Genomic DNA, 57,671 nt, shown 5'->3' with positions numbered 1-57,671 from the left:
TCGCCTTCACCGGATCGGCCGGCATGGGCAAGACCGCCCTCCTCGCGGAAGTCCGCTCCCGCGCCGCGACCCACGGATGCACCGTGCTCTCCGGCAAGGGCGGCGAGAACGAACAGGGCCTGGCGTTCCGCGTGGTCCGGCAACTCCTGCAGCCCGTCCTCGCGACGATGGACGACACGAACCGGCGGGAACTGCTGGGCAGTTGGTACGACATCGTCGCCGCCGCCCTCGGTCTGGAGGCGGAGTGCGCCGCGCCGGTGCCGGACCCGACCGTGGTCCGTGACGGCCTGGACTGGGTCATGACCCGCCTGACGGTGTTGAAGGCGCCCGTCGTGCTGCTCCTGGACGACATGCACTGGGCCGACGACGAGTCCCTGAGCTGGCTCGCCTCCTTCGCGCCACGGGCCCACGACCTGCCGCTGCTCATCGTCGTCGCCTACCGGCCGGACGAACTGCCCCCCGGAGCGACCGCGTTCGGCCCCCTCACCGGACGCCACGAGGGACGCCCCTACACCCTGGCGCCGCTCACCGGTGACGGCGTCGCGCGGATCCTGCGGGACGAACTGGGACAGGAAGCCGAGGACGCGTTCTGCGACGAATGCCGGCAGATCACCGGTGGCAGCCCGTTCGAGACCGTCGAGCTCGCGATCCGGCTCGGCCGGCGCCAGGTGAAGGGCACCCGTGAGGAGCTTCCCGTGATGCGGGAGCTCGCCTCCGCGGTCAAGGGCCCGGGACTGCTCGCACGCCTGCGGCGACTCGGTACGCCCACCGTCCGCTTCGCCTGGGCCGCGGCCGTGCTCGGCAGCTCCATCTCGCGGGACCTCGCGGCCGCGATCGCGGTGGTCGGCATCGAGCAGGCAGCCGAGGCGGTCGATACGCTGCGCTCCGCCCGCATCCTGGCCGAGGCCGAGGCCGAGGGCCCCGAGGGCGAGGACCCCGAGGGCGCCCTGGAGTTCGTTCACCCGCTTATCGCCACCACCGTCTACCGGGCGATCCCGCCGGGCGTGCGGGTCGGGCTGCACAACGCGGCCGCGGAGGCCGTCCGCACGGCCGGACTCGGCGCAGTCGCGGCCGCCCGGCATCTGCTGGAGGTCCCCTGCGAGGGCAACGCCGACGCGGTCGAGTGCCTGCGCGAGGCCGCCCGTGAGCACCTGCGCGCCGGGGCCCCCGAGGCCGCCCGGCGGGTCCTGACCCGGCGCTGCGCGAGCCGCCCGCCGAGGAGGAGCGTGCGGCGCTGCTCCACGAACTCGCCGGTTCGACGTTCCTGATCGACCCGGTGGCGACCGTCGGCCATCTGCGTGCGGCGCTCGCCGAGCCCGTGATCGACGACGAGCTGCGCGCCCGTATCGTCTACCGGCTGACACAGGCGCTCGCGCACACCGACCAGGTCGCTCAGGCCGCGGCCGTGGCCGCCGAAGAGGCGCGCCGGGCCACGCACTCGCGCACCCGCCTGAGGATGCGGGCCGACCACTTCCAGTGGAGTTCCTGCCGCACCGACGAACCCGATCCGCGGGCCCGCTCCCGACGGCTGGCCGGACTGGCGGCCCGGCTGCCCGGCCGGAGCCTGGAGGAACGCTGCATCCTCGGGCTGAGGGCCTGGGACGCCCTCCTGTGCTGCGAGCCGCGCAGCACGGTCCTGGAGTACGCCGAGAAGGCCCTGCGCGGCGGACTGAGCTGGACCGAGGAGGACCGCGGCTTCGAGGTGCCCGTCTCGGTCGCGCTCACGTACATGTACTGCGACCAGCCAGGACGGGCGGAGGAGCTGTTCACCCGGGGCATCGCGGAGTGCGAGGCGAAGGGCTGGCGCGGCTCCCACCTGGCGCTCGGCCAGACCCTCCTCGGCTACATCCGCTATCGCCGCGGCTGCCTCGCCGAGGCGGAGGACCTGGTACGGGAGGGGCTGCACATCGCCGAACGGGTGCGGGAGGCGCTTCCGGCGCAGTGGTTCGCGATCGGCATCCTCATCCAGATCCTGCTGGCCCGGGGACGCACCGCCGAGGCGCGCCAGGTCGCCGACGCCCACCGCTACGGCGAGACCGTCCCGCGCGCCGTCGTCTACCCCGACCCGCGCACGGTGTACGCCGAACTGCTCCTGGCGGAGGGACGCGAGGAGGAGGCGGAGAGACTGCTGTCCGCTGTCGGTGAATGGCTGGAGTCGCGGGCCTGGCGCAATCCGGCCTGGTGCCCCTGGCGGCTCGACCTGGCGTCCGCCCTCGCCGCCAGGTCCCCGCAGCGCGCGGCCCGCCTGGCCGAGGAGGCCGTCAAGCGGGCCCGGGACTTCGGCGCGGCATCCGTGATCGGCCAGGCCCTGCATCTCGAGGCCGAGGTGACTGGCGGCGCCGCCGCGCTCGACATCCACGCGGAGGCCGTGGCCCAGCTGGAGCGCTCACCGGCGTCGTACGAGCTGGCCCGGGCCCTGGTCGGGCACGGCGCCGCACTGCTGCGGGGCGCGAGGGTGCAGGAGGCCGCCGACCGGCTCTACCGAGGGTTGGAGGTCGCCGTCCACTGCGGCGCGGAGGGCGTCGCCACCCGGGCCAGGGCGGAGCTGTCCGCGGCGGGACTGCCGTCGCTGCCCCTGCGCTACGCCCAGTCGGACACCCTCACCGCTCAGGAACGCACCGCCGCCGAACTGACCGCCCAGGGCCACCCGGCGTCGGTCGTGGCCAAGGAGCTGGGTCTGACCGAGCAGGGCGTGAGGCAGTTGCTCTCCTCCGTCTACCGCAAGATCGGCACCGACGCCTCGGGGCTCGCCCGGGCCCTGACGACGTTTCCCCGGCCGTGACCGCGCCCTCACCCCACGAGCACGTCCGCCCAGCGGCTGGTGCCGCCCGGGTGGGTGTGCACGCCGCACCGGGCCGACAGTGTGGTGACGATGTCGATGCCCCGGCCGTGCTCGTCCGGGTCGACCTCGCAGGACATACGCGTGGGTCCCGTGTCGGTCACGTCGACCCGTACGGCACCGTGTCCGTCCACCAGGGTCCGCGACACTCTGAGCGTGGCCGGGGGCAGGGCGTGCACGAGCGCGTTGGTGAGCAGCTCCGAGGTCACGAGGAGCACGTCGTCAGCGGCGTCCGTGGGCACGTTCCAGCGGGTGAGGAGCGCCTGCACGCGCCGGCGCACCGCTGAGACGGCCCTGGGCGCGTACGGCAGCGGAAAAACGTGTTCCACCTCCGCGCACGGCGCGGCGCTGAGCTGCGCTGTGATCATGGGCCTTCCTCCTCCGGGCAGCGCCCTCGGCCGGGAGCCGGGCGTGATGGAACGCTAAGGACGGAAATGGTGCGGGTCAATGAACTGCGGTCGGCATTACCGAACACAAGTCCTTAATCGGGACGAATCAGGACTATGATCGCTTCATGGCAGGCCCGGTCCAGTCCATAGAGAGGGCGGCGGCGATCTTGCGCCTGCTCGCCGCCGGCCCCCGTCGGCTCGGACTCGGCGAGGTGGCGTCCGCGCTGGGCCTGGCCAAGGGCACCGCCCACGGCATCCTGCGCACCCTCCAGCACGTCGACTTCGTGGAGCAGGACGCGGCGACGGGAAAGTACCAGCTCGGTGCGGCCCTGCTGCACCTCGGCACCAGCTACCTCGATGTGAACGAGCTGCGGTCGCGCGCCATCAACTGGGCCGACGCCCTGGCCGCCCGCAGCGGGGAGGCGGTCCGCCTGGGCACCCCCCTGGAGGGCAAGGTGCTCGTGGTCCACCACGTCTTCCGGCCGGACGACACCCTCCAGACCCTGGACGTGGGCGCCCTTCTGCCGCTCCACGCCTCCTCGCTCGGCAAGGTCCTGCTGGCCTTCGGAGCAGCGCCCGTGGAACCCCTGCTGGAGACCGAACTGGAGGCGTACACCCGGCACACCCTGGTCCTCCCGGAGGACCTCACCCGGGTGCTCGGCGAAATCCGGGAGCTCGGCTGGGGCGCCGAGGTGCAGGAGATGAGTGTCGGCGAGGGCGGGATCGCCGCGCCGATCCGGGGGCACGGCGGTCTGGTGGTGGGCGCGATCGGCCTGTCCGGCCCCGTCGAGCGGATCTGCGACACCAGAGGCCGGCCCCTGCCGGCCCTGATCACCTTGCTCCGGGAGGCCGCGCGGGCGATCTCCAGAGACCTGGGCGCGGCCCGGTGGTAGGTCCGGGCGCCCCGGCGACGCATTGGGAAGGCAGGCCCGATCATGGTTGAACGGTATGTGGTGTCCATCGACCAGGGCACCACCTCCACGCGGTGCATCCTGTTCGACCACCGCGGGCGGCTGGTGTCGGTCGCCCAGAGGGAGCACCAGCAGTACTTCCCCCGGCCCGGCTGGGTGGAGCACGACGCCGTGGAGATCTGGCGCAACCTGCAGCGTGTGGTGCCCGAGGCGCTGGCCAACGCCGGTATCGACCCCGGGCAGGTCGCCGCCATCGGGATCGCCAACCAGCGCGAGACCACCGTGCTGTGGGATCCGCGCACCGGGGCCCCGCTGGGACGGGCGATCGTCTGGCAGGACACCCGTACCGGTCCCATGGTCGAGGACCTCATGGACCGGCCGGGGGAGGAGTTCTTCCTCGACCGCTGCGGCCTTCCCCCCTCCACCTACTTCTCCGCGCCCCGGATCCGCTGGCTGTTCGACAACGTCGAGGGCCTCGAGCAGCGGGCCCAGGCCGGCGAGGTGCTGTTCGGCACCATCGAGAGCTGGCTGATCTGGAACCTCACCGGCGGCACCGAGGGCGGTCTGCACATCACCGACGTCACCAACGCCAGCCGCACCATGCTGATCAACATCCGGACGCTGACCTGGGACCAGGAACTGATGGAGTTCTTCGGGGTGCCGCGCCCGATGCTGCCGGAGATCCGCTCCTCCGCCGAGATCTACGCCGAGGCCCGCTCGGTGCTCCCGGGCGTGCGCATCACGGCCGCCCTCGGCGACCAGCAGGCGGCCCTGTTCGGGCAGACCTGCTTCTCGCCCGGCGAGGCGAAGTGCACCTACGGCACCGGCAGCTTCCTGCTGATGAACACCGGTACCGACCTCGTGCGGTCCCGGCACGGGCTGCTCACCACCGTCGCGTACCGGATCGCCCCCCATCCCACGGTCTACGCCCTGGAGGGCCCCATCGCCGTCACCGGCTCCCTGGTCCAGTGGTTCCGCGACCGTCTCGGCCTGATCAACAGCGCACCCGAGATCGAGACCCTGGCCCGCACCGTCGAGGACAACGGCGGCTGCTACATCGTCCCCGCGTTCTCAGGCCTGTTCGCCCCGCACTGGCGCAGCGACGCACGCGGCGTCATCGTCGGCCTCACCTCCTACATCACCAAGGGCCACCTGGCCCGGGCCGTCCTGGAGGCCACCGGCTGGCAGACGCGGGAGGTCGTCGACGCGATCAACGCGGACTCCGGGCTCGCCCTGAAGCAGCTCAAGGTGGACGGCGGCATGACCTCCGACAACCTGCTCATGCAGTTCCTGGCCGATGTGCTCGACGTCCCCGTGGTACGGCCGATGGTCGCCGAGACGGTCTCCCTCGGCGCCGCCTACGCCGCCGGACTGGCCTCCGGCTACTGGCCCGATCTGGAGGTGCTGCGCCGCAACTGGCACCGGGCCGCCCAGTGGCTGCCCGACATGGACCCCGAGCGGCGGGAGTGGGAGTACGAGAACTGGCAGCGGGCCGTCGAGCGGTCCCTGGGCTGGGTCCGGCCGCCGAAACACCCCTCGTGACGGGGCGAAGGAACCGACCGTGGCAGCAGAGCCGCCCGCTCAGGTCCGCCGTCCCCGCAGGAGCGCGCGGATCCGCCGGGGTCCGCCCTCTTCTGCGAGGCGGGCGGGTCGCGGCGGCTCGGTCTCCGCGTCGACCACGAACTCCACGACCACGGGCCGCCGCGCGGCGAGAGCGGCGTCCCAGGTGGCGCCGATGTCCTTCGGGCGGTAGCAGTGGACACCCTCCAGGCCCAGCAGGCGGGCGTAGGCGGCGTATGGCACGTCCGGGACCGAGGAGGTGCCGCTGAGCCGGGGATTGCCGGTCTCGGCCCGCCGGTCCCAGGTCGCCTGGTTGAGGTCCCGGTTGTTGAACACGCAGAAGACCAGCGGGGGGCCGCCGGACAGCCGCTCCAGATGGTCCTTGACCGTGATCATCTCGGCCATCCCGCTCATCTGGAAGGCGCCGTCCCCCACGAAGGCGATGACCGGCCGGTCCGGATGCGCGAAGCGGGCCGCCAGGGCGTACGGGACGGCGGTGCCCATGGCCGCGTGGTGCCCCGAGAGCGCGGCGCGCATGCCGGCGCGCAGGCGGAGATGGCGCGCCCACCACACGGTGCTGGAGCCCGCGTCGGCCGTGAGCAGCGCCCGGTCGGGGAGCCGGTCGGACAGCTCGGTGGCGACGGCGGCCGGGTTGATGAGGTGCCCGAAGTGCTGCCGGGCCTCGGTGCGCCGGTTCCTGTGCCAGGTCCGCACGCTCTTCTCGACGCTTCGGCGCCAGGCGTGGTTCTTCTTGTGGTGCAGCAGGGGCAGCAGCGCCTCCAGGGTCGCCTTAGGATCGCCGACCAGACGCACGTCCCCCGGTCGGCACGGAGCGGTCACGCCCGCCTCCGGGTTGATCTCGACGCTCCGCACCGCCCACCGGCCCGGCGGCAGCCAGGCCTCGCGGGGCCCCGCCCCGACCAGCAGCAGGGTGTCGCAGGCACGCACCAGCCTCTCGCTGGCCGGACTGGCGACCCGGCCCGCCGGACCGGTCACGTACCCCAGGTCGTCGGGGAGAACGTCCAGCGCCAGCAGCGCCTTCGCCACCCCGGCACCGAGCAGCTCGGCCGCCCGCTCGACCTCCGCCCCCGCGCGCGCCGCGCCCCGCCCGATGACCATGGCCATCTTCCGGCCCTCGTCGAGGATGCCGGCCGCACGGCGGAGCTCCCCCTCCTCCGGCATCAGGACCGGCCGGCTCCCTCCGAGCGCGAGGACGTCCGGCGGAACCGCGCCGCCGGCCGATGGCGGGGCCTGCTGATCCAGGACGTCGGCCGGCAGGATCACCACGGCGACACCGCGCCGGGCCGACGCCGTCCGGAAGGCCCGGTCCAGGACGGGCCCCGCCTGGTCCGGGGAGACGACCACCTCGCAGGACTCCGACACGTCCGCGCACAGCCGGTCCAGGTGCACCGCCTGCGGCCGACGCGCCCCCGGGCCGCTCCGCGGCGTGTCGCCGAGCAGGGCCACCACCGGCTGCCGGTCCAGCCGGGCGTCGTACAGGCCGTTGAGGACCTGTACGGCCCCCGGCCCGGACGGGGCGAGGCAGCAGCCGACCGTGTCCGTGAACCGAGCGTGCCCGCAGGCCATGAAGGAGGCGGCCTCGCCGTGCCGGGCCTGGACGAACTCCGGCTCCCGGCCCGCCCGGCGGAAGGCCTCCAGCAGCGGGTCGGCCCCCTGCCCCGGATAGCCGTACACCCGGACGACGCCCCAGGCGCGCAGGCGCTCCCGTACGACTTCCGAAACCACGGCCATGAGTCCTCCCAGCACATGTGCTGTGACCAGACCTGCCCCGGGCCCGGCCGTCCCCGACCGCCGCCGGGGCGAATGGGTCCCGCCGGACCGCTTTTTCCACCCATTGGCGCAGGTCCCCGCCAGGCGTGCCCGCCCGCGGCCAAGGCCGGACGCGGGCACCCGTCCGGCGCAGCAGGCGTTTCGCCCGCGCCACGAGAGGACACGGCTGTGTCGATCGAAAGCGGACGGCTGCCCCGGGAGGACGAGCGCGTGCCGGCGTCAGAGGATGAGCGGTCCGGTGCGGCGCAGCACCGCGGAGAGCGCCTGGTGTCGGTGCTCGACCGGCGCATGCCGCTGCGGACGCCGGCACAGGAGTACCTGCGCAAGGCCTTTCCCGACCACTGGTCGTTCCTGCTCGGCGAGATCGCCCTCTACAGCCTGCTCGTTCTGATCGTGACGGGTGTCTACCTCACGTTCTACTTCCACCCGGACATGACCGAGACCCCGTACACCGGCTCCTACGCCCCGCTGCGGGGCACCCGGGCCTCCCAGGCGTACATCTCGGCGCTGGACATCAGTTTCGACGTCCGGGGCGGGCTGCTCATCCGGCAGATCCACCACTGGGGGGCGGACGTCTTCGTCGCCGCCATCGGCTGCCATCTGCTGCGGATCTTCTTCACCGGAGCCTTCCGCCGCCCCCGCGAGGTCAACTGGATGATCGGGGTGACGTTGTTCCTGCTGGCCCTGCTCGAGGGGTTCTGCGGCTACTCGCTCCCCGACGACCTGCTCTCCGGCACGGGGCTGCGCACCTCGCAGGGGATCGTGCTGTCGATCCCCGTCATCGGCACCTATCTGAGCTTCTTCGTCTTCGACGGCCAGTACCCGGGACACGCCATCATCCCCCGGCTGTACATCGCGCACGTCCTGCTGGTCCCCGGCCTGCTTCTGCTCCTGATCCGGGTGCACCTCGGGCTCGTGGTGCAACTCAAGCACACCCAGTGGGCCGAGCCCGGACGCACCAACCGCAACGCGGTCGGCAAGCCGCTCTTCCCCCAGTACGCCGCCAAGTCGACGGGGCTGTTCTTCGCCGTCGCCGGTGCCCTCACCCTGATGGCGGCGCTGTTCCAGATCAACCCGATCTGGGATTTCGGTCCCTACCGCGCGGACCATGTGTCGCTGGACTCGCAGCCCGACTGGTACGTCGGCTATCTGGAGGGCGCCCTGCGCCTGATGCCCGCCTGGGAGATGAACTTCGCCGGCCACACGATCGCCTGGGACGTGTTCCTGCCCGGGGTGGCGCTGCCCGCCGTGTTGTTCGGGGTCCTCTACTGCTATCCACTGTTCGAACGCTGGCTGACGGGACCGTCCCACGAGCACCACCTGTGCGACCGGCCGCGCAACCAGCCCACGCGCACGGCGCTCGGCGTGGCGGGCGTGACCGTCTACGCGGTGCTGCTGATGGCCGGGGGCCAGGACGTGCTCGCGTACGTCTTCCACGTTCCGGTCGAGTACCTGACCTACGCCTTCCGCACCCTGCTGTTCGTCGGGCCCCTCTTCGCCTACTGGGCGACGCGGCGTCTGTGCCTGGGACTCCAGACGGCGGACCGGCGCAGGCTGCGGGAGGGAGGGGGCACCGGGGACGTACGGCGCACGGCGGCGGGCGGCTACCGCGAGGGCCGGACACCGCTCCCGGCCGAGGAGGCCTACCGGATCCTGGTGCGCGACACCCCCCGCCCCAGGGCGCACGGCACGGAGGCATGGCGGCTCTTCCGCCGGCACCGGGTGCGCAACCGGCTCAGCGCCTGGTACTTCGGCGACCGCGTCGAACTGCCCGCCGCCGACTGGCAGAAGCGGGCGGTACGTGCCGTGACCGCCGACCCGGAGGAGACCGAGAAGGCCCACAGCGGCTAGTTCGCCGGGGTCAGCCGGTGCGTCGTAGTTCCCGGGTCTCCTCGGCGTGGATCCACCGCCAGGTCACCGTCAGCGCCGCGAGACCGACCGGCAGCATGGACACCACCATGGAGAGCCCCGCCGCGTCCTCACCCGCGGCGATCAGCCCCACGGCGGGCAGGTCGAGCAACGGCATGGACAGGTAGAGGTAAAGGCATCTGCCGGGGTCCGTCAGACGGTGCCGGGTGCCCACGACCGGCAGCCAGAACCACACCGCCGCCACCACCACGGCCGCCTCCCACCAGGCCATGGGGCCAGGCGGCCGGGCAGCCCCGGTGTGCGCGAGCGTCACCGCGGCGTGCAGTACGAGGAAGAACGGCAGCGCGGCCCCCGCGGGCAGCGACAGGCGCCACCACACCGGGTGCCGCCGGGTGGCCCGGATCACGCCCGGGACCAGCGCGGACACCGACAGCCCGGTCACCGCCATGGTCCAGGCGGGGCCGGCCATCGCGTGCCCGGTCACGCCTCACCCCTCGCCCGGGGTCGAGGCGCCCCGTACGGCCAGGGCGGCGGCCACCCCCAGCAGCGGGACGGCCACGACCAGCAGCCACAGGCCGTACACGGCGGAGAGCACGCCCAGGGTGATCCCCGCCGCCGCGGGCAGGACCGCCGGCGCGCCGCCCCGGGGCAGCCGGTAGCGGGTGTGCTCCTCCGGCCCGGCCTCCGAGGAGCCGAGCACGAGCAGTGCGGCCAGTTCGAGCAGCGCCACCACCGAGCCCCACAGCCAGTAGACGAGGCTCGCCTCCCCGTAGACGGAGAGGACCGCGAGCAGGACGCCGTTGAGCAGCCCCCACCCGGCCACCATGACCGCTGCCGCGTGCCGTTTCACCCGCGGCTCCCGGACAGCGTTGCCCGGTCGTCCGGCTCCCCCTGCCCCTCCCTCAGCGTCAGCAGCGGGGCGTGGCCGCGCACCGGCGGCACCGGGTACTCCGGCGTGAAGTTCGTGGCGGGCGGGGGCGAGGAGGTGGCCCATTCCAGGGTGCCCGCACCCCAGGGGTCGGGCGGCGCGGGCACATGGCGGCCCAGCGAGCGCTTGCGCAGCGTCCACAGCACATTGACGACGAACACGACCATGCCCGCCGCCAGCACCGCCGCTCCGCAGCTGGCCAACAGGTTGAGCAGGCTGAATCCGTCGAAGGGGGCGTAGCTGACGACGCGGCGTGGCATGCCCTCGTAACCGAGGGCGAACATGGGCAGGAAGGTCAGGTTGGTGCCGATCACCAGCAGCACGAAGTGCAGACGGCCCAGGCGCTCGCCCAGCTCCACACCGGTGGCCTTCGGGAACCAGAAGTAGACGGCCGCGAACAGCCCGAAGGCGCTGCCGGCGAACAGCACGTAGTGCAGATGGGCCACCACGAAGTAGCTGTCCGTCAGGTGGTAGTCGAGGACCGGGGTGCCGACCATGATCCCGGTCAGGCCCCCGATCAGGAACTGCGGCAGGAAGGCCAGGGCGAAGAGCATCGGGGTGCGGAAGACCAGCCGGCCGCCGAGCACCGTGCCGATCATGGCGAAGTACTCCACGCCCGCCGGGACCAGCAGGCTGATCGACGTCAGGGAGTAGTAGTCGTTCGCAACCTGTCCGGTCGCGAACATGTGGTGGGCCCACACACTCATGGACAGAGCGGCGAACACGAGCAGGGACAGGACGGTCCCCTTGTAGCCGAAGAACGCCCGCCCGGAGAAGACGGCCAGCACCTCGGCGACCGCCCCTAGATACGGGAAGAACATCACGTACACGACCGGGTGGCCGTAGAACCAGAACAGGTGCTGGTAGCCGATGTTCCACGCGTTCGCGTGGAAGACGGACGGGTCGGCGCGGCCCGCGGCGAGCAGGGCCATCGCGGCCAGGAGCGAGGGGAAGGAGCCGATGACCATCAGGCAGCTGGCGACCATGGACCAGGTGAAGACGGGCATCCGCAGCATGGTCATCCCCTGGGTCCGCTTGCGCAGCGCCGTCCAGAGCACGGTCCAGCCCATGAGGATCATGCCGGTGGTGGAGAGCACCACGCCGACGATCCACAGGTCGGGTCCCACGCCGGGGGAGAAGTCGCTGTCGGCCAGCGGCGGATACGAGAACCAGCCCGAACTGGCGCTGCCGTTGGCGGCGGCGAGACTGACCAGCACCAGAACGGCCCCGCACACGTAGAGCCAGTAGCCGAGCAGTGTGGTGCGGGGCGCGGCGATGGCCGGGGCCCCGATCTGCAGCGGGACCAGGTAGACACCCATCCCGAGGGCGAACGGCGTGATGACCAGGTAGATCATCCCCGAGCCGTGCAGGGTGAACAGTTGGCTGTAGGTGTGCGGGAGCACCAGGTCCAGCTCCGGCTGGGCGAGCTGACCGCGCATGATCAGGGCGAAGACGCCCATCACCAGCAGCAGCACCAGCGAGGTGGCGACGGTCAGCAGCCCGATCCGCTTGTGGTCGGTGCTGGTCGCCCAGCCGAGCCAGTTCCCCGCCGGCACCTCCTTGGACCCGCTCGGCGCCTGAGCGGTCGTCATGCGGGCGTACCGCCCGCCGGTGCCCCCGCGTGCTGTGCCAGCCACTTGTCGTACGCCGCGGGCGAGACGGCCCTCAGCCAGAAGTCCATCGTGTGGTGGCGGTCCCCGCAGAACTCCCCGCACCGGCCGATCCACCGGCCCTCGCGGTCCACGGTGAGGGTGACGGTGTTCACGTGGTGCGGGAAGATGTCCCGCTTGTAGCGGAGATCGGGCACCCACAGCGAGTGGATGACGTCCGGTGAGGCCATCTTGAACCTGATCGGCCGTCCCGTCGGCACCACGAGAGTCGGCCGCCTTCCCGCCCGGCAGTCGGCACGCACCGCGAGCGGCTTCCTGGCCTGCGGGTAGTCGAACCGCCAGCACCACTGGAACGCCGTGACGGTCACCTCGACCGGATCGCCGTGCGCCGCCGCGCGGTGCTCGTCGTGATTCTGCCGGGCCGTGTAGACGACCAGGAAGGCCGCCACGGCGACCAGCACGGCGACGTAGAAGGCTTCGGGACGGGTGTGTTCGAGCCGGCGCGACGGGCGGCGCCGGGCCCCTGCCCGGCGCCGTACCACGGCGAGGCACACCAGCATCGCGACGACGGCGAACACGAACGCGGCGAGGGCGGACTCGAGGGCGAACACCGTCCCGAAGAACTGCCGCGTGGTCATGGGGCTCCTGTTGTGTCGCGCCGGACGCGTGAACAGGAACGGACATTACGGGCGAACGGCGTTTCCCGGCCAGGTGACACTCCGCACGCCCATGGTTCAGCGGGGGCGCCGGGAGCCGTGCCGCAACGCAACCATCCGCCAGATCCTGACCTCGCGCATGATTCCGGGCATCTCCCTCACCAGCAGGGTCAGCGCCAAGCCGCCCACGATCAGCGCCTCCGCCATCAGCACTCGTCTGGCCGTCATCTTCCGTCCTCCTCGCTCGTCGTAAGTGCGGCCGCGCCCCAGCGGGCGCGGCCGTGGCCGGTACCTCATCCCGGGGAGAGACTCGGCATCATCTTCATGATCGCGTCGTGCTTCTTCCAATGGATCCCGGTCGAGCGCCGCGCGTCGGCGGTGCCGTCCTTGTGGTGTCCGGGCTGCCGGTGGTAGGGGCCCTTGTTCCCCTGGTGCAGCCCGGTGACGTGCCGGGGCGTATAGGTTTTGACCTGCGGTCTGCCTACTCGGATCCTGCCCATCGTCAGCTCCTTGCCGGGTCCTGCGGTTGTTCGGTCAGCTCCGCGAAGAACCGCTCAATGGCGGGCCACACCCGGCTGCCGCCGGACAGGCCCCGCCACTCCCGCCGGACGAGCGCCACCATCCGGAAGCAGTCGTCGACCGGGACGATCCAGTGGTGCTTCGCGGACCGTGCGGTGTTCACCAGCAGTGCCTCCACCTCCGGTACGAGACCGGCGAGCGGGGGACACCGGGCGACCACCTCACGCCAGGCCCCCGCGTCCGCCTCCCAGCGGGTGGCGCCCGCGGGGCTCGGGTAGTGCGCGCTCACGGTGCCGTCCGAGTGCCGTACGAAGAACGCCAGCCCCACCGGAACGCCGAGTTCCCGCGTGCCCACCTCGGGCAGCCGCACCCGGCGCCGTGGCACCAGCCGGTACCGCCCCTCGCTCGCCTCCTCCTCCATGAAGAGCAGGGAGCAGGGCCGGCACGCGCACAGCACCTCCTCCTGCCCAGTGTCGTACAGGTGCCGGTGCTCGGGCTCGACGTCGGCGCCACACAGGTCGCACCGCTCCGCGTCCGGCCGCCGGGCGGCGGCCGAGCGGATGACGCGGGCCAGCGCGCCGGTGGTCACGACCGCTCTCCGGCGGGCACCGTGCGCACGGTGAGCGTGTCGACCGGGACGAAGGCGGGGGGCCTCGCGTCGTCACCAGGCGCCCGTTCCACGCCGGAGAGTTCGGGCGCCAGGGCGAGCACCGCCTCACGGACCGCCTCCTCCAGCGAGGCCGAGGAGGATCCGCACCCCTTGCCGGCGAGCCGCACCCGGGCGACCCCCTCCTCGACGCCCGCCAGCTCCACGTCCCCGCCCCGCTCCCGCACCGCCGGACGCAGCCCGTCGACGGCGCGGGCGGCGCGGACCTCGGGCGGCTCGGGGTGGATGTCGTGCAGCACCAGGAGATGACCGACGAGGTCGTCGGCGGCCATACGGTCGACCAGGGCGGGGTCGGCGGCGTCCAGCACTCGGGCGAGGGCCTCGCCGTAGATCTCGGTCAGGGTCCGCACCGCCTCGATCGCCGCCCCGGTCATCGGACCCGGAGCGCCTTCGAGCTGCTCGAGCAGCCCGTCGAGGCGGGAGAGCCGCTGCGCGACCGCCGCTTCGCCGAGCCGGGCGTAGTCATCCATGAGCCGCTCCGAACATGGGCGAGTGCAGCTTGGTCAGCGTGTTGCCCTTGCCGAGGTACATGTGCACGCCGCAGGGCAGACAGGGGTCGAAACTGCGGACGGTGCGCATGATGTCGACGCCCTTGAAGTCCTCCGGGCCGTTCTCCTCGAAGATCGGCTGGCCCTGGACGGCGTCCTCGTACGGTCCGGGGGTGCCGTAGTGGTCCCGCGGGCTCGCGTTCCACGGCGTCGGCGGGTACGGGTGGTAGTTCGCGATCTTCTTGTCCTTGATCACCAGGTGGTGGGAGAGGACACCCCGCACCGCCTCGTGGAAGCCGCAGCCGATCGCCTCGTCCGGCACCTCGTAGTTCTCGAAGATCTTGGTGTCACCGCTGCGGACCTGGTCCATCGCCCGCTCCAGGAAGAAGAAGGCCATGGCGGCGGAGTAGGCGACGAAGTACGGCCGGGCCCGGTCGCGCTCGATCGTGTTGCTCCACTGGGGGATCTTCCACTCGAACGTCATCTCCGGCATCTTGTCGCTCTTGGGCAGCGAGATGCGCACGCTGTGTCCGGTGGCCTTGACGTACGGCGTGTCGACCAGCCCGTTGAGCGCCGTCGACCACAGCCGGGCGAGCGGACCGCCGCCGGTGTCCAGCGCCAGGTGCTGGGCGCTGTTCTTGTCGTACCAGCGCGGGCTCATCACCCAGCTGTAGTTGCCCTCGAAGTTCCGCTTCTGCGGTACCGGCACCGTCGTCTGGTTCCACGGGTGGCGCATGTCGACGGCGTTGCCGAGCGGGTCGTGGGTGACGAACGGCTCCTCGTTCACCCAGTCCTCGTAGTACGAACTTCCCAGCATGATCCGCATGCCCAGGTTGATGTCGACCAGGTCGTTGGTGACGAGACTGCCGTCCACGATGATGCCCGGGGTGACGAACATCGCCTTGCCCCAGTCGCTCATCGTCTCGTAGCGGTAGTCCACGACGTCCGGGTTCTGCCAGGCGCCCCAGCAGCCGAGCAGGATCCGGCGGCGGCCCACCTCCTCGTAGCCGGGCAGCGCCTCGTAGAAGAAGTCGAAGACGTCGTCGTTCATCGACACGGCCTGCTTGATGAAGTCCAGGACCCGCAGCAGCCGGGAGAGGTAGTCGGTGAACGTGGTCGGCTCGGGCATGGTGCCGACCCCGCCCGGATACAGCGTGGACGGGTGCACATGGCGCCCCTCCATCAGGCAGAACATCTCCCGCGTGATGCGGCTGACCTTGAGCGCCTCCTTGTACAGCTCGCCCTCGAACGGGTTGAAGGCGCGCATGATGTCGGCGATGGTCCGGTAGCCGTGGATGTAGCCGTTGCGGGCCTCGGTGCGCTCGGCCCGGGCCATGACGCTCGGATTGGTGGCCTTGACCATGGCCTCACAGAAGTCGACGAACACCAGGTTGTCCTGAAAGATGGTGTGGTCGAACATGTATTCGGCCGCTTCGCCCAGGTTGACGATGGTCTCCGCCAGTCGCGGCGGCTTGACGCCGTAGGCCATCTGCTGGGCGTAGTTGGAACACGTCGTGTGGTTGTCACCGCAGATCCCGCAGATTCGCGAGGTGATGAAACCCGCGTCCCGGGGGTCCTTGCCCTTCATGAAGACGGAGTAGCCCCTGAAGAGCGAGGACGTGCTGTGGCACTCCACCACCTCGCGGTTCGCGAAGTCGATCTTCGTGTAGATGCCGAGATTGCCGATGATCCGCGTGATCGGATCCCAGGACATGTCCACGATCTGCGCGGGCTTTCGCGCCGCGGCCCGCGCCTCGGTTGCCGTCATGTCCGTGCCTACCTCGCTCTCTCTCGCTGTCGTCTGCGCCCGTCGGGGCGCCAGTACGGGTCGTAGCCGCTCGTCAACTTGTCCTTGTTGTGGCGCCACTTGGGCTCACGGTTGACGGCCATGTTGGTGATGCCGCGCAGGCGCCGGATCACGGCCCCATAGGGCCTGATCACAGCGGACGAGAGGGTGCCGCCCGTCGGTTCGTCCATGAACGGCATGAAGGCGTCCGGGAACCCGGGCATCGTGCAGCCGATGCAGATGCCACCGACGTTCGGGCAGCCGCCGATGCCGGCCATCCAGCCGCGCTTGGGCACGTTGCAGTTGACGACCGGACCCCAGCAGCCCACCTTGACCTGGCACTTGGGAGAGTTGTAGTCCTTCGCGAAGTCGGCCTGCTCGTAGTAGGCGGCCCGGTCGCACCCCTCGTGCACCGTCTTCCCGAACAGCCACTGCGGGCGCAGCATGTGGTCCAGCGGGGGCGGCGGCGCCGACCCGGCCGCGTGGTAGAGCACCCAGGTGAGGGTCTCCATGAAGTTCTCCGGCTGGATCGGGCAGCCCGGCACGTTGACGATCGGAAGCGCGCCCTGCGACTTGAAGTCCCAGCCCAGGTAGTCCGCGAGACCCATACAGCCCGTGGGGTTGCCCGCCATCGCGTGGATCCCGCCGTACGTGGCGCAGGTGCCGGCGGCGACGACCGCCCAGGCCTTGGGCGCGAGCTGGTCGATCCACCAGTTGAGGGTGAGCGGTTCGCCGGTGTCCTGGTCGTTGCCGAACGACGTCCAGTAGCCGTCGCCCTCGATGATGTTCTGGTTGGGGATCGAGCCCTCGATGACGAGGATGAACGGCGCCAGTTCACCGCGGGCCGCGGCGCGGAACGGGGCGAGGAAGTCCTCGCCGCCCAGGCTCGGGGAGAGCACCTTGTTGTACAGGTTCACCTTCGGCAGGCCGGGCACCAGCCCGGCGACGATGTCCTCGATCGCCGGCTGGCCGGACGCCGTCATGGAGACGGTGTCCCCGTCACAGCTCATGCCCTCGGAGATCCACAGGATATGGATCTCGTCGAAGCCGTTCCTCTGTTCAGCCCTCGTGGGCTGCTGGCTGACCTCCGTGGTCCCGCTTTCGACGGTCATGTCCTCGGCCTCCCTTGCAGTCGGTCCCTAAGGCGGTCGTAGGCCGCGGCCACCGGTCCGGCGAAGGCCAGGGCGGGAGGCTCGTCGGGCGCGTTGGGGTGCGGCCGGGTCGGGGCGGTCTGCTTGGACCGGGCCAGCATTTTGCCGAGCCGCAACAGCTCCTCCTCGGAGACCGCGTCGCGGAGCAGGGGCATCAGCTCGCCCTCCTCCTCGCGGATGTGCTCCTCGACCTCGCGGCGCAGCTCGTCCATGAGTTCGCTCGTGCGCTCGTCGTCCCCGGACTGCTTGTCCAGGGCCAGGAGGGTCTCCTTGACCGCCCTGTGCTCGCTCAGGTGCTCGCGGATCCGCTGGTCCCCGTCCGACAGGACCTTCTTGGCCAGCGGGTAGACCATCAGCTCCTCGAGCGCCGCGTGCTTGGACAGCTCGCGGACCAGGGTTTCCACCACGGCCCGGCGCTGCGCTGCGGAGGCGGCGGCGTGGTAGTCGCGGAACAGCTGCTCGACCATCCGGTGGTCGTGCATCAGCAACTCGATGGCGTCCATTACGGCCTTCCTGGTCGGGGACGGTGGCGGCACAGAGGTGGGGCGGATCCGCCGGCTAGGAGGCGGAGGAGGCGGAGGAGGGGGACGGGGCGGGGGAGGGGGTGAGGGAGCGGATGGCGCCGTGCAGCCGGGCGAGCACCTCCGGCGGCATGGTCTCCACCCGGTCGAGGATCCGCGCGGCCCGCGGGTCGGTGGCGCGTGCCTCGCGTTTCTCGTCGTCCGTGAGCAGCAGCGTCCGCAGGGTCAGGATCTCGTCGATCTCCGCGGCGTCGTGCAGGTCGCCGGGGCTCTCCGGGGCCACCTGCGGATGGTCGGGCAGGATGATCGGCGACGACAGGACGAGCGAGTCGGACCCCTCCGGGCCCGCGAGCACCGGGAAGGTGTGCAGGTTGCGGCACTCCCTCACGTACGGCGCGACGTCCTCGGGCGGGTCGATCGAGGAGTAGAAGCCGAGTCCCTCACCGGCGACGAAGGTGTGCGCCGCGATGAGCGAGTGCCGCAGGGCCTCGTCGCGGGGAGCGTCGGGCGGCGTCCTACGTCCGGTGTTCTCGGTGCGGACGCGCAGGCGGTACAAGGAGTCGGCGCCCGCGACGGGTTCGACGTGCAGCGTGGTGCGCGCCTCGACGGGGGAGCGGCGGCGCACCAGGCGCCCCGCGTCTGCGGGCAGGGGCTCGGACTCGTCGCCGCCGGGAGCGCCGAAGGTGAACTCCGCGTCGTGGGCGAGGAGTTCGGCGAGCGGGGCGGTGAGGTCGGTCTCGCGCGGCATCGCCTCGTCGAAGGAGAGATGGACCGTACCGGCCGTCTCCAGGGAGTCCACGGGCGTGTAGTGACCGTCCGCGTCCCGTCGCTCCACGCCTCGGTACTGCATCTGCAGATAGCGCACGCGCACCCGTACCACGGCGTCGGGTCGCGCGCGCAGCAGGCACTCGGTCTGCTGCTGCCAGGACTCCACGGACCCCGAGACACCCGGCGTCACCGGGCCGTGGGCCTCGGCCCAGGCGCGGGGGGCGAGGATGCCGAACTGCCAGCGCACCCGGTTCTTGGCCGACGAGCGGCGGTACGGGTAGAGCAGGTATCCCTCATAGAGGACGGCGTCGGCCACGGCGCACGCCTCTTCGACCGCGGAATGCACGCTCACGGGATCGCCCAAGGGGTCGCTCACCGTAACTCCTCACTGACCAGATGTGCGTATTGCAGTGGTTTACAACGATCACACCTTTTCGTGCGATGGGCGCGTATTGAGGGCGGATGGGTGAGTGGCGCGTCGAGAGGGGCGGGGAGTCGTCGTGTCGGCACGGTCTGAGCGGGTACTGCGGGGAGGTGACTGACGGCCGTCGGCCCCGGCGGGAACGCGATGCGGAACGAGACGGAGGCGGCAGCGATGCGGATGCAAGGCGACGACCCGGCGGAGGGCAGGAGCCGTGTGGGCGACGCGGCGGCGCGGCTGGCCCAGGACACCGCGCAGCTCGCTCGCCACGAGATACTCGCGGTGCAGAGCGAGGTCAGGGCGGCGCTGCGCCGGTTCGGAGCGGGTGGCGCGCTGCTGGGCGCCGCCGGGGTGTGCGGCCTGCTGGCCCTGTGGTCGGCCCACGAGACGGCCCTGCGGGCACTGGAGCCGGCCCTGCCGGGCGCCCGCGCGTCGGCCGTACTGACCTGCGCCTATGCCACGGGCGCCGCAACGCTGGGCGTCGCCGCCCGCAACCGGGTACGCGCCGCCGGCCAGGCGTCGGCGGAGGCACTGGACCGGGCACGGGAGGCCGTTCCGACGGGGGTGCGCAGGGGTGAGGGGGAGAAGGGGGCCGACTGAGAGCGCGGAACCGCGGCGATCCGGACGGCTCGGCCGCGTTGGGCCGTTCGGGTGGACGCGTGGGAGTCGGTGCGGCGCGTATGCGGGGCGGGAGCGCGTGCGGGGTGCCGGGGTGGCAGGCTGCGGGGTCGGGTCGGGTCCGTCTGGGCGAACCGTGGCCCTGCCGGGCGGTACCACGCTCGCGCGCCGTGTGGGCCGTCGGTCCCTGGACGGCGCGTACGGAAGGAAGGGGTGTCCGTGGAGATGATCCCGGTCGACTCCGAACCGGCGCGATCCGGTACCGCGTTCACGGAGTCGGCGTACCGGCGTGTGCGAGCCGCGCAGGGCGGCAGCGCGGCAGTCGGTGACGCGACCGCCTGGGACCTGTTCCGCATGGCTTTCCCTCGGTGACGCCGCCCGGCGCCGTCCGGCCGCCCGCCGGGGGCGGCGGCTGCCGACGCCCGTGACACCGCCTGACATCAGTGGCTGCCTCCCCTTTCCGCCACCGGTGTCTCCAGTGCGTTCTCCTGGTGCAGGTCCAGGCTCGTCGTCAGGTGGATGTGGGCAGCCACCCAGTGGGGGACGGCCGCCGTCGCGCCCTGGGTGTGCAGGGCGCCGGTCAGGGCGTCCACGAGGCGGGCGGCGGTGCGCAGGCCGGTGCGGCGCAGGTGTGTGGCAGTGTCCGCGAGGGTGGTGCGGGACGTGCCGGTGAGGTGGCGCAGGCCGTGATGGGCCGCGTCGGCCAGGGCGGTGAGTGCCGACTCGAGGGTCGTCGTGATCGGGTCGGACGGGCGGGGGCGGATCGTGGTGAGCCTGGTGTCGCCCTCGCCCGGGGCCAAGTCCGGGACGGTGACGCCCTCAGAGGTGAGGACGGCCAGCGGGTCCAGGACGATCCGGCCGCGGCCCCGGCCCAGCATGCCGCTGACGCAGTGGACCTCGCCGTCGGCCAGCGCGGCGGCCAGGGCGTCCAGGCCACCGGGGCACAGCGGGTTGTACTCGGCACGGAGGTGGACGGGGTTGCCCGCGGGATCGCGCAGCACCGCTTCCAGGCGCTGCCCGGCGGGGTCGTAGCCGATGTCGTCCACGGTGTCGACCGCGATGACCCGTACCGCATCCGCCTCGACCCGGGGACGGATCAGACGTGGTGGACGTTCGCCGGCCTCCCGCAGATGTGCGGCGGTGTCCCGCAGCAGCAGCCTGTCCGGCAGTTCCGTCCATGCGGAGCCGACGGGTGTGATGCTGGTCGCGGCGATCCGGCCCCGCGAGAGGACGACTGTGCGGTCGGCGGCCCGTGCGGTGTGCTCGCTGACGACGTTGGCCGTGGCCAGCGCGCGCAGCGGTGAACCGAGCAGGCGGCGCGTCGACAGCTCGTGGCCGGTGGGTGCCTGATCTCCCGTCAGCTCCCACCGCTTGCGCAGGACCAGCACGGTGCCGGCGTCGGCGTGCGCGAAGTACGTCTCGGCCGTACGGTCCCGGGCGGTGCCGCCGATCCGGCAACCCAGCGCCACCAGACGCACCCGCCGCAGCGGTGTCACCGGTGCCTCCGAGGTGCCCAGCACGCCGACCCGGTTGCGATCGGCCCCGCGGTGCCGGGCGTGCAGTTCGGCAAGGAGCAGGGCCAGGCGTTCGGGCGCGTAGCGACTGGCGCGGGCCGCGTAGGCCTCCAACTGGTCCCGCAGGTCGGCCACCGCGCCGGCGGGCCAGTGGTGGGAGACGGCGGTCAGCGCCTGTTCGGCGCGGCGTAGTGAGCCGGTGAAGACCGGCCCGGCCTGTTGCACGCCGTCCAGGAGGAGTTCGTCGGCGAGTGCCACGGCCGCGCGTAGCGCGTCGTCGGCTCCGGCCGGGGCGGTCGTACGGCCACCGACGGTCACTTCCTCCGCTTGTTCGGCGTCCGCGGCGCGGAACGCCCAGACCGCCAGGGTGACGACCTCGCCGCGCAGCGGAGCCGCCGCGTCGGAGAGGGCGTAGCCCAGTTCGTGCGGGACCGGGAAGCGGACGGTGCAGGTGGGCAGTTCCACGCGAGGCGCCGGGTCGGTGGCGGTGGGACGGTGCACACGGGCCGTGTAGCCGCGCTCCCTGGTGCGGCGGGCGGCGGTCACGGCGGGGCGGCCCAGCGCCGTCGCCAGCCCGTCGTCGTCGAACTCGGCCGGCGACCAGTCGGTGAACGGCTCCTCGGCCACCTGCGTGTCGTCCGGCGCCGAGGGCGCGGATCGCTGGTAGGCCAGCACCAGCGCGATCCGGTGCCGGCACACGCCCGGTGCGGCGCAGCTGCAGTCGGCGGCCTCCAGGGCGATGCCCGCAGGGAGCGCGGCTTCCGTGCCGTCCGGGAAGGCGCCGCGTACGGTGCCGTCGTCGCCGGTCGTCACCACCGGCCCGGAGCCGGCCGCCAGGTCCTTCTCGGCGCGTTTGACGAGGCCGCGGTTGGCGAGCGACGCGAGGGTCTCCGGCGTGAGCACGAGCAGGTCCGCACGGGTCATCGGGCCTGCCCTCCCCGGCCGATGTGCTCGGCGACGAACTCCGCGAGCGCGCCCGGCGTCATCGCGCCCACCGGGGCACCCGCCTCGGCCAGCCTCCCGGCCAGGGCACGGTCGTAGACGGGATCGGCGGCCTCGTCGAGGGCGGCCAGGCACAGCACGGTCGTGCCCTGCTCGACGAGGTGCCGCACGGTGCGCACCAGGCGGTACGGGTCGCCGCCCTCGTAGAAGTCGGACACGAGGGCGACGATGGCCCGCCGCGGGTTCTCGACCAGCGAGGCGCCGTAGTCGACGGCCCGCGCGATGTCGGTGCCGCCGCCGAGCTGTACCCGCATCAGCAGTTCCACCGGGTCGGTCACGTCGGAGGTCAGGTCGACCACCGCGGTGTCGAAGGCGACCAGGTGCGTCTTCAGCCCCGGCAGGCTCCACAGGCAGGCGGCCGTGACCGCCGAGTGGATCACCGAGCCGGCCATGGAGCCGGACTGGTCGACCAGCAGCACCAGTTGCCACTGTTCCAGGTGGCGGCGGGTGCGGGAGTGGAAGTGCGGCCGCTCGATGAGAATGCGGCGCTCCTCGGGCTGGTAGTGGGCGAGGTTGGCGCGGATGGTGGCGCGGAAGTCGAAGTCCCGGGCGATCGGCAGCCGGCTGGGGCGGCGGGAGCGGGAACCGGTGAACGCGCGCCGCACCTGTGGCCGCAGACGCTCCATCAGCTGCCGTACGACCGTCTCGACGATCCGCCGGGCCGCCGCCAGCACCTCGGGGTTCATCAGGTGCTTGGTGCGCAGGACGGCGCGCAGGAGGGTCTGGCTCGGTTCCACGCGGGCGAGGACGTCCGGGTCGGTGACGATCTCATGGATCTGGTACCGCTCCACCGCGTCGCGCTCCAGCCGTTCCACCGTCGTCTTGGGGAAGAGGCGGTGGATGTCGTCCAGCCAGTCGACCGCGGTCGGTCGGGACGGGCCGGTGCCGGCCTCGCGGGAGTCCGCCGTACCGCGGCGCACCCCGCGTCGGCGCAGGTCGTCGTCGCGGCCGTAGAGCCACTCCAGGGCGGCGTCCCGCGCGGCGGCCGCGCCGTGCAGGGGGCCGGTGCAGCGTTCGGCGGCGGCGCCCAGGACGAGCCGCCAGCGCTCCAGGCCGGGGTCGGGGGCCGACGGTGCGCCGGACGGCTCCGGCGCCGGTTCGGGCAGCGTGGAGTTCATCGGGGTGCCCCCAGGCCGTGGCGGTCGAGCAGTTGGATCACGTTCTCCTCCAGGGCCCGGGCACGGGCCTGCAGCAGGGGGTCGGCGGAGGTGCGCAGCAGGGAGCGCGCCGAGCCGCGCAGGCCGCGGCGGTGCAGCAGGTGTTCGGCGATGCGCTCCCGTTCGCGGGGCGGGAAGAAGGCGAAGGCTTGCCGGAGCGCGGGCAGGCCGGTGAGAAAGTCGCCCTCGGCCATCGCCGATACGACGCCGTCCACGACGTCGACCAGGGAGTCCTCGCCAGTCCCAGTGGCCCGCGCCACCTCCTCACGGGCCACGGCGAACAGGCCGGTCAGCCAGTCGCCGAGGGTGTCCACGGCGGCCGAGGCCAGCGCCTGCACCACCGGTCCGGGATCGCCCGGGACGCCCAGGGCCCAGCGCAGCCCGAAGGCGGCGCCGCGCAGATCGGCTGGGGCGCGCGGATCGCGGCTGATGCGCGCGGCGGCCTCGGCGGCGGCCTGCGGGGTGACCGACATCAGGTCGGGCGCGTGCCGCAGCGCGTCCCGCGCGGCCGCCATGGCACGCAGCCGGGGAAGGTCCGCGCCGCGGTCGCCGTGCAGGCCCTCCGCCAGCCAGAACACCCGGTCGGCGGCGCCGCCGACCACAGCTCCGAGCAGCCGGTCGCGGGCCACGCCGAACACCCGGTCGTGCCGCCACAGGCCGAGCGTCGCCGCCAGCACCTCGCCGAGCGACCCCAGGTCGCCGACCTGTCCCACCCGGGCCGCGAGGGACACCAGCAGGTCCTCGCAGAGGGGCCCGACCCCGCACAGCACCGCGTCGAACAGCAACCCGGCCAGCGCACCGACCGCCGGGCCCGCCGCGTGCATCCGCTCGCCGAGCAGCGCCGCGGCGGCCTCGTCCAGGCGGGCTCCGTAGGCGCCTGCCTCGATGAGAGCGGCCTCGCGCCGGGCTGCCGGCCCTGGCGTCCACACCTCGGTGAACACCGGGTCGGCTCCGTCGGCCGGGCCCGAGACCCGGCTGAAGCCCGGTACGCCCAGCACGCGCAGCCGGTGCAGCGCGCGGCTGCGGGACAGGTCCGGCGCCTTCGTCAGGTCCAGAGTGACCGGCGCGTCGGCGTCGGCCAGACCCAGGCGGGCGAGGTGTGCGGCCACGTCGTGCACCAACGGGGGCAGCGGGGTGTCCGGGTGCAGCCGGCCCACGGCCTCGCCGGTGCAGGCGGCGACCATCTCCACCACCACCGGATGGGTGCCGGCGCCGAGCGTGCCTCGGGTGGTCCACGGCAGCGGCCGGTCCAGGTCGTCCGCGATCACGGCGCCGGCCAGGCCGTCGAGGACGTCCACCCGGGTCTCGTACGGATGACCGCGCAGCCGGGCCAGCCCCTGGGCCAGAGTGCGGGCTGCGATCAGGTCGGCCGTCGACAGCCGGATCCCACGGGTGCGCAGCCGCTCGGTGACCGCGCGCAGCAGACCCCGCGCGGCGTTTGCCGGGTCCGTCTCCCACAGTTGCTGGTAGTAGCCGGGCGAGGGCATGCCGGACTGGTAGCCGGCGAAGGCGTCCAGTCGGTGGAAGGAGTACGGCACCAGGAAGCTTCCGCCGAGCGCCCCCTCGGGCGGTTCGGGCACGCTCGGCCAGTCGGCCCCGCCGGCCCCCTGCGGGGACGGCAGGGCGGACAGGGCGCGGAGCGCAGGCTGGTGGAAGCCGCCGGTGACCACCAGCACCGGGCGGTCTCCGGCCCGAGCGAGCGCGGCGCGCACCCAGGACGCCATGTACTCCTCGCGCGCCCGGTCTCCCGGATCCGCCTCCGCGTCGCCGCGCACCAGGGAGAAGTAGGCGTCGAGCCGGGCACGCAGGTCCTCCGCATCGCCCGGTTCGCCGCCGGCCCCGGAACCGTCGGCGTCACCCGGGTCGGTCACCTCGAACAACCCGTCCCAGAGTGCGTCCACCGAATCGACGGCGAAGTGCGTGCACAGCCGTGTCGTCGCCTCCGCGTACCTCGCCTCGGCGTCCGCGTACCGGTTGGCGTACCGGTCGCCGCCCTCCGCGAGCGCCGGATGCCAGGCCGGCAGGTCGATGAAGCGCACCTGGGCTCCCGCCGCCCGCCCCTCCCGCAGGGCGATCCACTCCGGGGAGTAGTCGCACAGCGGTGTCCAGGACGTCGCCACGCGCTGCTCGTCGCGGTAGTGGCTGAACACGGCGATCGGCAGCGTGTGCCCGAGGAGCAGTTCCTCCAGCCGGTCGTTCATGTCCGCCGGCCCCTCCACCAGCACATACGCCGGCCGCAGGGAGCCGATCGTCCGGGCCACCAGGCGGGCGCAGGCGGGGGAGTGGTGACGGACCCCGAGGAAGACGGGCGACCTCATGGCCGGCATCAGCCGGCCATGAGGTGACGTGCGTCGTACAGGGCCTGCCACTGCGGACCGGCACGGCGCGGCGCCTCCTGCTGAAGGAAGCGGCGCAGGCGGGCCAGGTCCTCGGGGCTGTCCTTGGCGGCCGTACCGGCGAGGCACGCCACCACGTCGGCGGCGCTGCCCGGTTCCCCGCGCAGGAACCAGGCCCGTACCCCGACCGCGTGTGCCACGGACACGGCCTCCGCGGTGCTCATCACCGTGGACAGCCGCTCGCCCTGCGCCGCGCTGCCCCGCAGTTCGCGGAAGGTGCCCACCAGCACCTCCAGCACGTCCCGGCGCGGCGGCGGCTCGACCCCGGACTGCCGCAGCAGTGCCGTGGCCTCGGCCTCGACGAGGGCGAGCTCCGTGTCGAAGTCGGCGATGGGGAACACCGTCTCGAAGTTGAACCGCCGTTTGAGCGCGGCGCTCATCTCGTTGACGCCCCGGTCGCGGGTGTTGGCGGTGGCGATGACGTTGAAGCCCTGCTTGGCGAAGACCAGGCCCTGCGGGCCGTCCAGTTCAGGAATGGTGATGACCCGGTCGGACAGCAGGGACAGCAGGCAGTCCTGCACCTCCAGCGGGCAGCGGGTGATCTCCTCGAAGCGTACGATCCGGCCCTCCGCCATGCCGCGCAGCATCGGCGCGGGCACCAGCGAGCGCGGGGACGGACCTTCGGAGACCAGCAGGGCGTAGTTCCAGGAGTACTTGATCTGGTCCTCCGTGGTGGCCGCACCGCCCTGCACCGTGAGCGCGGAACTGCCGCTGACGGCCGCCGCGATCAGCTCCGACAGCAGCGACTTGGCGGTGCCGGGCTCGCCCACGAGCATCAGGCCGCGGTTGGTCGCCAGCGTCACCAGGGCCCGCTCCACGAGGGAGACGTCGCCGACGAACTTGCGGCTGACACCCGCCTGTTCGTCACCGACGATGAAGCGGCGGGCGGCCCGCAGGCTGAGCTGCCAGCCGGGGGACGGGGATCGCCGTCCGCCGCGCGCAGGGCGGCGAGTTCGTCGGCGTGGCGCAGTTCGGCGGGCGGCCGCTGGAGCAGCGCCTCGCCGGTCTCTTCGACGGCGGCGGTCACTTGGCGGTCACCTCCGTCAGGTCGGCGAGGATCTCGGAGGCGATGACCGGGTCCAGAGCGCCGAAGCGCAGCGGGTATGTCCGGCTCCGCCAGTAGTCACAGGGCTGGGAGTCGAGCCAGACCGTCTCGAAGGTCTGGTCGGGGAACATGTCCGGCACGCCCACGGCGATCCCCTCGTCGAGTCCGATCACCACGTAGTGGCCGTCGTCGATCCGCCGGTGGAACCAGCGCTCCACGCCCGCGTCCTGCGGCTCGCCGCGCTCCCAGCCACGCTTGGTCAGGCCGAGCAGCTTGCCGACCGGTACGGTCGCGCCCTCGAACCGGGTCAGCCGGTGCCCGGCGGCCTCCTGCTCGGTCAGCGTGTGCACGGCCCGGCCCAGCTGAGGGAACGGCTGGAGGATCTCGTAGTCGGCGAACAGCTCCGACCAGGCCGCCAGGTCATCACCCAGGTGCAGCGGGTGCGCCACCCGTACGGTGGCCTCCTCGGGCAGGGGCAACTCGTCGTCGTGGACGTCGGCGAAGGTGCGGTCCTCCGCCACCCGGAAGGCCCTCGTCCCGCCCGAGCCGTCCCCGGGTGCGTCGTCGCTGAGCCACACCAGGCGGCGGACGAGGTGCCACACCAGAGGGTGGGCGACGAACAGCTCCCGGAACTCCGCGGCGGTCCAGGTGCGCTGGGCCACCATCGCCGCCTCCAGCCGCCGCACCTGGTCGGCGGCGATCGTGCGGACGTCCTTCTTCAGCGCGGCGAACCGCTTTCGCTCCGCCGGCGCCAGCTCCGGGTCGTCCTTGACTCCGGGCGCGGGCAGGGCCTTGCGCGGCTTGCCGTCGGCGTCCCGGACGTAGGGGCGCAGCTGCTCGTCGAAGCCGACGGTGAACTGCCGGGGCCCGTAGTCGATGACGGTGCTGCCGTTCGCGTCGAGGCCGAGGTCGGGCACGAGCCGGTCGCCCAGCTGTTCGCCGGTGAGCCCCAGCTCCTGGGCGACCTCGGCGATCCTCTCCTGCGCGCGGAGCTTCAGCGCCTTGAAGGGCACCCGCTGGGCGATTCCGTGCAGATGCATCAGCGCCACGTCGGTGCCGATGCTCGCCAGCACGGTCAGTCCCTCCACGGCGCGGTGGTGGGCGCCCTCGCCCGGCCAGGCCCGCAGCACGGGGGTGAGCCGGCGCACCGTGTCGTCGTTCCCGAGCCAGCCGAGCGCATGCAGCGCCCAGCTCTCCTTGGCGGGCATCCCGGCCAGCCGCCACTGCTCGAACAGGTCCCAGACGAAAGCGGCGAGGGAGTCGGCGGTGCAGTGCTCGGTCAGCACCTCCAGGCCCGGGTAGACCTCGCCGGGCTTGGACAGCGCCAGGATCGTCAAGGCGTGGCGCACAGCGTGGTCGGGCAGGGCGCCGCCCTCGGTGAGCAGGATCTGCGGCAGCAGCGCGGGGTCGGCCCAGGCACCGACAGCCGGTATGCGCGTGGGCAGGGCGCTGACCAGCGGGTCGGCGGACAGCGTCTCCTCGACGATGACCGCGGCCTCCGGGCCGCATCCGGCGACGGCCGCCAGCACCGCCTCGCCGCCGTGGGCGTCGGCCACCAGCCGCAACGCCTTCTCGGCGCCGCGCCGGACCGCGCCGACCGGGCCCACCGCGTGCGGTGCGAGCACGGCGACGGCGTCCAGACCGTGCCGCGCCAGCCAGGCACGGGCCGTGGCGTCGGCCGACTTCAGCCGCGCCAGCCAGTCGCACACCAACTCGGCGACCTCGACGCTCCGATAGGGCAGCAGCAGCCCTCCGAGGGTGCTCGGGTGCCGGGCGGCGGCGCGCCGCAGCAGCGGCAGGGCGGCCACCCCGTACTTGGCGGCGACCGGCTTCAGCGCGGCCTCGCCGTCCCAGTAGTCCTCCGGGGCGCACTCGGCGAGCAGCGGGCGCACCACGTCCTCGGGTCCGTCGACGAACAGCCCGACGTCCCGGACACTCTTCATCTGCCTGCCCTGCTGGAGGGCCTTGATCTCGTCGGCCCAGCCGTACTGACGGCGCCACCCGCGATACCAGCCCTCGGTGTCGGCCCACGCCTGCTGCTCGCCCGGCTGCCAGGCGACCTGCGCCTCCGGGGCCGCCGGCGTCTCCGCGGCCACACGCGCCTTGCGGGTCTTGCGCTTCGTCGTCCACGGCGGGCCGACCAGGAGCGGGGGCAGCGCCTGCGCGGGGGCGTCGGCCACCCGGTCACTGCGGCTGAGCAGCGGCTCGACGAGGGCTGCCGTCTCGGCGGGCAGGTCGTGCAGGACGGCCGCGGTCAGGTCGGCGTGGGCGCGGACGTGCGCGCCGAGCAACTGGCCGGCCATGGACGCGTTCTTGCCGGGGCCGGTCGCCGCCGCGCCGAGCAGCCGCAGCGCACGCACCGGGTAGCGCCGCGTCGCCTCCAGCAGGTGGGGACGGACGTGCTTGTCCTCGACTCGGTCCAGCAGGACACGGAAGGCGTCGTCCGTCGGCAGCTCCACCAGGGCACCGGCGAGACCCTTGACCCGGTCGGATCCGTACGCCTGGTCGAGGGCCTCGTCCAGGAGCGGTGCGAAGGCCTTGCCGGTGCCCTCGGCGAGCGTGGCGACCAGGGCGGTGGACCAGCCGCTCCAGCCGAGACCGGGCCGCCGGCCGAAGGGCTCCAGTTGCGCCGGGGAGCCCAGCGAGCACAGCAGCATCTCTCGCAGCCTCGCGTCGGCCGCCGCCACCTCCGCGCAGCACTCGTCGACCCACGCCTGCTCGGTGGGCAGTAGATACGACACGACGAAGCGGCGGCGCACGCCGCTCCGGCAGCGGGCCAGGGCATCGACGGTCTGCTGATAGGCCTCGTCGTCGGCAACGGACAGCAGGGCGCGCATCCGGTCGGCGAACTTCAGCCGCGCCCAGGCGCTGTCGGCGGCGGCTCCCGCGCGGAAACCGAGCCAGGGATCCTCACGGCGACCGCCGTACTGCATGTAGTGCGGCTCGACGTCGAAGTACTCCACCACCGCCTGCGCGGCGAACGGCAGACCGTGCGCGCTGACCCAGGCGTCGACGAAGACGCCGTCCGGATACTGCCAGTGGAAGGTCAGCGATGCCACCACCGCAGCCCCCAACGGGTTGTGGCTGCCGTTCAGATGCGCGCGGGTGGCCTCGACGATCCGCGGGTCGCTCTTCGGGGCGGTGAGCATCGCCTCGACCCAGTCGGCCTCCTCCTTCAACCGGTGCGCCGCCCGCACCTCGGCCTCGGGGTGCAGGCCGTCGACGCTCCGCGCGATCCCGCCGCGCCGCGGAAACACCAGCCGCCGCCAGGCGGGAGGCATCCGGAAGGACTCCTCGTCGGGCAGCGCGACGGGCCCGTGCCCGTCCGCCCCCTGCGCACCGGCGCCGGACGGCTCCTTTTCCGCACCGTCTTCCGTCGACTCCCAACGCTGCCGCACAGCCCCTCCTCCGCCGACGCCGACCTGTGGCCGGATCGATCGCTTGATCAGTTGGCCGCCACCGTAGCCGGGCCCACTGACAACTCCCCGCCCGCAATGGCATCCGACCACCACGACGGCCGTGCCCAGCGGCCTGCGGTGAAGGTGGCGGATCCGGCGCTGACCCGGCACCGTTCTGACCTGCTGCGGACCGAACCGTATACTTTAGTATTTCCCCAGGTCAGAGGGGTGGTCTGGTATGTGCGGTCGATATGTCTCCACCCGTGGCCCCCAGGACCTCGTACGACTGTTCAGGGTCACCGACTGGGACCAGCGGGACGACCTGCCGCCGAGCTGGAACGTCGCTCCGACGGACGACGTGTGGGCGGTCCTCGAACGCGCCCCTCACGGCTCGGGAGCCGTCCGGCGGCAGTTGCGCCCGCTGCGGTGGGGCCTGGTGCCGTCCTGGGCGAAGGACCCGAAGATCGGCGCCAGGATGATCAACGCGCGGATGGAGACAGTGCACGAGAAGCCCGCCTTCCGCCTGGCCTTCGTCAGGCGGCGCTGTCTGCTGCCCGCCGACGGCTTCTACGAGTGGCAGCAGATCCCGGCCACCGGCAAGGGGAAGGCCCGCAAGCAGCCGTACTTCATCAGCCCGCAGGACGGTCAGGTCATGGCCCTGGCGGGGCTGTACGAGTTCTGGCGCGACCCTTCGGCGGCCGAGGACGACGATTCCGCCTGGTGGACGACCTGCACCATCCTCACCACGGAGGCCACCGACGCCGCGGGCCGCATCCACCCCCGGATGCCGCTGGCCGTCGACCCCGGCCACCAGGACGCCTGGCTCGACCCCGCGCACCAGGACCCGGCCCGGCTGCGCGCCCTGCTGAACCCTCCCGCGGACGGCCGTCTGGACGCCCACCCCGTCTCCACGGCCGTCAACGACGTCCGGAACAACGGCCCCCAGCTGCTGGAGCGAGCCGAGGCGTAGACTCCGACGACTCGACGCCCGTCGGCGCATTCGCTCGTATGCTGGTCCCCGAATCGCTCAAACGAACATTCAAGGGCGGGGAGGCCTCATGCGTGAGCCGGTCGATCTCAGGCGTCGGCGGATCCTGGCCGCGGTGCAGACGCGCGGTGCGGCGCGTGTGCGGGACCTCGCCGCCGAGCTCCAGGTGTCCGTGGTGACGATCCGCCGGGACGTGGAGGAGCTGACCCGAGAGGGGAAGCTTCGGCGCGGTCACGGGGTGGTCCGCTCGACGCTTCCCGCTCAGGAGGTGCCGGGCACCCCCGTCGCGGACGGGGACACGGTCGCCGTGGTGGTGCCCGAGCGGCATTCGTACCTCTACGAGACCCTGCACGGGGCCCGCACCGCGCTGGAGGAGGCCGGCCTGCGCATCGCCCTGCACATCGCGCCGCAGGTTCCCGGAGCGGAACGCCCGCAGGTGGAGCGGGCGCTGGCGGAGGGCGTACGCGGTGTTCTCCTCGCGCCGCGGTGGCGCACTCCGGCGGCCGAGGAGGCCGACCACGAGTGGCTCGCGGACCTGGGCGTACCGACGGTGCTGATGGAACGGCGGCCCCGCAAGGGCAGCGCCCTGCACGCGATGGACTCGGTGTGCTCCGACCACTGGTACGGCGCCCATCTCGCCGTGCAGCACCTGGTGGGTCTCGGGCACCGGCGGATCGTCTTCGCGACACGCGACGACAGCCCCACCGCGCGCAGCCTGCGGGCCGCCCTGGGCGAGGTCGCCGAGGCGCATCCGCTCGTCGAGGAGTGGGCCTGGGCGCTCAGTTCGCCCGCGGCCGGTGAGGGCGGGTCGACGGACCTGGCCGCTCTGCTGCGCAAACTCGGGGCCACCGCGGCCGTGCTGCACGGCGACGTCGACGCCCTGATGCTGGTTCAGCAGCTCGCCGAGAACGGTGTGCGGGTCCCCCAGGACTGCTCGGTCGTGGCGTACGACGACGTGGTGGCGGGGCTCGGCACACCGCGACTGACCGCCGTCTCGCCGCCCAAGGGCGAGGTGGGCCGCGTCGCCGCCGAACTGCTGCTGCGACGGCTCGAAGGCTCCGGCAACGGCGCGCTCCCATCGGTCCAGCGCATCGAGCTGCTGCCCACGCTGGTGGTCCGCGACTCCACCGGCGAGCCCCACGAGCGGGTATGAGCGTTTGACCGTTTCATTTTCTTCTGATCGATCTCTTGACCGTTTCTTATGCGGCCGTGAGGATTCCCGTGTCTCGAACAGGTCGTGTCCGTACGGACACCAGCAGCCGCGGGAGGCACCATGCCTGGTCGACAGAGCCGTCGATCCGTGCTCGCCGCGATGGCCGCGCTACCGCTGACAGGGGCCGTGAACGCCTGCAGCGGCTCGGCGGGTTCCCCGTCGCGCGGCACCGGCAGGACCACGCGCATCACCTTCTGGTCCGCCCTGCGCGGCAGCAAGGAGGTGGTGGACGCGTTCAATCGCACACATGACCGCATCCAGGTCGACTTCCAGCAGATCCCCTCCGGAGGACAGGGCGGCTACGCGAAACTCAGCAACGCCGCCCGGGCCGGCAACGCACCCGACGTCGCCACCATCGAGTACCCGCAGGTCCCCGGCTTCGCCATCGACGGCGTCGCCCGTGACATCACCGCGCTCGTCAGCGACACCCTGCGTGCCAGACTGCTCCCGCAGGCCCTCGGCCTGACCACCTTTCAAGGTCGCGTGTTCAGCGTCCCCCTCGACGTCGAGCCGATGGTCATGCACTACCGGGCGGACCTGTTCGAACAGTACGGACTCCAAGTACCGAGTACCTGGGACGAGTTCGCGGACCTGGCCCGCACCGTCAGGCGCAAGGCCCCGGAGCGGCGGCTGGTGCTGTTCCCCACCGACGGGGCCACGCAGTTCGCCGCGTACTCCTGGCAGGCGGGCGCCCACTGGTTCGACACCTCCCACGGCGCGTGGAACGTCTCCCTCGCCGACGCCCCCACCCGGCGCACCGCGGCGTACTGGCAGCGGCTGATCGACGACGACGTGGTGTTCATGAACGCCGTCGAAAGCCGGCAGTCCGACGCGCAGATCGGCAACGGGCTGGTCCTCACCCGGCTGAGCGGCGCCTGGGACGCAGGTGCCCAGATGAAGGCGCGGCCCGCGCAGAAGGGCCGGTGGCGGATCGCCCCGCTGCCCCAGTGGGACACGGGCCGGCCCTACGTCGGCACGCACGGCGGCTCCACCTTCGCCGTCACCAAGGACAGCAGGCACCCCGAGGCCGCCATGGAGTTCATCGAGTGGCAGGTGTCCCACCCGGACGCGCTGCGCGCCCGCCTCTCCAGCGGCACCAGCAGCCAGTACCCGGCGGCCTCCGCCCTGGTCGCCGTGGGGCGCGCCGCCTTCGACCGGTCGTACTACGGAGGCCAGGACATCTACCGGCTCTTCGAGCAGGAGGCCCACAAGATCCGCGACGGCTGGGTCTGGGGACCCCGGATGACCGCCACCGGGAGAGTGATGCAGGACTCCTTCGCCCGCGTCGGTGCCGGCAAGGGCACCCTCATCGACGCCGTGCGCGCGGCTCAGGACGGCACCATGCCCGACCTGAAGGCCCTGGGCCTCTCCACCACCCAGCACAGCACCTGAGCCGCCCGAAAGGCAGGTGATGCCCCATGACCGCGACCACCCCGCACGCGCGGACCACCACGCTCCACACCGCCGCCCCGGCCGCCGCCGGCCGCACCCGCAGGGCCGCCAGGCGCCGTCGACTCGCCGCCTGCGCGGCCCTGATGGCGCCCTTCTTCGTCCTGCTCGTCACCGTCTTCCTGATCCCCGTCGGCACCGCCCTCTACCTCAGCTTCTACAGCGACGACCACCCCGGTCTCGGCTTCGGCCCCGGCCGCACGGTCTTCGTCGGGCTGCGCAGCTACGCGGCCGTCCTCACCGACCCGACCTTCCTGTCCGGGCTCGGCACGGTCGCCCTGTACTGCCTGGTCTACATCCCGGTCATGGTCGTCGGCGCGCTCGCGCTCGCGCTGCTGCTGGACTCCGGTGTGGTACGCCTGCGCGCCTGGGCCCAGCTGGGGCTCTTCCTGCCGCACGCCGTTCCCGGCATCATCGCGGCCCTGATCTGGCTCTACCTCTACACGCCGGGCATCAGCCCCGTCATCGCCCTGTTCGCCAAGGCCGACATCACCATCGACTTCCTCGGCCTGCACACCGTGCTGCCCTCCATGGTGAACATCGCCCTGTGGAGCAACCTCGGCTACAACATGGTCGTCTTCTACGCCGCCCTGCAGGCCGTGCCCCGCGAGGTGATCGAGGCGTCCGTCGTCGACGGCGCCGGACCGGTGCGCACGGCTCTGCAGGTCAAGACGCCGCTGGTGCGCGCCTCCATCGTGATGGTCGCCATGTTCACCCTCATCTGGGGCCTGCAGCTGTTCACCGAGCCGATGCTCCTCAGCCAGTCCTCACCGATGATCAACTCTCGCTTCTCGCCGAGCATGTACATCTACGACGCGGCCTTCACCCGCAACAACTACAGCCTGGCGGCGGCCGCCTCGGTCGTCCTGCTGCTGTGCACCATCGCCCTGTCCTACGGCGTCACCCGCTTCACCAGCCGCTCCACGACCGCCGAGGAGGCCCGATGAGCGCCGCCGGCACCACCCTCCCACGCCACCGGCTGCTCGGCCGGGCCACCGTCAACACCATCGTGGCGCTGTCCGTGCTGTACACCCTGCTGCCGGTGCTGTGGCTGGTCCTCGCCGCGGGCAAGACCAGGGACGCGCTGTTCGGCAGCAATCTGCTGTCCCTGAAGGACTTCTCCTTCCTGACGAACCTGCACGACCTGTTCGCCATGGACGACGGCCAGTACGGCCGCTGGTACCTCAACAGCCTGCTCTACGCGGTCGTCGGCGCCGCGCTCGGGGCCCTGATCAGCGTGGCCTGCGGGTACGCCTTCGACAAGTACCGCTTCCGGCACAAGGAGAAGCTGTTCGGCCTGGTCCTCGCGGCGGTGATGGTCCCGCAGACCGTCCTCGCGCTGCCGCTGTACCTGATGGCCTCCGGCACCGGCCTGGTCAACACCTTCTGGGCGGTGTTCATCCCGGTCCTGTTCAACCCGTTCGGCGTCTACCTCGGCCGTATCTTCAGCCAGGGCTACGTGCCCGACGAGGTCCTGGAGGCCGCGCGTATGGACGGCGCCGGCGAGCTGACCACGTACGTCAGGGTGGCGCTGCGCATGCTCGGCCCCGGTCTGGTGACCGTGTTCCTCTTCCAGCTCACCGCCATCTGGAACAACTTCTTCCTGCCCATGGTGATGCTGTCCGACCAGGACCTGTATCCGGTCAGCCTGGGCCTGTACACCTGGAACAGCTCGGCCTCCGTGTCACCCGAGTACTACCCCGTGGTGATCATGGGCTCGCTGCTCGCCGTCCTCCCGCTGATCCTCGCCTTCGCCCTGCTGCAGCGCTTCTGGCGCAGCGGACTGACCGCCGGCGCCGTCAAATAGCCCTTCTCGCAGGAGTTCCCCGAACAGCCCCTCCCGTCAGGAGTTCTCCGACCGACATGACCGTCTCGACGCCGGGCCCCGGCTTTCGCCCCCGTGCCGCCCTCGCCATGTCCCCCGAGGCCGCCGCGGCCGTCCTCGACCCCGAGTCGCTGGACGCGCTCGCCGCGCTCTGCGATCTCACCCCGCCGCCCGCCCTGGACGACTTCACCACACCCCGGGCCCGGGCCGTCCTCGCCCACGTCGACCTGCTGGTCACCGGCTGGGGCTGCCCCCCGCTCGACGAGGACACGCTCGCGGCGGCGCCCCGGCTGCGGGCGGTCGTGCACACCGCGGGCAGCGTCCGCGGCCACATCACCGACGCCTGCTGGGAGCGCGGCATCGAGGTGTCCTCCGCCGCTTCCGCCAACGCCGTCCCGGTCGCCGAGTACACCCTCGCGATGATCCTGCTCACCGGCAAGCACGTCCTGGAACGCGCCCGCGCCTACCGCGCGACCCGTACCCGCGACGACTGGCTGCGCACCCCCCGCACCATCGGCAACCACCGCCGCACCGTCGGCATCCTGTCCGCATCGCTCACCGGCCGCCGCGTCATCGAACTGCTCCACCCCCACGACCTCCACCTCCTCCTGCACGACCCGTACGTCACCGACGCCGACGCCGCCGAACTCGGCGTGGAACGGGTCGAGTTGGAGGAGCTGTTCGCCCGCAGCGACACCGTCAGCGTGCACACGCCGCTGCTGCCCGCCACCCGGGGCCTGGTCAGCCGTGAACTGGTCGAGGCCATGCGCCCCGGCGCCGTCCTGATCAACACCGCCCGTGGCGCGGTCGTCGACCAGGACGCGCTCACGGAGGCCGCCGCGGCCGGCCGCATCCGGGCCGTCGTCGACGTCACCGACCCCGAAGTCCTGCCGCCCGGGCACCCGTTGTGGGACTGCGACAACGTTCTCCTCACCCCCCACCTGGCCGGCTCCCAGGGCAACGAGTGGCGCCGCCTCGCCGACCTCGCCCTCGCCGAGGCCGCGCGCTGGGCCTCCGGCGCAGGCTTCCTGCATCCCGTACGACGCGAAAGGCTGGCCTTCCAGGCATGAGCACCCCCGGCACCCCCTTCGAACTCCCCCCTGAGAACCACGAGTCGAGCCCGTACACCGGATACACGCGGGCCCACTGGGAGGCCGTCGCCGACGGGCTGCTCGCGTCCGCGTGGCGCTGGAGCACTCCGGGCTGCGCCCTGCTCGACCTGCCCGGGCGTCCCTCACGCTCGGGAGTGCGCTCCGACGGACTGGAGGGCTACGCCCGCACGTTCCTCGCCGCCGCCTTCCGGGTGGCGGGCGCCGCCGGGGACGACCCGCACGGCTGGCTGGAGCGGTACGCGCGCGGCCTCGCCGCCGCACCCGCACTCCCGGACGCGGCGACGCCGAGTCCTGGCCGCTGATCCTCGACCACGATGTGCAGGGCCAGCCGATGGTGGAGTCCGCGTCGGTCGCGCTCGGGCTGCGGCTGACCGCGCCCTGGCTGTGGAAGAACCTCGACGCGGACGTCCAGGACCGGGCGGAGGAATGGCTGCGCGGGTCGCTGCGCCACACGCCCGCGCCCAACAACTGGTACCTCTTCCCGTACACCGTCGCCGGGTTCCTGGAGTCGGTCGGCCGCGGCGACGCGGAGACGGCCGCGGTACGGCAGCGGGCGCTGGAGCTGCTGGAGGAGTGGTACCGGGGCGACGGCTGGTACGCGGACGGTGACGGCCGCGCCTTCGACCACTACAACGGCTGGGCCCTGCACCTGTACCCGGTGCTCGACGCCCACCTCGCCGGGGACGAGGAGTCGTCCGCGCGCTACGGGGCGCGGCTGCGGGAGCACCTGGAGGGCTTCTCGCTGATGTTCGGCGCCGACGGCGCGCCGCTGCACTTCGGCCGGTCGCTCGCGTACCGCTTCGCCGCGTCGGCCGCCGTCGGCCTGGGCGCCCTCACCGGCCACACCCCGCTGACCCCGGGCACCTCCCGGCGCCTGGCGAGCGGCAGCCTGCGCTACTTCCTGGACCACGGCGCACTGAACGAGGACGGGCTGCTGAGCCTCGGCTGGCACGGCCCGCACGAGGCGACCCTGCAGACCTACTCGGGTCCGGCGTCACCGTACTGGGCGTCCAAGGCGTTCGTGTCCCTGCTGGCACCCGTCGGTCACCCCCTGTGGACGGCCCGGGAGGAGCCCGCGCCGGCCGAGGAGGCCGACCGGGTGCTCGCCCTGCCGGCGCCGGGGCTGCTGGTGCAGGCCACCCGGGCCGACGGGATCGTACGGCTGCACAACCACGGCAGCGACCATGTGCGGCCGCACGAGGGCGAGTTCGCCGCCGAGGACGATCCGCACTACGGGCGCCAGGCGTACTCCACCCGCACCGGTCCCACGGCCATCGGGAACATCCCGGACAACCACCTGTCCGTCGAGGTCGAGGGGCGGGGAACCGTACGGCGGCGCGTCCACCCCTTGGGGGCGCACCACGGCGACGGCTGGGGCTGGGCCGCCTCCTGGCACCGGCCCGTGTTCGCCGCCGGGCCGCCGATGGCGCCCGGCCTGAGGGTGGAGAGCGTCACGGTGGTCCGCGGACGGTACGAGCTGCGCGTCCACCGTGTGATCGGCGCCCCGGACGGCGCCCGGGTCGCCCACACCGGCTGGGCCACCGGCCCGGAGGAGCCCCTCGTGTCGGCGCTGCACGGGCTGTACGGCTGGGACGAAGACCCGGAGCCGGTGCCCGCGCCCGGCGGCACCGCCTACGCCCGCTGGGCCCGGGTCCCCCGGCTCACCGGTCGGGCCGGCGGCACCACCGTGCACGTGTGCCTGGCGAGTCTCACCGCGGAACCCGACCCGGCGCCCCTGGCGGAGGCGGTCGCCGACGTCACGGTCGACGACGACGGTGTCGAGGTGACGTGGGCCCGCGACGGAGTGCGGTCCCGGGTCGGGTTCCGGCCGTTCGGCGTCTCGCTCCTCGAGTGAGTGACGGTGACGGCTCGTCAGCCGATGTGGTAGCTGTCGCCGTACACCTTCCAGTCCAGCGGCGGGTCGAGGTTCAGATTGCCCTTGCGCAGGAACACCCGCTGCTCGGTGTCGACCCGGCTGGTGTCGCTGTGGGCCGCCTCCTGCTTCATGGCCCACACCCGCGCGTCCAGGAAGGCGTTCAGGTAGGCGACCTCGCCGCCGCCCTGCGCCGGCGGCTTCGCCGTGCGCAGGGCCCGCTTGCGGATGTTGCGGAAGCTCGTCGGGTCGTCCCCGTCGCCGTGCATCACGATGGCGTCGTAGTACGTGAACTGCCCCAGGACGCCCAGCCCGTCCGCCTTGCCCTGCTGGACGGCCGGGTTGAAGTACACCCGGTCGCGTTCGTCGTTCTGCGCCTGCTGGAACGCCGTGTCCTGCGCGGCCTTGCGCCAGTCCTTGGGGAAGTTCGGGTCCAGTCCGTCGTGGGAGTCGCTGCCGTTCACCCGGCGCAGTGCCGGCAGGTACTTGGCGAGGACGTTGCCGGGCTTGCGGTCGGTGTAGAGCTGGACGAGCTCCAGCATGTCGCCGGTGCCGGAGCAGAATCCGATGATGCCGGCGGTGTAGCCGCGGCCGTCGCCGATGTCCTCGATGTACTTGTACTGGGCCTTCCAGTCGAGGGAGGAGTTCTCCGCGCTCGAGACCAGCTCCATGGCGATCTCCTTCTTCGCGGGGTCGTCGAGCCCGACGGCTCTCGCGGCCTCGGGGGCCGCCGCGGCGCGCGGGGCGTCGAGGAGCGGGACGGCCGCCAGCGAGGCGCCCAGGAAGGCGAGGACGGCGCGACGCGAGGTGCCGGCGGTGGCTGCCGGGGCATGGTTCAGATGCACCACAGGGACTCCAAGTGAAGGTGGGGGGTGGGAACTTGGGGCGCGCACTGTTAGGAAGGTTTCCTATCGGTTTCCTATCAGAGGTGGCGCGCGCCGTCACCCGTGCGGCGGGCAAGTTCCTGGTAAAGAGCGGGAGATGGGCGGACCGTCCCCTGGTGGGCCCTCCCCCTGGCGGGACGTCTCCTCAGGGCAGCGGCTGCTCGGCCCAGATGACCTTGCCCCGGGGCGTGTAGCGGGTGCCCCAGCGCTCGGTGAGCTGGGCGACGAGGAACAGGCCGCGCCCGCCCTCGTCGGTCATGGCCGCGTACCGCAGATGGGGTGAGGTGGTGCTGCCGTCGAAGACCTCGCAGATCAGGCTGCGGTCGTACAGCATGCGGACCAGCACGGGCGCGTTGCCGTACCGGATCGCGTTGGTGACCAGCTCGCTGAGGATGAGCTCCGTGGTGAACGTCAGCTCTTCCAGACCCCACCGCGCCAGTTGCCGGGTCACCGACGCGCGCACCTCGCCCACGGCCGCCGGGTCCGTCGGCACCGGCCACTCGGCCACCCGGTCGGCGGCCAGGGCCCGGGTGCGCGCGACGATCAGGGCGATGTCGTCGCTCGGCCGCTCCGGCAGCTCCGACTCCAGGACGGCCCGGCAGGTGTCCTCCGGGGACGGCCCGGCTCCGGCCAGCGCGGTGCGCAGCAGCTCCAGACCGTCGTCGATGTCCCGGTCCCGGTCCTCGACCAGTCCGTCGGTGTACAGCACCAACCGGCTGCCCTCCGCCAGCTCCAGGTCGGCCGTCTCGAACGGAAGCCCCCCGAGGCCGAGCGGGGGACCGGCCGGAACGTCGGGGAACTCCACGCTGCCGTCGGGCCGGACCACGGCCGGCGGCGGATGGCCGGCCCGGGCGACGGTGCAGCGCCGGGAGACCGGGTCGTAGACCGCGTACAGACAGGTCGCGCCCGTGACGGGGGCGCTGCCCGGATCGGCCGCCTCGTCCTGGTCGATGCGGCCGACCAGCTCGTCGAGCAGCCCGAGGAGTTCGTCGGGCGGCGGGTCGAGCGCGGAGAAGTTGTGCACCGCGGTACGCAGCCGCCCCATCGTGGCGGCGGCGTGCAGCCCGTGGCCCACGACATCGCCCACCACCAGCGCCACCCGGGCACCGGACAACGGCAGTACGTCGAACCAGTCACCGCCCACTCCGGCCTGCGCCGGAAGGTAGCGGTAGGCGATGTCCAGGGCCCCCTGCTCGGGTAGTGTCCGCGGCAGCAGACTGCGCTGCAGCGTCACCGCCATGCTGTGCTCGCGGGTGAAGCGGCGAGCGTTGTCGATGGAGACCGCGGCGCGGGCGACCAGCTCCTCGGCGAGGGCCAGGTCCTCCGCGTCGAAGGGCTCCGGCTTCTCGCAGCGCCAGAAGTTGACCAGGCCCAGGATCAGGGACCCCGCCCGCACCGGCACCGTGATCAGCGAGTGGATCCCGTACTCCACCACCTGGGCGGTCCGCTCCGCGTCCTGCGCCAGCCAGCCCGGAGCCTCGTCGAGACGGGGCTCGAGGACGGCCCGTGCGCCGCGCAGCCCCTCGGCCTGCGGAGAGGACTCCACCCACTGGATCCGCTCGCCCACCGAGTACAGGGGAGTGTCCTTGCGGACACCGCTGAACGCCGCGCGGCGCAGCTCGTTCCGCGTCTCCGGCTCCTCGCCGTCCAGCACCGCGTCGAACAGGTCCACACTGGCGAAGTCCGCGAACCGGGGGACGGCCAGTTCGGTCAGCTCCTCGGCGGTACGCGTCACATCCAGGCTCGTGCCGATGCCCACACCGGCGTCGTAGAGGAGGCTGAGGCGTTCCCGCGCCACCTCGGCCCGGCCGGACAGGGCGCGCAGCTCCGTCGAGTCGCGGAGCGTGGCCACACTTCCGGGCGGGCCGCCGTCCACGTCGGTGGGCCGCTGGTTGATGGCCAGCAGCCGGTCCCCGACCAGGTGCACCTCGTCGGTGGCGACCCGTCCGGACGCCAGGAGGGCGGCGGTCTCCGCGGGGAGGCCGAGCTCGGACACATGCCGCCGCTCGGCGTCCTTGGGCAGACCGAGCAAGCGGTGCGCCTCGTCGTTGGCGAGCAGCAGGTCGCCGTCTCCGCCGAGGATCAGCACCCCTTCCCGTACCGAGTGCAGCACCGCGTCGTGGTGCTCGTACATGCGGGTCATCTCCCGCGGCCCCAGGCCGTGGGTCTGGCGCAGCAGCCGCCTGCTGACGAGTGCGGTGCCCGCCGTGGCCAGGGCGAGGCCCACGGCCGCGGCGGCCAGTACGAGCGGCATCTGCCGGTTCGCCGCGCCGCCCACGTGTTCCGTCGTGACCCCGGCCGCCACCAGGCCCACGACCTTGCCGTCGGGACCCCTGACGGGCACCACCGCCTGCACCAGCCGCCCGATGGTCCCGTTGATCTCCTCGATCTCGGTGCCACCGGCCAGCGCCGGCTGGATGTTCCCGACGAACTTCTTGCCGATGCGGTCGGGTCTGGGGTGGGTGTAGCGGATCCCGTCGGTGTTCATGACGACGATGAAGTCGACCTTCGTGGCCTTGCGGGCGGCCTCGGCACGCGGCTGCAGCACGGCCGTGGGGTCGGGGCTGCCCAGCGCCTGGACCGTTCCCGGCGCGTTGGCGAACGCCTCGGCCACCGCGAGGGAGCGGTTGCGGGCCTCCTGTGTGGTGTCGTGGCGCACCTGTAGCAGCAGCGCCGTCACCGCCGCGACGACCAGCAGCAGCACGATGACGACCTGCAGGACGAAGACCTGCCCGGCGACGCTGCGCCCGCTCAGCGCCGCACGCAGTCCCGACCGGGACCGGCCCGCCGCCTCCTGCTCGCGGCGCGCGAGCGAACGGCGCGCCGCTCGCCCCGGTCCCTGCTCGGACGCCCCTGAAGCGCGGTCGTGCGCCGGTGCGCGCACACCGCCGACACGACGGGGCGAACGGGTACCGGGTCGACCCGGAAGCCGGACCATGTGCCGACTCTATCGGGCGGCAACTGTGTCCGGGAGGGCGTGTCCCTAAGGCAATGACGTCCTGAGCGGAGACATCACGGCAGCCGTCTCACACCAGGTCTGTGAGATGTGTGTGAGACGTCGGCCATTGTGCACTGTCGGTGCCGCCCCCAGGCGTGTGTCATGTTCCCGACCCCCGGGTGTCTGATTCCGTGCGGCCTGCTGCCGAGGTGAACGAGGAGATTCACGCGCTCATGCGGCGCGCCGGTGGGCACCCGAAGGCAGAGGATCGGTCCGACTACCAGCGGCCCTGACCTGGGTCAGGTCGGTGAAGTCGTTGGGCGAGAGGGCCTTGCGCTGGACGGCAGAAAAGCAGATCCCGACTTGGTTGAGCCGGGAGGCGTGCACGGGGGTGTGGACCATGACCGTGCAGGCCCGTCTCCGGGGCCATGCATGCGTTGGAGCGTCCATGCGCTGCGTGCAGCACCACCTGTGCACGCAGCCGCAGCCGGTGCTCGGTCTTCTGGCCGTGGGCCGTCTTCTTCAACCGCACGCGTTCGGCGGCACTCGGGGCTGTCGGACAGGGGGTGCGGACGGGCATGGCGGGCGAACCGATCGGCCGAAGTGGATCACTGGTACCCCGCAGCCTGCGCCGCCCGTCACCGCCCCAGCCCCCGCGATGGCCGGTGCAAGAGGCCACTTGGACAGGGAAAACGCAACTTCGACATGGCCCGCAGAGGCAGCTACCTTCATCTGGTCTTCGGCGACCGCCCACGGTCGCACAGGAGTTCCTTCAGGCTGAGCCACCCGCGACGGGATGAGTCGGTCACGCCCCACGAAGCCTCGCCCCCATGCGAAAGCCACCGAACCGGGTCCACACCAGGCACCCCCAACCAGGGAGAGACGCATGCCCCATCTTGCGCTGTACACATTCGGCGTCCTGAAGTCACCTCTTGCCGATCCCGGACCTCTCACGCGCGAGTTCTACGACCTTGGTGAGGCCGTCTACCGGAAGATCAGTCAGCACCCCGGATATCTCGCTCGTGCTGAAGCGGCAGACGGTGACCGGGGCGTGCTCTTCGAGGCGGACTGGGGTGCATGGGGAGAGTTCGCCGTACCGAATTGGTACGGCAAGGGCCGTACGGTGGAAACCACCGCCCTGGCCGCGACCCTCTCACTCTGGACCGACCTGCGCCCCGCCTTCGACGCCGTCTACACCGGTCTGCACCGTGAGGCGCTGAACAGGCGTTACGACTGGTTCGAGAGGACAGGGCACCCGAATTACGTGATCTGGTGGGCCTCCGACGGCGTGATACCCACCTGGCAGGACGGGGTTTCCAGGCTGGAACACCTCCACGACCACGGCGCCGTGCCGCACGCCTTCACCTTCCACCACTCGTTCGCCCCGGAGGGAACTTGGACCAGGATCAAAGGCGTCGGGCCGAAGAGCGACCAGGTGCGCTGACAAGGAAGCCTGAACGACTGGGTTCGCTGTCAAACGGGTGTGTCGACACCGCGTGCCTCGTTGCAGCCCTGGTGGGTCTCCGGCGTTCAACCCGCCGCCGCCCGCGCACCTCACGCATCACGGACGACAGCCAACGCCCCCCGGTATCGGCAAGTGCCCCGAAGATTTCCCTGACGAGCCGAAGTCAGGATCGCTGTGACCTGGTCATCGCGTGGCCTCGGCCACGGCCTTGTCGGGGAGGAGGGCGAGGAGCTGTTTCGTGTGGCCGGGCAGTTCTGCCTCCGCCAGTCCGGTGACGATGTCGCGCAGGGACATGGGCTGATCGACTAGGAGGGTGCCGTTGGACAGCAGCCGTACGGGCGCAAGGGTATTGAGCTCGGCGTCGCTGAGCGCCGCACCTCCGGCGAGTGCGCACAGGGCGGCTGCCTGGCCGCTGATGCGGTCCCGGAGCCCGGAGTTGCCGCCGGCGTGCGCGATGGTTTGCTCGATGGTCCAGGCGTCGAGGGCGATCCGGTTGTCGTACGTCGTGTGGGCCCCCGCTGTGATACCTGCGACGGCGGCGATGGTGGCGGCGCTGACGAGAGAGACGTGCGCAAGTATCTGGTCGGCGTTCCACTCGCCGTCTGCCAGGGCGGGGTTGGGGTCGTCGGCGTTGGCCACGGTGGCGGCGGCGTCGAGCAGTGCGCGGTAGGCGTCCTGGAGTGGGGCGGTGGCCGGCATGTGCTGCACCTCTCTGCGCGGGCGTATGCGGAATGGACAGGGGGCGGAGAGGTGCGGCTCAGGTGTGGGCGCGGGACATCTCCCAGGGCGCCTGCGGCAGGACCTCGCCGGTCTCCAGCAGCGACTTGAGGTTCGCCAGCACAGCCGGCCAGCCGGCCGAGATGCCGCCCAGCATCTCCTGGTTGGGGAGGTTCTCGTGGGTCACGGTGAGGCGAACGATGTCATGATGCGGTTCGACGAGGAAGGTGACGACCGACGGCTCTCTCGGCGATTCGGCATCGGGGGCGTCATCAAAGGTGATGACCAGCCGGGTCGGGGGCTCGGCCTGCAGGACACGGCCCACCACGTCGATCTTGCCTGACCCGTCGGCTCGCCGGTGTTCCCAGGCCGAACCCGGCTGCCAGTCGGAGACGTTGGCGTGTCCCCAGTAGCGCGCCGTCAGGTCGGCGTCGGTCAGGGCTTGCCACACCTGCTCCGCACTGGCGCGGATGTAGGTGACGTAGACGTAGTCCGGCACCGGTGTGGGTGCGTTGCTCATGGCGTACTCCTCTGCCTGGTGCTTGATGGCGCTGATCGCTTGCAGGCGGGGTCTGTCGAAGCCGGAGATCCAGCGCTCCTCGATCTCGTGGATCGGGGTGGGGTTCAGGTAGTGCAGCCGCTCCCGGCCGCGTCGTACCACGGTGACCAGGTTGGCCCCCACGAGTATGTCCAGGTGCTGCGTCGCCGACTGGCGTGCCATGTCGAGGCGCTCGCACAGTTCGCGCAGCGTCTGCCCGTTGTGCTCGCGTAGCCGGTCGAGCAGGAGCCGCCGGGTGGGATCGGCCAGCGCCTTGAAAACCGAGTCCATCGCTGTTGCTTCGAGGCTCACCCTCGACATTATGCAGGTATTCACCTGCCTATTGTCAAGGGCGGGGCCGGCCGTGACCTGCCCGCCGCCGAGTGGTGGCCCCGGTAACCGCCTTTCGGGTGAATCTGCCGCCTGTCTGCGGGGGCGGCCGACGGCCGTGGCAGACGATCGCAGACGGCCGGGCACACCTGTCCGTACCGTCGTCCGCCGGGAGTACGCCGTGCACATCCTGCTCGTGGCCAGCGCGTTCAACAGCCTCACCCAGCGCGTCCATGCCGAACTGCGCGACCGCGGCCACACCGTCGCGGTGGAACTCGCCCTGCCCGACGGTTCGCTGAGCGAGGCGGTCCGGCGGCACGCCCCCCAACTCGTCCTGGCGCCCTTGCTGAAGACGGTGGTCCCCCGCGAGGTGTGGGCGGCGTACCCGTGCTTCATCGTCCACCCGGGTCCCGTCGGCGACCGGGGGCCGTCCTCCCTCGACTGGGCCGTCCAGGAGGGCGCCGAGCGCTGGGGTGTGACGGTCCTCCAGGCGGAGGAGGAGATGGACGCCGGTGACGTGTGGGCGTCCGTCGCCTGCCCCCTCCCGCCGCTGTCCAAGAGCGACCTGTACCGAGGCGAGATCGCCGACGCGGCCCTCGCCGCCGTCCTGCTCGCCGTCGAGCGCTTCGCCTCCGGGACCCACACGCCCGTGCGGCAGGAGACGTCGCGGCCCCGTCCGTATCTCGACCAGAGCGTGCGGCGCATCGACTGGGACACCGACACGACCGACACCGTCCTGCGCAAGCTGCGCGCCGCCGACTCGCAACCCGGCGTGCTGGACGTGCTGCTCGGCGAGGAGTGGTACCTGCACGGCGGCCACCCCGACAACGGCCTGCGCGGTGCCCCCGGGGAGCTGCTCGCCACCCGGGCCGGGGCGATCTGCCGGGCGACACGCGACGGCGCCGTGTGGATCCCCGAGCTGAGACGGCGGCGCCGCCCCGGGCAGCCGCGCTCGGTCAAGCTCCCCGCCGTGCAGGCCCTCGGCGACCGGCTGCCCGCGCTGCCCGAGCTGCCCGTCCCGCCGGGCGCGCGGTGGCCCACCTGGACGGACATCCGCTACCGGGAGGAGGGCGGCGTCGGCTTCCTCTCGTTCTCCTTCCCGGGCGGCGCGATGAGCACCACACAGTGCCGGCGCCTCCTGGACGCCTACCGCCAGGCCTGCGCGCGCCCCACCTCGGTGCTGGTGCTCGGCGGGCAGCGGGACTTCTTCTCCAACGGGATCCACCTGGGCGTCATCGAGGCGGCCGAGGACCCGGCGGCCGAGTCCTGGGCGAACATCAACGCCATCGACGACCTGGTCGAGGCGGTCCTGACGACCACGGACCGGCTGGTGGTAGCCGCACTCGCGGGCAACGCGGCGGCGGGCGGCGCGATGCTGGCCCTGGCCGCCGACGAGGTGTGGTGCCGCTCCGGCTGCGTACTGAACCCGCACTACCGGCTGATGGGCCTCACCGGCTCGGAGTACTGGACGTACACGTTGCCCCGCAGAGTGGGCGCCGCCGCGGCCGACCGCATCGTGCGCGAGGCGCTGCCGATGAGCGCCGCCGGCGCCCTCGGCCTCGGGCTCGTCGACCGGGTGGTCGAGTGCGCGCCACAGGACTTCGCCGCGGAGGCCGGCCGGCTGGCGGCACGGCTGGCGTCGCTGCCGGGGACACGGGCACGGATCGCGGCGAAGAAGGAGGCACTGGAGCGCCAGGAGAGCACCGAGCCCTTGTCCGACTTCAGGGAACGGGAGCTGGCCGCGATGCACCGTGTCTTCCACGACCCGGACGCCCCCTACCACGCACTGAGACGCGCCTTCGTCCGCAAGGAGAAGCCGTCGTGCACGCCCCCGCACCTGGCCCAGGCCACCGGCCCCCGCACCACGGCGGAACCCGTCCGGTCCGCCGACGAGCGCACTCCGTAGCCGGCACCACCGGAAGGACCGCCATGAGCGTGACCGCGTTCGCCCCGCAGATGGAGGCCCGCTTCGCCCTCGCCCGGAAGGTGGCGGACGCCGTCCTCTTCGAGGGCTGCCCGCTCCACCCCTATCGGACCTCCGCCCCTGGCGCCCGGCTGCGCAGGCAGTGCGGGGTGCTCGTACCGCCCGCCTGGGGCGCGGGCAGCGAGGAGTACGACTTCCAGCACACCGAATGCCTGATGGAGCCGGGACCCGGCGCCACCCTCGCGGTGGAGTTGCGCTTCCTGCGCGCCCGGCGGCGCATGGTGCAACGGAGCTGCTCCGACGGTGATTTCGAGACGGTGGCCGAACTCCGGCTGGACGAAAGGCTCCTGGTGTCCTGCGACGAGGGCACCGAGGAGCGCGTCGAGGCGGTCGTCACCGTGGACGAGCTCACCGACGGTGACGGGGTCATCGTCGCCTTCGGCCGCCGGGCGGGGGAGGAGTGCGAGCAGATCCTCGACGAGGACGGCCGGGTCGTCGGCCGAACGGTCCGCCAGGGCGAGGAGATCCGCGGTCTGCTGCGGCTGTCCGCACACCGGGTCGAGGGGCCCTGCCCGCTCCTGCGACTCACCGCCGTGGTCGAGAACACCAGCGTCTGGGCGCCCGAGGCCGGGGAGAGTGCCGACCGGGGCGCGGCACTGCCGCACTCCCTGATCTCCACTCATCTGCTGATGGGGCTGAGCGCCGGCTCCTTCCTGTCGATGAGCGATCCCCCCGAGTGGGCCCGGGCCGCGATCGCGTCCTGCCGCAATCTGCACACCTGGCCCGTCCTCTCCGGCGAACCGGGCCGCGCCGACGTGATGCTGTCCTCACCGGTCGTCCTGGAGGACCACCCGAGGACCGATCCGCAGGGCGTGCCGCCTGCGGACACGCCGTGGCGGGACCCGGTGGGCGAGCCCGGCGGCGAACCGGAGGGCGGGCGGATCGTGGTGAACGGGCGGCCGGTGGGTCCCGGGAGCCGGGTGCGGCTCAACCCGGGGCTGCGGCGTACCGACGCCCAGGACGTGTTCCTGCGCGGCCGCCCCGCGACCGTCGAGGCCGTGCGGCACGACGTGGACGGCTCGGTCCACCTGGCGGTGACCGTGGACGACGACCCGGGCGCCGACGTCCGCCGCGAGCGGGGAACCTTCCACTACTTCCGCCTCGACGAGGTCACCCCGCTGGAGGGCCACGTATGAGCGGCACCGTCCTCGTCGCCGGCATCGGGAACGTCTTCCTCGGGGACGACGGCTTCGGCGTGGAGACCGTCCAAGCGCTCACCCGGCGCCGACTGCCCGCACACGTCGAGGTGGTGGACATCGGGGTGCGCGGAGTGCACCTCGCCTACCAGCTCCTCGACGGCTACGACACCCTGATCCTCGTGGACGCCACCGCGCGCGGCGAGGCCCCCGGCACCCTGTACGTCATCGAGCACGACGACACCGGCGCCGACGATGTCGAAGCGGCCACGATCGACGGCCACCGGATGACCCCCGACGCCGTACTCGCCCTGCTGAGCACCCTGTGCGCCGGAACCGGAGCCGAACCGCCGCGCCGCACGCTGGTGGTCGGCTGCGAACCGGCCGCCGTGGAGGAGCGCGTCGGGCTCAGCCCGCCCGTGTCCGCCGCGGTCCCCGAGGCCGTCCGGCTGATCGAGGAGATGCTGTGCGGCGAACGGCGTACGCCGCCGGGCGGCGACGGCGCGCCGGTCCACGGGCCCGGGGTGCCTCACCTCTAATGGTTCCCGGCGGGCCGCGCACGCGGTCCCCGTCCCCACGGGGCGGGGACCCGGCCTTCGCCGGGACGGAGACCCATGCACGAGATGTCCATCGCGCTGGCGGTGATCGGCCAGGTGGAAGAGGCGGCCGAGCGGGCCGGTGACGTCACGGCGGTGCGTTCGGTACGGCTCCAGGTGGGTGAACTCGCCGGTGTCGTACCCGACGCCCTGTCCTTCTGCTTCGAACTGGCCTGCGCCGGGACCCTGCTGGAGGGCGCCGAACTCGTCACCGACGAGGTCCCGGGGCGGGCCCGCTGCCAGCCGTGCGCGAACGAATGGGCCGTAGGCATGCCGCCCCTGCTGAGCTGCCCGCGGTGCGACGGCGCCGCCATCGACCTGCTGTCGGGCCGCGAACTGCAGATCGTCAGCGTGCACTGGGAGGACGCCCGGACGCACGCACCCACCCGCGAAACCGTCCCCGAGGAGCGCTGAACCATGTGCCGAGTGGTCGACCTGCAGCAGGCCGTACTCGCCAAGAACGACCAGGCCGCGCACACCCTGCGCGCGGAGCTCGCGGCCCGCGGCACCACCGTCGTCAACCTGCTGTCCAGCCCGGGCAGCGGCAAGACCGCCCTCCTCGAACGCGAACTCGTGCTGGCACGGGAGCGGTCCGTGCCGGTCGCGGCGCTCACCGCCGACCTCGCCACCGAGAACGACGCCACACGGCTGGCGCGTTCGGGCGTGCCGGTCAAGCAGGTCCTCACCGACGGACTGTGCCACCTGGAGGCCGACATGCTCGCCCGCCACCTCCAGGGATGGCTGCCGGAGGGGACCCGGCTGCTGTTCGTGGAGAACGTCGGCAACCTCGTCTGCCCGGCATCCTACGACCTGGGGGAGACGCTGCGCGTCGTCCTCGCCTCCGTGACGGAGGGCGAGGACAAGCCGCTGAAGTACCCCACCGCCTTCGGCCTCGCCCACCTGGTGGTGGTCACCAAGACCGACATCGCCGAGGCCGTCGCCTTCGACCTGGCGGCGTTCCGTGCGAACGTCGAGCAGGTCAACCCCGGTGTGGAGGTGCTGCTCACCTCCGCCCGCCGGGATCTGGGGCCCGGCGTCCTGCTCGACCGGGCGCTGGCCGCCGCGGACGGCGTCCCCCTGCACACCCCCGTCATGGCCCGGCCGGCCCACGGCCACACCCATGACCACGCGGACCGCGCCGGCGCCCTGGCGCAGTCCCGCTCGTGAGCGCTCCGCCCCCGACGGCCGTCGCCGTCCAGGCGCCGCTGCGCCGCAGGGTCACCGTACGGGGCGTGGTGCAGGGCGTGGGCTTCCGGCCGTACGTCCACGCCCTCGCCACCTCCCTCGGCCTGGCGGGACATGTCACGAACACCCCCGAGGGCGTCGTCGCGGAGGTCGAGGGGGCGCCCGCCGCCGTCGACCGGTTCTGCGACCGCATCGCCGAGGACGCCCCACCGCTGGCCCGCGTCGAGCGCGTCGACCACCAGGACGTGCCCCTCGCGGGCGACACCGCGTTCACCATCCTCGCCTCCCGCACGGACGGCCCCGCGGGCACCCTGATCCCACCCGACACCGCCACCTGCGCCGCGTGCCTGCGGGAGCTCGCGGACCCCGCCGACCGGCGCCACCGCCACCCCTTCATCACCTGCACGCACTGCGGCCCCCGGTTCACGATCGTCACCGGCCTGCCCTACGACCGGGCGGCGACCACCATGGCCGGCTTCCCTATGTGCACCGACTGCGCCCGTGAGTACGCCGATCCCGCCGACCGCCGCTTCCACGCGCAGCCGGTCGCCTGCTCCGCCTGCGGGCCACGACTGCGGCTGCTCGTCCGCCCCCGGGACGGCGACGGCCCGCCGCGACCGGTCACGGACACCGACCCGGTCATCGGGGCGCGCCGGCTGCTGGCGTCCGGCGCGATCCTCGCCGTCAAGGGCCTGGGCGGCTACCACCTGGCCTGCGACGCCACCGACCCCGACGCCGTCGCCCGGCTGCGCAGCCGCAAGGCCCGCGGGGACAAGCCGTTCGCCCTGATGGCTCGGGACACGGACGACATCGCGCACCTGGTGCGGCTCACCGACGAGGAGCGGAGCCTGCTCACCGGCACCGTCCGCCCCATCGTGCTGCTGCGCCGCATGACGCCCGCGCGTGGAGTCCGCCGACCCGCCGACGCCGTCGCACCCGGCAGCCCCGACCTCGGCGTCATGCTGCCCTACACCCCCGTGCACCATCTGCTGCTCGGCCTGCCCGGCGACGCCGAGGGCCCGCGACTGCTCGTCATGACGAGCGGCAACGTCTCCGGCGAGCCGATCGTCACCGACGACGACGAGGCGCTCGAACGGCTGGCGCATCTGGCCGACGCCTGGCTCACCCACGACCGGCCCATCCATGTGCCGTGCGACGACTCGGTGGTGCGCGTGTGCGACGGCAGGCCGCTGATCGTGCGCCGCGCCCGGGGTTACGCCCCCCTGCCGCTGACCCTTCCCGTTCCCGTGCGTCCGGCCCTCGCCGTCGGCGGCGACCTGAAGAACGTCTGCTGCCTCGGCGAGGACCGCCGGGCCTGGCTGTCCGCCCACATCGGCGACATGGACGACCTCGCCACCCAGCACGCCTTCGAACGTGCCGTCGCCCAACTGGAGTCGATCACCCCCGTCCGGCCCCGGCTCCTTGCCGCCGACCGGCATCCCGCCTACCGATCCGCCCGGTGGGCCGCCCGCAACGCGGTGGGCCGCCCCGTCGTCCGCGTCCAGCACCACCACGCCCACGTCGCCGCCGCGATGGCCGAACACGGACTCGACGGCAGCAGGCCGGTGCTCGGCGTGGCCTTCGACGGCACCGGCTACGGCGACGACGGGGCCGTGTGGGGCGGGGAGTTCCTGCTCGCGGACTACGACGGATTCACCCGACTCGGCCATCTCGCCTATGTGTCGCTGCCCGGCGGCGACGCCGCGGTGCACCGGCCGTACCGTATGGCGCTCGCGCATCTGCGCGCCGCCGGCCTCGAGTGGTCCGCGGAGCTGCCCTGCGTGGCCGCCTGCCCGCCCGAGGAACGCCGGGTGCTGGCACGGCAGTTGCAGCGGAACCTGAACTGCGTTCCCACGTCCAGCATGGGCCGGCTGTTCGACGCGGTGTCGTCCCTTGCCGGCGTCTGCCACCGGGCGGGATACGAGGCCCAGGCCGCGGTCGAGCTGGAGGCCGCCGCGCTTCGGGCACCGGCGGGGGACACCTCCGCGTACGCGTTCGCGCTACGGGAGCCGGAGACGGACGGCGGCGCGGAGAGAAGCGGCGGCGCGGAGAGAACCGGCGGCCCTGAGGGCATCGGCCCGTTGCGGGCCGATCCGGCGCCCGTCCTCGCCGCGATCGTCGACGACCTGCGCGCGGGCATGGGACCGGACCTGATCGCGGCCCGTTTCCATCGGGCCGTCGCTCATCTGGTGCACCGCGTGTGCGCGCTCGGGCGGGAGCGGCACCAAGTGGACATGGTCGCCCTGACCGGCGGCGTGTTCCTCAACTCACCGCTCTCCTCGGCCTGCGCGAGGGCGCTGGGCGCGGACGGCTTCACGGTGCTGCGCCACCACCTTGTCCCGCCGGGCGACGGCGGCCTGGCCCTCGGCCAGCTCGTCGTCGCGGCACGTGCCGGGGCGGCCCCCGACTGACCGACCGTCCCGGCAGCGCCGGGCGACGCACCACCCACAGCGAGGAGAGGCCCATGTGCCTGGCGGTACCCGGCAGAGTGCTGGACATCGAGGAACGTGACGGCACCCGGATGGCCACCGTCGACTTCGGCGGTGTGGTCAAGGAGGTGTGCCTGGAGTACCTGCCCGACCTCCAGGTCGGCGAGTACGCCATCGTCCACGTCGGCTTCGCCCTGCAGCGCCTGGACGAGGAGTCGGCGCGGCAGACGCTCGAGCTGTTCGCCGAACTCGGCATGCTGCAGGAGGAGTTCGGCGACCCCTGGGAAATGGCCGCGGAGGCGGGCGGGGTGCTGCCGCCCGCACGCGAGGAGGCGCGGAAGCAGTGAAGTACATCGACGAGTTCCAGGACCCGGATCTGGCACGCCGGCTCCTCGACGAGATCCACTCCACGGTGACCAGGCCCTGGGCGCTGATGGAGGTCTGCGGCGGACAGACGCACAGCATCATCCGCCACGGCATCGACCAGCTGCTGCCCGACCAGGTCGAACTGATCCACGGGCCCGGCTGCCCAGTGTGCGTGACCCCGCTGGAGGTCATCGACAAGGCGCTGGAGATCGCCTCCCGACCCGAGGTGATCTTCTGCTCCTTCGGTGACATGCTCCGCGTGCCCGGGACCGGGCGGGACCTGTTCCAGGTGCGGGGTGAGGGCGGAGACGTACGGGTCGTCTACTCCCCCCTCGACGCCCTCAGGGTCGCCCAGCAGAACCCCGCCCGGCAGGTGGTGTTCTTCGGCATCGGCTTCGAGACGACCGCGCCCCCCAACGCGATGACGGTGTATCAGGCGCGCAAGCTCGGCATCCCGAACTTCAGCATGCTGGTCTCCCATGTGCGCGTGCCGCCCGCGATCGAGGCCATCATGCGGTCCCCACAGTGCCGGGTGCAGGGCTTCTTGGCCGCGGGGCACGTGTGCAGCGTGATGGGGATCGACGAGTACCCGGAACTGGCCGAGCGCCACCGGGTCCCGATCGTGGTGACCGGGTTCGAACCCCTCGACGTCCTGGAGGGCGTGCGCCGGACCGTTGCCCAGCTGGAGCGCGGCGAGCACACCGTCGACAACGCCTACGCGCGCGCGGTCCGCCCCGAGGGGAACCCGGCGGCCAAGGCCATGCTGGAGGACGTCTTCGAGGTCACCGACCGCTCCTGGCGCGGCATCGGCGTGATCCCGGACAGCGGCTGGCGGCTGTCCGCCAAGTACCGCGACTACGACGCCGAGCACCGCTTCTCGGTCGAGGGCATCCGGACCGAGGAGCCGGCCGCGTGCCGCAGCGGCGAGGTGCTGCAGGGCCTGCTCAAGCCGCACGAGTGCGAGGCGTTCGGCACCGTGTGCACCCCGCGCACCCCGCTCGGCGCCACGATGGTCTCGAGCGAGGGCGCCTGCGCCGCGTACTACCTCTACCGGCGCCTGGACACCACCCCTGCGGCCCGGGAGGCGACCTCCGTTGTCTGACGCCATCGACCTGACCGCGCCCCTGCCGGACCCGGCGGCCTGGACCTGCCCGGCCCCGCTGCGCGACCAGTCCCGCATCGTGATGGGCCACGGCGGGGGCGGGGCGCTGTCCGCGGAACTGGTCCAGAACGTGTTCGCGCCCGCGTTCGGGGGCGAGGTGCTGCACCGGCTCGGCGACGCCGCCGCCCTGTCGCTCGGCGGCCTGCGCCTGGCCTTCTCCACCGACTCCTTCGTGGTGCGCCCGCTGTTCTTCCCCGGCGGGAGCATCGGCGACCTCGCCGTCAACGGCACCGTCAACGACCTCGCCGTCAGCGGGGCCCGGGCGGCCTACCTCTCCTGCGGGTTCATCCTGGAGGAGGGCGTCGAGATCGACACGGTCACCCGGGTCGCCGACGCGCTGGGCGCGGCCGCGCGGGCGGCCGGGGTCGAGGTGGTGACGGGCGACACCAAGGTGGTGGAGGCCGGCCACGGCGACGGCATCTACATCAACACGGCCGGGATCGGGCTCATCCCGGCGGGTGTCGACCTTCGACCGCAGCGGGTCGTCCCCGGTGACGTCGTGATCGTCAGCGGTGCGATCGGCGTGCACGGTGTGGCGATCATGAGTGTGCGGGAGGGGCTGGAGTTCGGCGTGGAGATCGTGAGTGACTGCGCGCCGCTCGGCGGACTGGTGGACGCCATGCTCGCCGTCACCCGGGACCTGCACATGCTGCGGGACCCCACGCGGGGCGGGCTGGCGGCCGCCCTGAACGAGGTCGCCGCCGCCGCGGGCGCCGGGGTCGTCATCGAGGAGCGCAAGGTCCCCGTTCCTCCCGCCGTCGCCAACGCCTGTGCCGTGCTGGGCCTGGACCCGATGTACGTGGCCAACGAGGGCAAGCTGGTGGCGTTCGTGCCCCGCCAGCACGCCGACGCGGTCGTGGACGCGATGCGGGCGCATCCGCGCGGTGCCGAGGCCGCGATCATCGGTGAGGTGGTCCGGGACCATCCAGGCATGGTGGTGGCCCGTACCGGCCTGGGTGGCACGCGAGTGGTGGACATGCCGCTCGGCGAGCAACTGCCGCGGATCTGCTGACCGGAGGGCACCGAGGGTGATCCACCCGCTGGTGGACGAGGACGCCGCCGGGTCCTGCGACCCGGCGGCGTCCTCGTGCGCCGGCCCTGATTCCTTTTCCGCGCCGGACGGCGATCGATAAGTCATTTCCGCAGGCACGGCAAGCGGTTTCAGTAATTCGGCGGAAGTTACTCGCGGTATGGGGTGGCAGAAGGCGGCAAGGGGGAGCAAACGACAGCAAGAGTCACGTTCCGGACACTCAAAATGACCTTGGTTGAAGGTTTGAACGTGACTCGAGATCCTTCCGTACTCGATGGTGTGACCAGGAATCCCGTTACCGTCACCCTCGCATATGAGGTGGTGCCGGGTCGCGAGGCCGATTTCCACTCGTGGGGATGGGCCCTGCTGCGTGCGACCGCGCAGCAGCCTGGTTTTCTCGGTGGTGGGGTGCTCGTCGACGGAGAGGCGGACTGGCATGTGATCTAGCGCTTCGGGAGCGAGGACTCCGTCCGCGCCTGGGGGAATTCCCTCGTCCGGGCACAGTGGGCGGCCCGGGTCGAAGGACTCGCCCGGGAGACGGGACGACGGAGTGTCCATGGTTCCAGGGTCTGGTTCGACTCCCAGGAACCGCGGAAGCCGACCCCACCCGCGCCGGGCCCGCCGGCGAAATGGAAGTTGTGGTTCGTGAATATGAGCGCGGTTTTCCCGCCCGTGCTCCTGTTCAATCTGACAGTGCTCCCCTATCTCGGCAGCCTCAACCCTCTCATCCGCACTCTGCTGCTGTGCCTGTGTGTGACGGCCCTCGTCACATGGATTCTGATGCCACGGCTCCAGCGTTTCTTCAAGAAATGGCTGTATCCGCCGCTCCAGGCGCTCCGTGGACGGCACAAGCGGCAGACCGCTTGAGGTCCGAGAACGACGCAAGGGAGGTGGGCGGGTGAAGACCCTGCTCATCGACAATCACGACTCGTACACGTACAACCTGTTCCAGCTGCTCGCCGAGGTCAACGGCGAGCAGCCGGTGGTGATCCTCAACGACACCCCTGCCGAGGCCGTGCCGGACCTGGGGGAGTTCGACAACGTGGTGATCTCGCCGGGACCCGGACACCCCGCCGAACCCAGGGACTTCGGCATCGCCGCCCGGATCGTCGTCGACTCCCGCGTCCCCGTGCTCGGGGTCTGCCTCGGCCACCAGGGCATCGCCGCGGGGGAGCGGGGCCGCATCGCGCCCGCACCGCAGCCCCGGCACGGGCACCTGTCGACCGTCCGGCACGACGGTCGGGACCTGTTCCACGGACTGCCGCAGAACTTCACCGCCGTGCGCTACCACTCGCTGGCCGTCACCGAGCCGCTGCCTGACACCCTGGAGGCCACCGCCTGGGCCGAGGACGGCGTGGTCATGGGTCTGAGGCACCGCACCAGGCCGCTGTGGGGCGTGCAGTTCCACCCGGAGTCCGTGCTCACCGACTACGGCCACCGCATGCTCGTGAACTTCCGCAACCTCACCGCCGAGCGCGCCCGCAGACCCCGTACGAAGAACACCACCATTCCCCGTTCCGCGGCCGTCCCCCGACCCCGCCGCGCCATGTCACCCGCCCACCGCCTGCACTACCGCCGCCTGCCCGGCGCCGTCGACACCGAGGCCGCGTTCACTCGGATGTACGCGGACGCCCAGCGCGCGTTCTGGCTCGACAGCTCGCGCGTCGAACCGGGCCTCGCCCGCTTCTCGTTCCTCGGTGACGGCACCGGCCCGCTCGCGGAATTCGTGCGCTACGACGTCGACGCCGGCGTGTGCGAGGTCGAACGGCCCGGGCGGCCCCCGCGCAAGGTGCGCGCGAGCGTCTTCGACTACCTCAAGCGGCAGCTCGCGACCCGCCGCGTCGACGCCACCGGACTGCCCTTCGACTTCACCGGCGGCTATGTCGGCTACCTCGGCTACGAGACGAAGGCCGACTGCGGCTCCGTGAACCGCCACCGGGCCCGGACCCCCGACGCCTGCTGGCTGTTCGCCGACCGCATCATCGCGGTGGACCACGAGGAGGGCGCCACCTACGCGGTCTGCCTCGCCGAGGACACCCCGCAGGCCACGCGGGAGGCGACCGACTGGCTGGACGCCGCGACGGCCCAGCTCACCTTCGTCTCCGGACCCTCGGGCCAGGACACGGCGACCGGACCGCCGGGCGACGAGCCCGGCGCCGACCCCACCGCCGCCGAGCCGTGGCTCGTCCGGGACCGCGCCACCTACCTCGCGGACATCGAGGCCTGCAAGGACGCGCTCCGGGCGGGCACCAGCTACGAGGTCTGCCTGACCGACGCCGTCCGGTTACCGGCACCGCGCGACCCGTACGCCTTCTACCGGGAACTGCGCCGGGTCAACCCCGCCCCCTACGCGGCGTTCCTGAGGTTCGGCGACCTGGAGGTGGCCGGCTCCTCGCCCGAGCGGTTCCTGCGGATCACCCCGGACGGCGTCGCGGAGGGCAGGCCCA

Annotated in this window: 43 protein-coding genes and 4 pseudogenes (2 of these 47 running past the window's edge); 24 read left to right on the top strand and 23 right to left on the bottom strand. The window is 72.3% G+C overall.

What is annotated here, in order from left to right; genetic code table 11:
* Positions 1 to 2,782: pseudogene (locus tag N8I84_RS43065) on the top strand (ATP-binding protein) (it extends 142 nt beyond the left edge of the window).
* A gap of 8 nt (positions 2,783 to 2,790) precedes the next feature.
* Here the strand turns inward: N8I84_RS43065 and N8I84_RS05160 are convergent.
* Positions 2,791 to 3,207 (bottom strand): ATP-binding protein, encoded by a 417-nt coding sequence (locus N8I84_RS05160; RefSeq protein WP_263228420.1) that lies wholly within the window; start codon positions 3,205 to 3,207, stop codon positions 2,791 to 2,793.
* A gap of 146 nt (positions 3,208 to 3,353) precedes the next feature.
* Between N8I84_RS05160 and N8I84_RS05155 the strand changes: the two genes are divergently transcribed.
* A complete protein-coding gene (locus N8I84_RS05155) occupies positions 3,354 to 4,121 on the top strand; it encodes an IclR family transcriptional regulator (RefSeq protein ID WP_263228419.1) in 768 nt (255 codons plus the stop codon).
* A gap of 42 nt (positions 4,122 to 4,163) precedes the next feature.
* Entirely contained in the window at positions 4,164 to 5,681 is a 1,518-nt protein-coding gene (glpK, locus tag N8I84_RS05150) for a glycerol kinase GlpK (RefSeq protein WP_263228418.1), read from the top strand.
* Between the two features lie 39 nt (positions 5,682 to 5,720).
* Here glpK and N8I84_RS05145 read toward each other — a convergent pair whose 3' ends face one another.
* Positions 5,721 to 7,451: a thiamine pyrophosphate-dependent enzyme gene (locus N8I84_RS05145; protein WP_263228416.1), complete on the bottom strand. Its 1,731-nt coding sequence runs from the start codon at positions 7,449 to 7,451 to the stop codon at positions 5,721 to 5,723.
* A 327-nt stretch (positions 7,452 to 7,778) separates the two neighbouring features.
* Here N8I84_RS05145 and qcrB point away from each other — a divergent pair, with 327 nt between their 5' ends.
* Positions 7,779 to 9,341, top strand: a complete 1,563-nt coding sequence (gene qcrB / locus N8I84_RS05140; protein ID WP_263234665.1) for a cytochrome bc1 complex cytochrome b subunit — start codon at positions 7,779 to 7,781, stop codon at positions 9,339 to 9,341.
* A gap of 10 nt (positions 9,342 to 9,351) precedes the next feature.
* Here qcrB and N8I84_RS05135 read toward each other — a convergent pair whose 3' ends face one another.
* The 12 genes from N8I84_RS05135 to N8I84_RS05080 form a co-directional block, all read right to left on the bottom strand.
* A complete protein-coding gene (locus N8I84_RS05135) occupies positions 9,352 to 9,843 on the bottom strand; it encodes a hypothetical protein (protein WP_263228414.1) in 492 nt (163 codons plus the stop codon).
* Positions 9,844 to 9,846: 3 nt separating this feature from the next.
* Positions 9,847 to 10,209: a hypothetical protein gene (locus tag N8I84_RS05130; RefSeq protein WP_263228413.1), complete on the bottom strand. Its 363-nt coding sequence runs from the start codon at positions 10,207 to 10,209 to the stop codon at positions 9,847 to 9,849.
* A complete protein-coding gene (locus N8I84_RS05125; RefSeq protein WP_263228412.1) occupies positions 10,206 to 11,879 on the bottom strand; it encodes a cytochrome c oxidase subunit I in 1,674 nt (557 codons plus the stop codon). Before N8I84_RS05125 ends, N8I84_RS05130 begins: the two co-directional genes overlap by 4 nt.
* Positions 11,876 to 12,535 carry a cytochrome c oxidase subunit II gene (locus N8I84_RS05120; RefSeq protein WP_263228410.1) on the bottom strand — a complete coding sequence of 220 codons (660 nt, stop codon included), beginning with the start codon at positions 12,533 to 12,535 and terminating at the stop codon, positions 11,876 to 11,878. The genes N8I84_RS05125 and N8I84_RS05120 overlap by 4 nt, the downstream gene beginning before the upstream one ends.
* A 96-nt stretch (positions 12,536 to 12,631) precedes the next feature.
* On the bottom strand, positions 12,632 to 12,781 hold the full coding sequence (locus tag N8I84_RS05115; RefSeq protein WP_200422822.1) for a hypothetical protein: 150 nt from the start codon (positions 12,779 to 12,781) through the stop codon (positions 12,632 to 12,634).
* A gap of 65 nt (positions 12,782 to 12,846) precedes the next feature.
* Positions 12,847 to 13,053: a hypothetical protein gene (locus tag N8I84_RS05110; protein WP_263228408.1), complete on the bottom strand. Its 207-nt coding sequence runs from the start codon at positions 13,051 to 13,053 to the stop codon at positions 12,847 to 12,849.
* 2 nt (positions 13,054 to 13,055) lie between these two features.
* A complete protein-coding gene (locus tag N8I84_RS05105) occupies positions 13,056 to 13,661 on the bottom strand; it encodes a DUF5947 family protein (protein ID WP_263228407.1) in 606 nt (201 codons plus the stop codon).
* A complete protein-coding gene (locus N8I84_RS05100) occupies positions 13,658 to 14,209 on the bottom strand; it encodes a NifU family protein (RefSeq protein WP_263228405.1) in 552 nt (183 codons plus the stop codon). The genes N8I84_RS05105 and N8I84_RS05100 overlap by 4 nt, the downstream gene beginning before the upstream one ends.
* On the bottom strand, positions 14,202 to 15,995 hold the full coding sequence (locus tag N8I84_RS05095) for a nickel-dependent hydrogenase large subunit (protein WP_263228404.1): 1,794 nt from the start codon (positions 15,993 to 15,995) through the stop codon (positions 14,202 to 14,204). The genes N8I84_RS05100 and N8I84_RS05095 overlap by 8 nt, the downstream gene beginning before the upstream one ends.
* Positions 15,996 to 16,003: 8 nt before the next feature.
* Entirely contained in the window at positions 16,004 to 17,125 is a 1,122-nt protein-coding gene (locus N8I84_RS05090) for an NADH-quinone oxidoreductase subunit B family protein (RefSeq protein WP_200422827.1), read from the bottom strand.
* Positions 17,122 to 17,667 (bottom strand): hemerythrin domain-containing protein, encoded by a 546-nt coding sequence (locus tag N8I84_RS05085; RefSeq protein WP_263228402.1) that lies wholly within the window; start codon positions 17,665 to 17,667, stop codon positions 17,122 to 17,124. Before N8I84_RS05085 ends, N8I84_RS05090 begins: the two co-directional genes overlap by 4 nt.
* Positions 17,668 to 17,722: 55 nt before the next feature.
* A complete protein-coding gene (locus N8I84_RS05080) occupies positions 17,723 to 18,829 on the bottom strand; it encodes a hypothetical protein (RefSeq protein ID WP_390898853.1) in 1,107 nt (368 codons plus the stop codon).
* 192 nt (positions 18,830 to 19,021) lie between these two features.
* Between N8I84_RS05080 and N8I84_RS05075 the strand changes: the two genes are divergently transcribed.
* Entirely contained in the window at positions 19,022 to 19,474 is a 453-nt protein-coding gene (locus tag N8I84_RS05075) for a phage holin family protein (RefSeq protein WP_263228400.1), read from the top strand.
* Positions 19,475 to 19,932: 458 nt separating this feature from the next.
* On the opposite strand, the gene N8I84_RS05070 is transcribed toward N8I84_RS05075, so the two are convergent.
* The 5 genes and pseudogenes from N8I84_RS05070 to N8I84_RS05050 form a co-directional block, all read right to left on the bottom strand.
* A complete protein-coding gene (locus tag N8I84_RS05070) occupies positions 19,933 to 21,930 on the bottom strand; it encodes a hypothetical protein (protein ID WP_263228398.1) in 1,998 nt (665 codons plus the stop codon).
* The gene (locus N8I84_RS05065; RefSeq protein WP_263228396.1) at positions 21,927 to 23,126 is read right to left on the bottom strand and encodes a VWA domain-containing protein; all 1,200 of its coding nucleotides are present in this window, start codon (positions 23,124 to 23,126) and stop codon (positions 21,927 to 21,929) included. The genes N8I84_RS05070 and N8I84_RS05065 overlap by 4 nt, the downstream gene beginning before the upstream one ends.
* A complete protein-coding gene (locus N8I84_RS05060; RefSeq protein ID WP_263228395.1) occupies positions 23,123 to 25,483 on the bottom strand; it encodes a DUF5682 family protein in 2,361 nt (786 codons plus the stop codon). The genes N8I84_RS05065 and N8I84_RS05060 overlap by 4 nt, the downstream gene beginning before the upstream one ends.
* A gap of 8 nt (positions 25,484 to 25,491) precedes the next feature.
* Positions 25,492 to 26,588, bottom strand: a pseudogene (locus N8I84_RS05055) (ATP-binding protein).
* The gene (locus tag N8I84_RS05050; protein ID WP_263228394.1) at positions 26,585 to 30,004 is read right to left on the bottom strand and encodes a DUF4132 domain-containing protein; all 3,420 of its coding nucleotides are present in this window, start codon (positions 30,002 to 30,004) and stop codon (positions 26,585 to 26,587) included. The pseudogene N8I84_RS05055 and the gene N8I84_RS05050 overlap by 4 nt, the downstream one beginning before the upstream one ends.
* 238 nt (positions 30,005 to 30,242) lie before the next feature.
* Here N8I84_RS05050 and N8I84_RS05045 point away from each other — a divergent pair, with 238 nt between their 5' ends.
* The 7 genes and pseudogenes from N8I84_RS05045 to N8I84_RS05015 all read left to right on the top strand — a co-directional run bounded on the left by N8I84_RS05045 (position 30,243) and on the right by N8I84_RS05015 (position 38,446).
* Positions 30,243 to 30,974, top strand: coding sequence for an SOS response-associated peptidase (locus N8I84_RS05045; RefSeq protein WP_263228393.1), 732 nt, complete (start codon positions 30,243 to 30,245; stop codon positions 30,972 to 30,974).
* 88 nt (positions 30,975 to 31,062) lie between these two features.
* Positions 31,063 to 32,145 (top strand): substrate-binding domain-containing protein, encoded by a 1,083-nt coding sequence (locus tag N8I84_RS05040; RefSeq protein ID WP_263228392.1) that lies wholly within the window; start codon positions 31,063 to 31,065, stop codon positions 32,143 to 32,145.
* Positions 32,146 to 32,265: 120 nt separating this feature from the next.
* Positions 32,266 to 33,597, top strand: a complete 1,332-nt coding sequence (locus N8I84_RS05035) for an ABC transporter substrate-binding protein (protein ID WP_263228391.1) — start codon at positions 32,266 to 32,268, stop codon at positions 33,595 to 33,597.
* A 26-nt stretch (positions 33,598 to 33,623) separates the two neighbouring features.
* A complete protein-coding gene (locus N8I84_RS05030) occupies positions 33,624 to 34,601 on the top strand; it encodes a carbohydrate ABC transporter permease (protein ID WP_263228390.1) in 978 nt (325 codons plus the stop codon).
* Complete coding sequence (locus N8I84_RS05025; protein ID WP_263228389.1) at positions 34,598 to 35,461, top strand: carbohydrate ABC transporter permease; 864 nt, start codon at positions 34,598 to 34,600, stop codon at positions 35,459 to 35,461. The genes N8I84_RS05030 and N8I84_RS05025 overlap by 4 nt, the downstream gene beginning before the upstream one ends.
* Before the next feature lie 56 nt (positions 35,462 to 35,517).
* Positions 35,518 to 36,549 (top strand): hydroxyacid dehydrogenase, encoded by a 1,032-nt coding sequence (locus tag N8I84_RS05020; protein ID WP_263228388.1) that lies wholly within the window; start codon positions 35,518 to 35,520, stop codon positions 36,547 to 36,549.
* A pseudogene (locus N8I84_RS05015) lies at positions 36,546 to 38,446 on the top strand (DUF2264 domain-containing protein). The gene N8I84_RS05020 and the pseudogene N8I84_RS05015 overlap by 4 nt, the downstream one beginning before the upstream one ends.
* A gap of 17 nt (positions 38,447 to 38,463) precedes the next feature.
* Here N8I84_RS05015 and N8I84_RS05010 read toward each other — a convergent pair.
* On the bottom strand, positions 38,464 to 39,312 hold the full coding sequence (locus tag N8I84_RS05010; protein WP_390898852.1) for a chitosanase: 849 nt from the start codon (positions 39,310 to 39,312) through the stop codon (positions 38,464 to 38,466).
* Between the two features lie 181 nt (positions 39,313 to 39,493).
* A complete protein-coding gene (locus tag N8I84_RS05005; protein WP_263228386.1) occupies positions 39,494 to 42,286 on the bottom strand; it encodes a SpoIIE family protein phosphatase/ATP-binding protein in 2,793 nt (930 codons plus the stop codon).
* A gap of 886 nt (positions 42,287 to 43,172) precedes the next feature.
* On the opposite strand from N8I84_RS05005, the gene N8I84_RS05000 reads away from it, so the two are divergent.
* Entirely contained in the window at positions 43,173 to 43,730 is a 558-nt protein-coding gene (locus tag N8I84_RS05000) for a DUF3291 domain-containing protein (RefSeq protein ID WP_263228385.1), read from the top strand.
* 204 nt (positions 43,731 to 43,934) lie between these two features.
* Here the strand turns inward: N8I84_RS05000 and N8I84_RS04995 are convergent, their stop codons facing one another.
* Both N8I84_RS04995 and N8I84_RS04990 read right to left on the bottom strand, forming a co-directional pair.
* Positions 43,935 to 44,450 (bottom strand): hypothetical protein, encoded by a 516-nt coding sequence (locus tag N8I84_RS04995; RefSeq protein WP_263228383.1) that lies wholly within the window; start codon positions 44,448 to 44,450, stop codon positions 43,935 to 43,937.
* A 58-nt stretch (positions 44,451 to 44,508) separates the two neighbouring features.
* Positions 44,509 to 45,297, bottom strand: a complete 789-nt coding sequence (locus N8I84_RS04990; RefSeq protein ID WP_263234664.1) for an ArsR/SmtB family transcription factor — start codon at positions 45,295 to 45,297, stop codon at positions 44,509 to 44,511.
* Positions 45,298 to 45,517: 220 nt separating this feature from the next.
* Between N8I84_RS04990 and N8I84_RS04985 the strand changes: the two genes are divergently transcribed.
* The 11 genes and pseudogenes from N8I84_RS04985 to pabB form a co-directional block, all read left to right on the top strand.
* Positions 45,518 to 47,242: an enoyl-CoA hydratase-related protein gene (locus tag N8I84_RS04985; RefSeq protein WP_263228382.1), complete on the top strand. Its 1,725-nt coding sequence runs from the start codon at positions 45,518 to 45,520 to the stop codon at positions 47,240 to 47,242.
* Between the two features lie 23 nt (positions 47,243 to 47,265).
* Positions 47,266 to 48,456: a hypothetical protein gene (locus N8I84_RS04980; protein WP_263228380.1), complete on the top strand. Its 1,191-nt coding sequence runs from the start codon at positions 47,266 to 47,268 to the stop codon at positions 48,454 to 48,456.
* Positions 48,453 to 48,995 carry a hydrogenase maturation protease gene (locus N8I84_RS04975; protein ID WP_263228379.1) on the top strand — a complete coding sequence of 181 codons (543 nt, stop codon included), beginning with the start codon at positions 48,453 to 48,455 and terminating at the stop codon, positions 48,993 to 48,995. Before N8I84_RS04980 ends, N8I84_RS04975 begins: the two co-directional genes overlap by 4 nt.
* A gap of 75 nt (positions 48,996 to 49,070) precedes the next feature.
* Positions 49,071 to 49,466, top strand: a complete 396-nt coding sequence (gene hypA, locus N8I84_RS04970; RefSeq protein ID WP_263228378.1) for a hydrogenase maturation nickel metallochaperone HypA — start codon at positions 49,071 to 49,073, stop codon at positions 49,464 to 49,466.
* A gap of 3 nt (positions 49,467 to 49,469) precedes the next feature.
* Complete coding sequence (gene hypB / locus N8I84_RS04965; protein WP_263228377.1) at positions 49,470 to 50,219, top strand: hydrogenase nickel incorporation protein HypB; 750 nt, start codon at positions 49,470 to 49,472, stop codon at positions 50,217 to 50,219.
* On the top strand, positions 50,216 to 52,648 hold the full coding sequence (hypF, locus tag N8I84_RS04960; protein ID WP_263228376.1) for a carbamoyltransferase HypF: 2,433 nt from the start codon (positions 50,216 to 50,218) through the stop codon (positions 52,646 to 52,648). The genes hypB and hypF overlap by 4 nt, the downstream gene beginning before the upstream one ends.
* A 53-nt stretch (positions 52,649 to 52,701) precedes the next feature.
* Positions 52,702 to 53,013, top strand: coding sequence for a HypC/HybG/HupF family hydrogenase formation chaperone (locus tag N8I84_RS04955; protein WP_200422860.1), 312 nt, complete (start codon positions 52,702 to 52,704; stop codon positions 53,011 to 53,013).
* The gene (gene hypD, locus N8I84_RS04950) at positions 53,010 to 54,134 is read left to right on the top strand and encodes a hydrogenase formation protein HypD (RefSeq protein ID WP_263228375.1); all 1,125 of its coding nucleotides are present in this window, start codon (positions 53,010 to 53,012) and stop codon (positions 54,132 to 54,134) included. Before N8I84_RS04955 ends, hypD begins: the two co-directional genes overlap by 4 nt.
* A complete protein-coding gene (gene hypE, locus N8I84_RS04945; protein WP_313884234.1) occupies positions 54,127 to 55,206 on the top strand; it encodes a hydrogenase expression/formation protein HypE in 1,080 nt (359 codons plus the stop codon). The genes hypD and hypE overlap by 8 nt, the downstream gene beginning before the upstream one ends.
* A gap of 243 nt (positions 55,207 to 55,449) precedes the next feature.
* Positions 55,450 to 56,091, top strand: a pseudogene (locus tag N8I84_RS04940) (antibiotic biosynthesis monooxygenase).
* Positions 56,092 to 56,122: 31 nt separating this feature from the next.
* Positions 56,123 to 57,671 carry the 5' portion of an aminodeoxychorismate synthase component I gene (gene pabB, locus N8I84_RS04935; RefSeq protein ID WP_263228374.1) on the top strand. 584 nt of this gene lie beyond the right edge of the window, so only the first 1,549 of its 2,133 coding nucleotides appear in the window; its start codon is at positions 56,123 to 56,125; the stop codon falls past the right edge of the window.

Source organism: Streptomyces cynarae, from assembly GCF_025642135.1.
In the GTDB taxonomy this organism is placed as follows: Bacteria; Actinomycetota; Actinomycetes; order Streptomycetales; family Streptomycetaceae; genus Streptomyces; species Streptomyces cynarae.
The sequence above is the reverse complement of the archived record's forward strand: the minus strand, read 5'-3'. Positions and strand labels throughout refer to the sequence as shown.

Excerpts from the sequence above, each read along its gene's own strand:
- N8I84_RS05160 (WP_263228420.1), bottom strand. The coding sequence starts at position 3,207 with ATGATCACAGCGCAGCTCAGCGCCGCGCCGTGCGCGGAGGTGGAACAC.
- N8I84_RS05155 (WP_263228419.1), top strand. The coding sequence starts at position 3,354 with ATGGCAGGCCCGGTCCAGTCCATAGAGAGGGCGGCGGCGATCTTGCGC.
- glpK (WP_263228418.1), top strand. The coding sequence starts at position 4,164 with ATGGTTGAACGGTATGTGGTGTCCATCGACCAGGGCACCACCTCCACG.
- N8I84_RS05145 (WP_263228416.1), bottom strand. The coding sequence starts at position 7,451 with ATGGCCGTGGTTTCGGAAGTCGTACGGGAGCGCCTGCGCGCCTGGGGC.
- qcrB (WP_263234665.1), top strand. The coding sequence starts at position 7,779 with ATGCCGCTGCGGACGCCGGCACAGGAGTACCTGCGCAAGGCCTTTCCC.
- N8I84_RS05125 (WP_263228412.1), bottom strand. The coding sequence starts at position 11,879 with ATGACGACCGCTCAGGCGCCGAGCGGGTCCAAGGAGGTGCCGGCGGGG.
- N8I84_RS05120 (WP_263228410.1), bottom strand. The coding sequence starts at position 12,535 with ATGACCACGCGGCAGTTCTTCGGGACGGTGTTCGCCCTCGAGTCCGCC.
- N8I84_RS05115 (WP_200422822.1), bottom strand. The coding sequence starts at position 12,781 with ATGACGGCCAGACGAGTGCTGATGGCGGAGGCGCTGATCGTGGGCGGC.
- N8I84_RS05110 (WP_263228408.1), bottom strand. The coding sequence starts at position 13,053 with ATGGGCAGGATCCGAGTAGGCAGACCGCAGGTCAAAACCTATACGCCC.
- N8I84_RS05100 (WP_263228405.1), bottom strand. The coding sequence starts at position 14,209 with ATGGATGACTACGCCCGGCTCGGCGAAGCGGCGGTCGCGCAGCGGCTC.
- N8I84_RS05095 (WP_263228404.1), bottom strand. The coding sequence starts at position 15,995 with ATGACGGCAACCGAGGCGCGGGCCGCGGCGCGAAAGCCCGCGCAGATC.
- N8I84_RS05090 (WP_200422827.1), bottom strand. The coding sequence starts at position 17,125 with ATGACCGTCGAAAGCGGGACCACGGAGGTCAGCCAGCAGCCCACGAGG.
- N8I84_RS05085 (WP_263228402.1), bottom strand. The coding sequence starts at position 17,667 with ATGGACGCCATCGAGTTGCTGATGCACGACCACCGGATGGTCGAGCAG.
- N8I84_RS05075 (WP_263228400.1), top strand. The coding sequence starts at position 19,022 with ATGCGGAACGAGACGGAGGCGGCAGCGATGCGGATGCAAGGCGACGAC.
- N8I84_RS05070 (WP_263228398.1), bottom strand. The coding sequence starts at position 21,930 with ATGACCCGTGCGGACCTGCTCGTGCTCACGCCGGAGACCCTCGCGTCG.
- N8I84_RS05065 (WP_263228396.1), bottom strand. The coding sequence starts at position 23,126 with ATGAACTCCACGCTGCCCGAACCGGCGCCGGAGCCGTCCGGCGCACCG.
- N8I84_RS05060 (WP_263228395.1), bottom strand. The coding sequence starts at position 25,483 with ATGAGGTCGCCCGTCTTCCTCGGGGTCCGTCACCACTCCCCCGCCTGC.
- N8I84_RS05045 (WP_263228393.1), top strand. The coding sequence starts at position 30,243 with ATGTGCGGTCGATATGTCTCCACCCGTGGCCCCCAGGACCTCGTACGA.
- N8I84_RS05040 (WP_263228392.1), top strand. The coding sequence starts at position 31,063 with ATGCGTGAGCCGGTCGATCTCAGGCGTCGGCGGATCCTGGCCGCGGTG.
- N8I84_RS05035 (WP_263228391.1), top strand. The coding sequence starts at position 32,266 with ATGCCTGGTCGACAGAGCCGTCGATCCGTGCTCGCCGCGATGGCCGCG.
- N8I84_RS05030 (WP_263228390.1), top strand. The coding sequence starts at position 33,624 with ATGACCGCGACCACCCCGCACGCGCGGACCACCACGCTCCACACCGCC.
- N8I84_RS05025 (WP_263228389.1), top strand. The coding sequence starts at position 34,598 with ATGAGCGCCGCCGGCACCACCCTCCCACGCCACCGGCTGCTCGGCCGG.
- N8I84_RS05020 (WP_263228388.1), top strand. The coding sequence starts at position 35,518 with ATGACCGTCTCGACGCCGGGCCCCGGCTTTCGCCCCCGTGCCGCCCTC.
- N8I84_RS05005 (WP_263228386.1), bottom strand. The coding sequence starts at position 42,286 with ATGGTCCGGCTTCCGGGTCGACCCGGTACCCGTTCGCCCCGTCGTGTC.
- N8I84_RS05000 (WP_263228385.1), top strand. The coding sequence starts at position 43,173 with ATGCCCCATCTTGCGCTGTACACATTCGGCGTCCTGAAGTCACCTCTT.
- N8I84_RS04995 (WP_263228383.1), bottom strand. The coding sequence starts at position 44,450 with ATGCCGGCCACCGCCCCACTCCAGGACGCCTACCGCGCACTGCTCGAC.
- N8I84_RS04990 (WP_263234664.1), bottom strand. The coding sequence starts at position 45,297 with ATGGACTCGGTTTTCAAGGCGCTGGCCGATCCCACCCGGCGGCTCCTG.
- N8I84_RS04980 (WP_263228380.1), top strand. The coding sequence starts at position 47,266 with ATGAGCGTGACCGCGTTCGCCCCGCAGATGGAGGCCCGCTTCGCCCTC.
- N8I84_RS04975 (WP_263228379.1), top strand. The coding sequence starts at position 48,453 with ATGAGCGGCACCGTCCTCGTCGCCGGCATCGGGAACGTCTTCCTCGGG.
- hypA (WP_263228378.1), top strand. The coding sequence starts at position 49,071 with ATGCACGAGATGTCCATCGCGCTGGCGGTGATCGGCCAGGTGGAAGAG.
- hypB (WP_263228377.1), top strand. The coding sequence starts at position 49,470 with ATGTGCCGAGTGGTCGACCTGCAGCAGGCCGTACTCGCCAAGAACGAC.
- N8I84_RS04955 (WP_200422860.1), top strand. The coding sequence starts at position 52,702 with ATGTGCCTGGCGGTACCCGGCAGAGTGCTGGACATCGAGGAACGTGAC.